A 56,362-nucleotide genomic window follows, 5' to 3' on the forward strand; every position below is an offset into this window, starting at 1 on the left:
GGGCAGTGCGATTCCGGGGGTGTGACCGTCGTTGTTGGTGCCACTGGCGGCGATCACGCAGTGGATCCGGTCGCCGTCCTCGACGGCGTCGGCAAGACGTTTCAGCAGTACGAGGCCACCGCCTTCGGACCGGACGAAGCCGTCGGCGTGTGCGGAGAAGGCGCGGCAGCGCCCGGTCCGTGACAGCATCGACGCGCTGGAGAAGCCCGCGTATCCCTGCGGGTTGATCAGAATGTTGACGCCGCCCGCCAGCGCGGTGCGTGAGCGTCCCGACCGCAGATGCTCACACGCCTGGTGCAGGGCGGTCAGGGCGGAGGAGCACGCCGTGTCCACGGCGACGCTCTGCCCGTGCCAGTCGAAGAAGTGGGAGAGACGGTTCGCGGCGATGGAACTCGCCATCCCGGTCAGGGTGTAGGCGTTCCCGGTCTGCGGCTCGCAGGACTGCAGCTCACCGTAGTCGCGGCTGGAGCAGCCGACAAAGACCGCGGTGTCGGATCCCCGTGAGCGTGCGTGGTCGATCCCGGCGTCGTCCAGGGTTTCGGCGGCGAGTTCGAGCAGCAGGCGGTGTTGCGGGTCCATCCGGGACGCCTCGCGCGGGGAGATCCCGCTGAAGAAGGAGGTGTCGAATCCGGCGATGTCGTCCAGGAAGCCACCGGCCGTCGTGTAGCCCATGCCCGGGCGGGGCCGACGGGTGTCGATGAAGTCGGCTGCCGCGAACCGGTCGGCGGGGACCTCTGTCACCACGTCACGGCCGACGAGGAGCACCCCCCACAGGTCCTCAAGGGTGTGAATGCCGCCGGGGAGGCGGCACGCGGCGCCGACGACGGCGAGAGTGTCCGCGGGCAGGGGCGGTTGGGGCTGGGACAAGGGATGTCTCCCGAAGAGAAAGCCGGTGTGCGGCCGCTGAGGGGTACGTGTGCTTCCCGCCGATATCAGGCGGAAGCGGCATAGGGGCCCGTGCCCGTGGTGAGTCCGAGGGGTGCGCGGTCGGAGGCGGAGAAGCCCAGCGCGCGGGTCAGGTAGTCCTGGTCGATGGGGGACGGGTCGTCCAGATCCCCGGCCAGCGTGGTCGCACCGGCCCTGTCGTAGCGACGGGTGTGGTGGCAGTAACTCAGAAAGCCGGGAAGGTGCGAGGCGATGAAACGCTCCGCCGCTGTCGGATCCGGAATCCGGTCCGCGCACTCCAGCCGGAGCCCCGGATACCGTGCCTGGACGGCACTGGTGATCAGGCCCATCGGGGTGTCCGCCGGATTCACGATGTGGAAGGTGCGCACACCGGAACCGCTGTGCCCGGCGTCGTGTCCGACACGGAGCATCGCCTCGGTGGCGTATCCGTCCTGGACGATGTTGAACGTCGCGTCGGCGGGCACCCGCAGCCGGAGTCGCAGTGTCTCCCCGCCCCGGCCGAGGGCGGGAACGCCTGGGGCGCCACCACGTGCGACGGCGTCGATCATCTCGCCCAGCACTCTGAGCGGGTGACCCGGCGCCGCCCCGGGAAGGCGGGCGTCGGAGGCGACGACGCTCGGGCGCAGAACGACAGCGGGCCGGTCCAGTCTCCGCGCCCACTCTCTGACCAGGCTCTCCCCCTGGTACTTGGACTCGTCGTAGTGGGTTTCGAAGCCGTGGCGGTCGATGAGGTCGTCCTCGGCGATCCGGCCCGCCCTACGCGCGCCGGCCACGGCGACGGTACTCATGTGCACCAGTCGGCAACTCGGGCGAGTGGCCTCGGCCAATTGCAACAGGTGCTGGGTGCCTCGCACATTGACTCGGAAGAGCCGTTCACGTTCGCCGGTGAGAGCGATGTCGCCGGCACAGTGCCAGATGGCATCGGCCTCTTCGGCCAGACGCCCGTACACGGCCGGGGCCAGACCGAGCCAGGGCCGGCTGATGTCGCCACTGACACAGCGCAGACGGGCGCGAGCGCGGGCATTGATGCCCTCGGGGGGCGCGACGCAGTCCAGTGCGGCCAGCACGCGAGAGCGCAGAGCGGAGGGGGCTCCTCTGCCCAGCACAGTGACGTCCCGGTTCCGGGTCGTCAGCAAACTGATGAGGAGACGCGATCCCAGAAACCCGGTCGCACCGGTGAGGAGGACGGTCACCGGAGCAGGATGGCTCAACGGTCACCCGAAAACCAAATGCGCTCCGCACTTGTGCCGTAACGTTGCGTGCGTGGTCGTGATGTGTGTAGCGTCTGTCGTTTGTGAAGCAGGTCACCATCGCGCCCACGGTGCGCTCCTGTGCTCGCCGGGCCGTGGCGATCGGCGTCCTTCCGGCGTGCCTCGCGTGCCCGCCGCTCACCCTGATGGCGGGTTCCGGGGCCACCGGTGCGCGCTACGAAGCTGAAGCACTCTCCCGGGAGCGATCGTGCCCACTGCCCTGGTGACCGGCGCGACCTCAGGTATCGGCCGTGCCTTCGCCGAGCGACTGGCCCGGACAGGACACGACCTCGTCCTCGTCGCGCGTACCCGGGACGTTCTGCACCGGCAGGCCGAGACACTCAGCTCCGGGAACGGCATTCACGCGGAGACACTGCCGGCCGACCTGTCCACCACGGAGGGATGCCGGGTCGTAGAGCATCGCCTCACCACCGGGAAACCAATCGATCTCCTGGTCAACAACGCGGGCATCGCGCTGGACAAACCCTTTCCGCACAACAGCATCGCGGCTGAGGAGCGGTTGCTCGACGTCAATGTCAGGGCCGTACTCCGGCTCACCCACGCAGCGCTGCCCGGCATGATCGAGAGGAGGTCGGGCCACGTGGTCAACGTCGCCTCCTTCACCGCACTCGGCCCCGGCGGCCTCGCCACCACGTACCCGGCCGGCAAATCCTGGGTGCTGACCTTCACCGAATCCATCGGCAGATCGGCACACGTACGCGAATCAGGCGTCCGGATCATGGCTCTCCTGCCCGGATTCACCAGGACCGAACTCTTCGACCGATCAGGTATCGACCTGGCGAACCTGCCGGAGTGGACATGGCTGAGAGCCGACCGTGTCGTCGCGACCGCGATGCGCGATCTCGCCCGGGGGCGCTTCGTCAGCGTGCCCAGTCTCCGCTACAAGGTGGCGGCTTGGGGCCTGCGTCACCTCCCGCGGCCGCTGCTCCTTCCCCTCGCCTGGGACTTCTCGTCACCCGGCAGGTACTGGACCGGAGCCAGGAGGCGAGACATGCCGGAGGACCCCCGGCCGGACGCCGCGCCCGCCGGCGGGGCGAGCCGGCCCTCGCCCAATGAGCCGGACTCAGAGGGGACTTGAGACATGGCCAGCCGGCGGGGACACAGAAGCGGGTCGGTGGACCGATTCTTTCTCAAGCATCGGCCGACCACGGGGTTCATTCTCGATTTCGAGGGTGCCGTCCCCGATCCCCAGCGGTTCACCGCGAGAATCCTTCGCCGGGCGGCCGCCTTGCCCGCACTCAACCTGCTGTTGCCCGGAGGCCACGGGCAACGGTGGCATCTTCGTGAACTCCCCCTCGACGGGGCGATTCACCTGCGCCGTCACACGGTTCCGTCGGGGGCCCAGGGCCTCGACGCCGCGACGGCCGGCCTCCTGTGGCAGCCGCTACCAGGCGGTCCGCACCCGCCGTGGGACATCTGGCTGCTCAGCGGATACGAGGAGGGCCGCTTCCGGGTGTGCTACCGCGTCCATCACGCCGTCCAGGACGGTGTCGGCGCAGCGCACACCGTCCTCATGCTTCTCAGCGACAACGAAGCCGACGGCCCTCCACTCCACCGCGCCTCCTTTCCCACCCCCCGGGGCATTCTGCGGGTGCTCCGGGATGTTTTCTGGACCCCCGGTCAGAGACGGTGCTGGCCCGAACTCCGGGCGCTTCCCTCGCGCCGCTTCCACTGGACCTGTCAAGACGTCTCGGCCTCCCGCCTACGCGCCATGGCCGATACGCGCGGGGCGAGCGTCAATGACGTGTGTCTGGCCGCCCTGGCTCAGGCATTCCGGCGCTGGCGCCTGGAGAACACGGGCGGCTCGCGCTCCTGCCCGGATCTGTCGGCTCTGGTTCCCATGTCCACACGGCTGATCGACGAGCGACTGGCGCCCGGAAACCGCTTGGTCTCCCACCATCTTCTGCTGCCCTGCTCGGCGGACCGGTTCGCCGATGCCCTGGACGGTGTGCACCGCCAGACCAACGCGGTCAGGGCGGGCCGAACGCGCGATTCGGCCCGGGTCGCCCTGGCGGCTCTCACTCCCCGTCTCGGCGAGTCGGTGGCTGACCGGACGACAGCCCCTGAGGGTGCGCAGATCGTCGCGAGCAGCGTGACCTTTCCGGGCGAAGTGGCGTGCGCGGGCGCACGGCTGACGGCGGCCTCCTTGATGTGTGATCCGTACAACGGGCGTCTCTCCTACATCTCATTCGCCCGTACCACAGACGTCGTACGGTGTACCGCGGTGTACGACGAGGTCCTGGCTCACGCCGCCGCGATCCCCAGCCACTGGAAGGCGGCGCTGATCGCAGAAGACACGCCCCGGAGCTGACGTGGTGCTGCCTCGGCGACCGGCCGCAGAGAGCGGGCCGTCGCGGGTCGTTCTCAGGGGGCGACGGTTGCTCCCGGTGCCGCCCCGGACCGGGATGCCCTGGAGCGGGGTGGGCTGCTCAGCTCGTGTCGCCGAGTTCCTTGCCGTTTGTCTCGCGGACGAACATGCCGATGAAGCCGAACGACAGGACGGCGAAGGCGGCGTAAACGACGTAGGTGGCCGACAGGTTCCATTCCGACAAGCGCGGGAAGGTCTCCGTCACCGCCCAGTTGGCGATCCAGTTGAACGCGGTCGCCACGGACATGGCGGCGGCGCGGATCCTCGGCGGGAACATCTCGCCGATCATGACCCACAGGACGACACCCCAGGAGACGGCGAAGAAGAAGACGAAGGTGTGCGCGGCGATCAGCGCCACGGTTCCCTGCGTGTCCGGGATGAAGAGACTGTCACCACTGCCGGTCTTGTAGGAGAACGCCCAAGCGGCCAGGGCGAGCGAGACCGCCATTCCGGCAGAGCCCATGAGTGCCAGGGGCTTACGGCCGATCCGGTCGATGAACAGCATCGCCACGACCGTACCGACGATGTTGATCACCGAGGTGGACAGGCTGATCAGCAGCGAGCTGGACTGCTCGATTCCCACCGACTGCCACAGGATCGAGGAGTAGTAGAAGATCACGTTGATGCCGACGAGCTGCTGGAAGACGGCCAGGCCGATACCGGTCCAGACGATCGGCAGCAGCCCGAAGCGGCCGCCGAACAGATCGCCGATCCGGGGTTTGTCAGTTCTGTGGAGGGCGAGTTGGATCTCCGCGACCCGCGCCTCCGTGTCCACGCCGGGCCCCTCGATGTCACGCAGCGCGGCCTGGGCCCGGGGCAGTTGTCGGGTGGTGATCAGGAAGTAGGGCGACTCGGGGATACGGCTGGCCAGGAGGGAGTAGAGAACGGCCGGGACCACGGCGGCCATCAGCATCCACTGCCATGCCTCCAGCGGTCCGAGGGAGTTCTGGCTCTCGCCCCCGGCGCGTTGGGCGATGACCCAGTTGACGAGTTGGGAGGCGGTGATGCCCAGCACGATCGCAGCCTGCTGGAAGGAGGCCAGACGGCCGCGGTAGTGCGCGGGGGCCACCTCGGCGATGTAGGTCGGGCCGATCAGGGACGCGAGGCCGATCGCGACACCACCGAGGGCACGCCAGGCCGCGAGGTCCCAGGCGGAGAAGGGCATCGAAGAACCGAGCGCGCTGATCGCGAAGAGAGCGGCCGCGATGTGCATGACCCGCAGCCGGCCGATGCGGTCCGCGAGGCCGCCGGCGGCAGCCGCCCCGACGGCGGATCCCAGCAGCGCGGAGGACACGATGGTGCCGGTCTCCGAGGACGAGATGGCGAAGTGCTGCTGGATTCCGGTGACGGCGCCGTTGATGACGGCGCTGTCGTAACCGAAGAGAAAGCCGCCGATCGCCGCCGCGGCGGCGATGAAGGTGACGCGGCGGAGGCTTGGTTTTGCCGGTTCCCGGGTGGATCGGGTGTCCGGGAATGTACTGGAGGTCATGGGAACGTGCTCCCTGCTGAGGCGCTGCTTCGGTATGCCGAACGTCGCCGGGTGGGGCTGACGGGACGTGAGCCGTGGAGATCAGAAAGCTGTGGTGATGGCGGAGGCCCCGGCGAGGGAGCGATCCGCGCCGCGGTTCCACTCGACGACGACGGGGCGGCCGTGCTCGGTACCGAGGCGGCTGACCGATGCGGTGTCGAGGCGGAACAGTGATCCCGCGGCGGGTGGCAGGCCCAGGCGCCGGGCGGTGAGAACCCGGAGGAAGTGGCCGTGGGCGACGAGGACCACATCGCCGCCTGCGGGGTCGTCGAGCAGCGGGCCGATCCGGGAGAGCACGCGGTCGGCGCGGGCGCCGATGTCTTCCGGCTGTTCTCCGGGATGCCCGGGCGGGCCGGGCACGACACCGTCGGTCCACAGGTCCCAGCCGGGGCGGGTGCGGTGGATCTCGGCGGTTGTGATGCCTCCGTAGCCGCCGTAGTCCCACTCGTGCAGGTCGGGTTCGACCTCGGCACGTCGCATGCCGGCGAGTTCGGTGGTGCGTCGCGCGCGTTGGAGCGGGCTGGTCAGCACCAGGGCGGTCGGCCGCCCGGCCAGGAGCCGGGCGGCCGACCGTGCCTGGTCCTCGCCGTGCGAGGTGAGCGGCAGGTCCGTGTAGCTGGTGTGCTGTCGTGAGACAGTCCACTCGGTTTCGCCGTGGCGGGCCAGGACGAGTTCACCCATGGTGGGTCATCTTCTTTCGGGCCGTGTGGGCCGAGTGGGGTCAGGCGGTGAATCCGCTCTTGAAGGCACGTGTGAGCAGGACCACGCGCTCCGCCCGGTGGCGGGCGGAGTTGAGGGTCTGCTCACCGATGGGGTTGTTGCCCTGGGCGTCGACGTGCGAGGTGCCGTACGGGTTGCCGTCGACGAACGTGACGGGGTCGGTGTAGCCGGGGGAGACGATGAGGCCACCGAAGTGGTGCTACCGTCCGCCGTCCGTGCTCTCGACCGCGTGGCCGCCGAACTGGTTGCGCAGTTGGGCGATCATCTTCATCTGCGGGGAGTCGTCCTGGCGCGAGGCGAACCGGGCGAAGAGGGAGGCCGTGATCGCGGGCAGCGGCACGGCGTGGTCGATGGCCGCCTCGACGGTCCAGCGGCCCTCGCCGGAGTCCTGGGCGACGCCCTTGACCGCGTCCAGGTGCTCGTCCTCGTCCAGGGCGTCGACCGCGAGGTCGAGCAGCCAGGAACGGATGACAGTACCCTCCTGCCAGGAGCGGAAGACCTCGCGGACGTCGGTGACGGAATCGGCCTTCTCCAGCAGCTCCCAGCCCTCGGCGTAAGCCTGCATCAGCGCGTACTCGATGCCGTTGTGGACCATCTTGGAGAAGTGCCCGGCGCCGACCCCGCCCGCGTGGACATAGCCGTACGGCCCCTCCGGCTTGAGGGCGTCGAAGACCGGCTGGACCCTGGCGATGTGCTCGGCGGCGCCGCCGACCATCAGCGCGTAGCCGTTCTCAAGCCCCCACACGCCGCCGGAGACCCCCGCGTCGACGAAGCCGATGTCCTTGCCGCCCAGTTCGGCGGCGTGCCTCTCGTCGTCGGTCCAGCGGGAGTTGCCGCCGTCGACAACGGTGTCGCCGGGCTGGAGGAGCTTCGCGAGGTCGTCGATGACGGACTGGGTGGGGGCGCCGGCCGGAACCATCACCCAGACCGTGCGTGGCGCTTCGAGCTTCTCGACCAGTTCCGACAGGCTGCCCGCGTCGGAGAGTTCGGGGTTGTGGTCGTAGCCGACGACGGTGTGGCCGGCGCGGCGGATCCGCTCGCGCATGTTGCCGCCCATCTTGCCGAGACCAATGAGTCCGAGCTGCATATCAGTTACTCCTGTGCTGTTCGTGGGTGTGGCCACGAGGGCGGTGGTGGAGGCGTCGGGGATGTCGCCGTTGCCGGTGTCAGACATCGTTCTTCAGCTCCCCGGCGGTGGTGCTCAGGGCGCCGGCGTAAGCCTCGTCCGGGTCGAGACGGCGCAGTTCCTCGGCGATCAGCTCGGCCGTGCTGCGGACGCGCAGGGGGAGAGCGCGGACGGGCTGGTGGGGAATGGACAAGGTGGCGAGGGCTCCGTCCGGGCGGTCGATGACAATCTCGCCGTCGGTGGTGCGCAACCGCACACCGGTGACGACAGGGCCCTTGGTCACCACTCGTCGCACCGGCACCTGGAGCCGGTCGGTGAGCCAGCGAGCCAGCAGTTCGGCGCTGGGATTGTCCGCCTCGCTCTCCACAACCGCCGACGTCACTGTGGCACGGGCCTGGTCCAGCCCCGCCGCCAGCATCGAGCGCCACGGCGTGAGCCGGGTCCAGGCGAGGTCGGTGTCACCGGGGGCGTACGCGGTGGTGCGTACGGCCAGCTCCCTGAGGGGCTCCTCGACGGCGTACGAGTCGGTGATGCGGCGCTGCGCCAGAGCGCCGAGCGGATCCTTCGCCGGGGCGGGCGGAGCGTCCACCGGCCACCAGACCACCACCGGCGTGTCGGGCAGCAGCAGTGGTACGACCGTCGAGTCGGCGTGATCGGTCAGTTCGCCGTACAGCCGCAGGAGGACGGTCTCGGCGTTGCCGGCGTCGTCCCCGACCTGTACTTCGGCGTCCAGGCGGGTCTCGCCGCGGCGCCGCGCCCCGCGGGTGGGGCGCTTGATGACGGCCAGGATGCGGGAGGGGTGTTCGCGGGAGGCGTCGGACGCGGCCTTGACCGCGTCGTGAGCGTTCTCCTCGTCCGTGACGACGACCAGGTTGAGCACCATGCCGACGGCAGGGCTGCCATTGGCCCGGCGTGCCTGGACCAGAGCCTTGTTGATCTTGCTGGCCGTGGTGTTCGGGAGATCGATGTTCATGGCCGGCGCCAGCTTCTTCCGTCGTGTGCGAGCATGTGATCCGCCTCGGCAGGCCCCCAGCTTCCTGCGGGGTACTGGGCCGGCTTGCCGTGTTGTTTCCAGTACTCCTCGACCGGGTCGAGGATCTTCCAGGATTCCTCGACCTCCTCGGTGCGGGGTAAGAGATTGGCGTCGCCGAGCAGGACGTCGAGGATCAGCCGCTCGTACGCCTCGGGGCTCTCCTCGGTGAAGGACTCGCCGTAGGCGAAGTCCATGGTGACGTCGCGGATCTCCATCGAGGTGCCCGGCACCTTGGAGCCGAAGCGGACGGTGACGCCCTCGTCGGGCTGGACGCGGATGACGATCGCGTTCTGGCCCAGTTCCTCGGTGGCCGTCGAGTCGAACGGGGAGTGTGGAGCGCGCTGGAGGACGACCGCGATCTCCGTCACCCGCCGCCCGAGCCGCTTGCCCGTACGCAGGTAGAAGGGGACGCCCGCCCAGCGCCGGTTGTCGATCTCCAGCTTGACCGCGGCGTACGTGTCGGTCCTGGACGCGGGCGCGATGCCCTCCTCCTCGAGGTATCCGACGACCTTCTCGCCGCCCTGCCAGCCGGTGGCGTACTGCCCGCGCACCGTGTGCCTGCCCAGGTCGTCCGGGAGCTTGGCAGCCTTGAGGACCTTCAGTTTCTCGGTGACCAGGGACTCGGCGTCGAAGGACGAGGGTTCCTCCATCGCGGTCAGCGCGAGGAGTTGGAGGAGGTGGTTCTGGATGACGTCCCTGGCCGAGCCGATGCCGTCGTAGTAGCCGGCGCGGCCGCCGATACCGATGTCCTCGGCCATGGTGATCTGCACGTGGTCGATGAAGGACCGGTTCCAGATCGGCTCGAACATCTGGTTGGCGAAGCGCAGCGCCAGGATGTTCTGGACCGTTTCCTTGCCCAGGTAGTGGTCGATGCGGAACACCTGGTCGGGAGGGAAGACCTCATGGACGACCTGGTTCAGTTCCCTGGCGCTGGCGAGGTCGTGGCCGAAGGGTTTCTCGATGACCGCACGCCGCCACGAACCCTCGGGGGCGTCGGACAGGCCGTGGTTCTTCAACTGCCGTACCACTTGGGGGAAGAACCTCGGCGGCACGGAGAGGTAGAAGGCGTAGTTGCCGCTGGTGCCCCGGGCCGCGTCGAGCTCGTCAACCGTCTCGCGCAGCTTCTTGAACGCCTCGTCGTCGCCGAAGTCACCGGGGATGAACCGCATCCCCTCCGACAACTGATTCCAGACCTCCTCGCGGAAGGGGGTCCGAGCGTGTTCGCGTACGGAGTCGTGGACGATTTGGGCGAAGTCCTGGTGCTCCCACTCGCGACGGGCGAAACCGACCAGTGAGAAGCCCGGCGGCAGAAGACCGCGGTTGGCGAGGTCGTAGACGGCCGGCATCAGCTTCTTGCGGGACAGGTCGCCGGTGACGCCGAAGATGACGAGACCGGACGGACCCGCGATGCGGGGAAGGCGGCGGTCCGCAGGCGAGCGCAGTGGGTTGGCCCAGCCTTCGGTGATGATCTCTGACATGACGTCAGACCTCCTGGGAATCAAGGCGCTTGCGCTCGGCCCGCGTCGTTTCTGGCAAAGTGGTCATCTTCTTTCTGGAGATCGGATCAACCGCGTGCGGCGGCCAGCGACTCCCGGGCGGCGGCGGCGACGTTCTCGGGAGTGAAACCGAACTCGGCGAACAGGGTCGTGGCGTCGGCGGAGGCGCCGAAGTGTTCGAGCGAGACCACGCGTCCCGCGTCACCCACGAACTTGTGCCAGGTCAGGCCGATACCCGCCTCGACCGCGACGCGGGCCTTCACGGACGGCGGAAGGACGCTGTCGCGGTACTCGCGCGGCTGCTCCTCGAACCACTCGACGGACGGCATCGACACGACTCGGGTGCCGATCCCCTCGGCCTCCAGTTGTTCGCGGGCGGCGACGGCCAGCTGGACCTCCGAGCCGGTGGCGATGAGAACAACGGCCGGGGCGCCGTCGGAGGAGTCCTTGAGGACGTAACCACCGCGCGCGGCGTCCTTGTTGGGAGCGTAGGTCGGCACACCCTGGCGGGTGAGGGCCAGGCCGTGGGGGGCGGGGTCGGTGGCATGGCGTTTGAGGATCTCGCCCCAGACTGTGGCGGTCTCGTTGGCGTCGGCGGGACGGACGATGTTCAGGCCGGGGATGGCGCGGAGCGAGGCGAGGTGCTCGACCGGCTGGTGGGTCGGACCGTCCTCGCCGAGACCGATGGAGTCGTGTGTCCACACGTAGGTCACGGGCAGCCGCATCAGCGCGGACATGCGGACGGCGTTGCGCATGTAGTCGGAGAACACGAGGAAGGTGCCGCCGTAGACACGGGTGTTGCCGTGCAGTGCGATGCCGTTCATCGCCGCGGCCATCGAGAACTCGCGGATGCCGAAGTGGACCGTACGGCCGTACGGGTCGGCCTCGGGCAGCGGGTTGCCCCTGGGCAGGAAGGACGACGTCCTGTCGATGGTGGTGTTGTTCGAGCCGGCCAGGTCGGCTGAGCCTCCCCACAGCTCGGGCAGGACCGCACCGAGCGACTGGAGCACCGTGCCGGAGGCGGCCCGGGTGGCGACCGCCTTGCCGGGTTCGAAGACCGGCAGGGCGGATTCCCAGTCCTCGGGCAGCCGACCGGCCACGAGCCGGTCGAACAGCTCCGCGCGCTCCGGGTGGGCACCGCGCCACGCATCGATCCGGCTGTCCCAGACCGCGTGCGCCTCGGCGCCCCGGTCCAAGGCCGTGCGCGTGTGAGCGAGGACCGCTTCGGCGACGTCGAAGGTCTTGTCCGGGTCGAATCCGAGTACTCGTTTGGTGGCCGCGATCTCGTCCCGGCCGAGTGCGGAGCCGTGCGCGGCCTCGGTGTTCTGGGCGCCCGGGGCGGGCCAGGCGATGATGGTGCGCATGGCGATGATCGAGGGCCGATCGGTCTCGTCCTGCGCCGCCCTGAGCGCCGCGTAGAGCGCGTGGACATCGATGTCGCCGCTCTCGGCGGGCTCGATGCGCTGCGTGTGCCAGCCGTATGCCTCGTACCGCTTCAGCACGTCCTCGGAGAACGCGGTGGCGGTGTCGCCCTCGATGGAGATGTGGTTGTCGTCGTAGACGAAGACGAGGTTGCCGAGCTTCTGGTGGCCGGCGAGGGACGACGCCTCCGCGGAGACGCCCTCCTCAAGGTCACCGTCGGAGACGATCGCCCAGATGGTGTGGTCGAAGGGGGACTCACCAGAGGGGGCGTCCGGGTCGAACAGGCCGCGCTCGTAACGGGCGGCCATCGCCATGCCGACGGCGTTCGCGAGACCCTGGCCCAGGGGACCCGTCGTGGTTTCCACGCCGCTGGTGTGGCCGTGCTCGGGATGGCCTGGTGTGAGCGAACGGTGTGTGCGGAAAGACTGGAGATCGCTCAGCTCAAGACCGTATCCGGCGAGGAAGAGCTGGGTGTACAGCGTCAGCGAGGTATGGCCCGGGGACAGAACGAACCGGTCACGGCCCATCCAGCCCGCGTCGGCCGGGTCGTGACGCATCACCTTCTGGAAGATCGTGTACGCGGCAGGGGCCAGACTCATCGCGGTGCCGGGATGGCCGTTCCCGACCTTCTGTACGGCGTCAGCCGCCAGGACGCGGGCGGTGTCGACGGCCCGCTGGTCCAGGTCTGTCCATTCGAGACTGCTGTGTGAAGGCTTGCTCATCGTGATCAATCCGTCGTCTTCCGGGCCCGGGTGCGCCCTTGGTGGGTAGTTGAAAGTTATACAACGTGGATCGCGCGGGTATTCCCCCGCCGAAGTGGGCGTGATGTGCGGCCTCGATGGGGCATGGCCGCCGGGTGCCGGACCCCGGCGGCGGGACCACCCCCGGGCGGGAGCGCGCCGTCCCCCGGTGAACGACCGCACAGGACGCCCTGAGCGGGTCAGCGGGGAACGGCGGCGGCTTCGCGTGGTATCGACGTTCTTGGTGTCCGGGCCCCCGGGGAACCGGTGCGACCCGGGGGCCGGGCCTTTCCGCGATCCGGAGGGGCTATGCGCGATCCGGAGGGACTACGCGCGCGGTTCCGGCGGCTCCTTCTCGATGCCGAGGTCCGCGTCGACGTCGTAGCCGACTGCCATGTGCCGCACGGTCGGGTGCCCGATGTCGGCGCCCATGTCGAAGGCGGCCTCACCGACCGCCTCGGCCAGTTCCTCATCCTCGCGCCGCCGGACGGCACGGTGGTGGTGCTCGCTGATCCGTTCGACCACTTCCCGGACGTATCCGTGGTGCCGTTCGGAGGGCTGCTCGACATCGCTCATGTACCGGATCCTCCGTGTGTGCGACCGGCCGCCTCAACTGTGCCCAGGTGACGGGCCGGTGACGTTGTGGGTGCCGGGAGCCACATGCTGTGGAGCGGGCACGCGGCCCGGCGTCACGCCTGACGTGGTGAGGCGGGGACGGTCGCCGGACGACCCGGTCTCCGTCAGATGATGTGCCGCATCAGCGCGGCGACCGCCGGGGGTGCTTCGCCGGGCGGCCGGACCACCATGATCTTCCAGTTCGGTGCGTGCCGGTCGAACCGGCGTTGGGGCAGATCGGGGAAACGGTCCGCGATCGACTTCGGCATGATGCAGACTCCGAGATCATTGCGGACCAGTTCGGATGCCGCGACGATGTCGTTGACCTCGAACGTCGGGCTGCGGTCGACCCCCGCGGCCCGGAAGGCCCGGTCGACCGCGTAGCGGATGGCCCAGCCGGGTGTGAAGTCGACCAGGGGCAGCTCGGCGATGTCGCCGAGCCGTACCTCGCCGTCCGGCGTCGTCCCGGCGAGCACCCGCCGGGGTGATGTCAGCAGCACCATGTCCTCGTGGGACAGCAGCCTGGTCACCAGCCCGCGCTGCTGCTGGCGGTCGAGTGCCACCACGGCCAGGTCCACCGTGCCCTCGCGCAGTGCCTGCCGGATGTCGGCGACCGCTGCCTGCCGCAGATGGACGACCACACCCGGATGCTCCGCCCGCAGCGCGGCGAGGGCGTGGTGGAGTCCTGCCCAGACGCCTTGCATCGTGCCGACCGTCACCCGCCCGCGAAGATGTCCCTGTACGGCGTCGACAGCCTCCCGCGCCAGTTCGGCGGCCCGGAGCGCCGCGCGCGCAGCGGGTACGAACGCCGCTCCGGCCGGGGTCAGCGAGAGGCGGTGCGTGGTGCGGTCGAACAGGGAAGTACCCAACTCCCGTTCGAGGGTCCGGACCGTGCTCGACACGGCGGACTGGACTACGTGCAGCCGCCTTGCCGCCGCCGTGAAACCGCCCGCGTCCGCAACCGAGACCACGACCTCCATCTGCCGCAGATCCATTATCCGCTCCCGGTCCGGTGGCGCTCCGTCTGGTGCGCCGGCGACGGCCTTCGATCTTTCCGCATCGTAGGGGGAAGGCGGGGCGTCGACGTGCTCTGCCGGCTGATGCCTCTCCAGGCACCCGTTCGCGTATGCCGGGGCGGCGGACCGGGGCCGTTCTTCAGGCGCGGACCAGTGGCGTGTCGACCAGATGCTCGGCCAGGAACCACGCCTGCCGTTCGCCGCTCCGGATCACCTGTGACACCAGCATGTCGATGGTGCCGTCGTCACCCCACTCGGCGATCCGGAGGGCGGCGTCGTGGGCGTCGATGAGGATGGTCTCATGGGCCTCCAGCAACCGGGACAGCATCGCCGGAACCTCCTCGACGCCGTCCGGGGGCCGGGGGATCGACGTGATCTCCGCGACATGCCGGGGGTCTCCCACCGCGACGCCGCCCAGGGACTGGACGCGCTCGGCGATGGTGTCGACGATGTCGAGTTGTTCACCCGCGTGCTTGTCGAGGACCAGGTGCAGTTGGTAGAAGGTTGCCCCGCGCATCAGCCAGTGGTGCTTCTTGTAGAGGCCGTAGAGGATCTGCGTGTCCGCCAGGACCCTGTTCATGCGCTGGCAGGAGTACATCCGGGCGTCGTAGGACAGCCCGACCGGGAACTGCTTGACGGTCCCGAACTCCTGGATCACCTCGCCCTTCTGGTGGAGCCATGGCTGGCTGCCGTTGATCGGCTTGGAATCGGTGGTCATGGCCGCCTCCTGCGGTGCTGTGCTGTGCGTACTGGGGCGACGCTAGGCGCCGGATCGCAGGCCGGGTTGCCCGCCAGCGCATGAGCTTGTGCCCGCCGGCGCACTGTGCCCGGTGCTCGTGCCCGGAGCGTTCGCTCTCGGGCAAACCTCCGTGCGCCGGCGGACTCCGGCGGTCGTCCGGCCGCTCTAGCGTCGGTGGGGACAGGTCCGTGCCCGGGAGCCGGTGGAACGAGGAAAGTCATGAGCACGAACGAACAGGCGGATGTGGTGGTCGTGGGGCTGGGGCCGGGCGGCGAGTACGTCGCCGGCACGCTGGCCGAAGCGGGACTGGACGTGGTGGGGGTCGAGGCGGAACTCGTCGGAGGCGAATGTCCGTACTGGGGATGCGTGCCCAGCAAGATCATGATCCGGGCCGGGAACCTGCTCGCGGAGGCGCGCCGAGTCCACGCCCTCGCCGGTGAGGCGGTCCTGACTCCGGACTGGACCAGGGTCGCCGGACGTATCCGCGATGAGGCGACCGACGACTGGAACGACCGGGTGGCCGCCGACCGGCTCGCGGCGAAGGGTGGTCGGCTCGTCCGGGGGACAGGGCGCCTCGCCGGGCCGCGCCGTGTGACCGTCGGCCACCGCACGTTCGAGGCACGGCGCGGTGTCGTGCTGGCCACCGGTACCCGGCCCCGGATCCCCCCGGTGCCGGGCTTGGAAGACACACCGTACTGGACCAATCGGGACGCCATGGCGGCCAAGGAGCTGCCGACGTCGATGCTCGTCCTCGGCGGGGGCGCCATCGGCGTCGAACTCGCCCAGGTCTTCGCCCGCTTCACCTGCGCGGTCACAGTTGTCGAGGGGCAGGACCGGCTGCTCTCGCAGGAGGAGCCCGAAGCAGGGGAGCTGGCCGCCCGGGCGCTGCGCGCGGACGGTGTCACCGTTCTCACGGGTGTCCGGGCGCGGCAGGTCGGTCATGACGGCACGGAGTTCACCGTCCGCCTTGAGGGAGACGGAGCGCCGCTGCGTGCCGAGCGGTTGCTGGTCGCCACGGGACGCCACGCCGACCTGACCCCGCTCGCGGTCGACACGGTGGGGCTCGATCCGACGGCGGGAGCCGTGCCCACGGACGGGCAGATGCGGGCCGGCGAAGGGCTGTGGGCGATGGGCGACATCACCGGCCGGGGCGCCTTCACACACGTGTCGATGTACCAGGGCGAGATCGCCGTCCGGGACATCCTCGGGCGGCCCGGACCCGACGCCGACTACCGGGCGCTGCCCCGCGTCACCTTCACCGACCCGGAGATCGGAGCCGTCGGGATGACGGAGCGCCAGGCCCGGGAGCGGGGTCTGCGGGTGCGTACGGGTGTGGTGTCCCTGGCCTCTTCCACGCGTGGCTGGATCCACGGGCCGGGCGGCGACGGGTTCGTCAAGCTGGTCGAGGACGCCGAACGGGGAGTGCTGATCGGCGCGACCTCCGCCGGGCCGGCGGGTGGCGAGGTGCTCTACGGGCTGAACGTGGCCGTCCACGCCGAGATACCCGTGGACCGGCTGCGGCACATGATCTACACCTACCCCACCTTCCACCGGGCGGTCGAAGCGGCTTTGGGAGCCCTCCGCTGAACCGCAACCCGACCCCGCTGACCGCCCCCGCCGTCCGGCTACGGCGCGCCATGGCGGGCCGCAACCCCGGCGAACCGCACAGGTCCGCCACCCCGCTGGAACTCTTCTTCGACCTCTGCTTCGTCATCGCGGTGGCGCAGGCGTCCGAGGGCCTGCACGAGGCGCTGACAGAAGGGCACTGTGCCACTGGCTGCCTCCGCTTCGCGCTGGTGTTCTTCACCATCTGGTGGGCGTGGATGAACTTCACCTGGTTCGCCTCCGCCTACGACCCGGACGACGTCCCGTACCGGCTCACGGTCCTGGCCCAGATCACCGGCTCGCTCGTCCTCGCCGCCGGCGTCCACCGTGCGTTCGAGGACGGGGATCTGCGGGTCATCACGCTCGGATACGTTGTGTCGCGTTCGGCGCTGGCCGCGCTGTGGCTGCGTGCCGCACTGTCCGACCGTACCCGGCGCAGGACGGCGCTGCGCTTCGCCGTCGGTGTGACGGTGTGTCAACTCGGCTGGGTGGGGCTGCTCTTCGTCCCCGCGTCGGTGCGGCTACCCGGTATCGTGGTCATGATCATGGCCGAGGTGTCCGTCCCCGTGTGGGCACAGTCCGCCGGGATGACGCCCTGGCATCCGCGCCACATCGCCGAGCGCTACGAACTGTTCACCCTCATCGTCCTCGGCGAGTCCGTCGCGGCCGCCACCGTCGCCGTCCGCGGCGCCTTCGACCGGCACGAGGGCACCGGTTCGCTGTACGCGCTGGCGGGCGGCGGCCTGCTCATGGCCTACGCCATGGGGTGGCTGTACTTCGCCCGGCCCGCCCACACTCTCCTCGCCGCGACGCACCGGGCCCACCGGAAAAGATTCCCCTGGGCCTACGGCCACTATCTGATCTTCGCGTCGGCGACCGCCGAGGGCGCCGGTCTGGCCGCTTACGCCGATCACCTCACGCGTCACAGCGGGGCCTCCCCGACCGCTGCCGGCGTGGCCGTCACTCTTCCGGCGGCCGTCTTCCTGATCACGGTCTGGGCGGTGCACCTCCGGCCCCACCAGAGGAGCGCGGCCGAGATGATTCCCTTTCCCGTCGCCGCGGCCGGTGTCCTGTGGTCCGCCTGGTCCCCGGTACCCGCGCTTCTCGCCGGTGTGATCCTGTCGGCCCTGGTCGTCGTGGTCACGGTGCCGCGCAGGTAACCCCGCGGCCCCGCCGGCATGTCAGCGGGAGACCTCGGGAGGGAGGAGACACTGACCCGAGAGCGCCCCGAAGGAGGGCAGTGCGCTGTCGGAACGCGGCCGGTGCGCTGCCGGGACACAGCGCGGCTCCGGCTCCAAATAGCTTTGTAACGACGGAAATTGGGTCGGGCCCGGCCCGCGCGACGCGCGGAAGGCCCGGCCGGAATCCGGAGCGGTCAGCGCGGGCGCGGTACCGCGTGTCCGTCCCCCTCTCCGGCCCACCGCTGTCGTCGCGCATGGACGTCGATCCGAATGAGATCGACGCCTCTCATCCCGCAGGAGGTTGTCGAAGATGTCCCCGATGCCGGTCGGTGGGCTGGTGCCCCACGCCACCGACAACGCCGCGGACCTCGTGGTCCGCAACGCGAAGATCCACACAGGAGACCCGGGCCGCCCGCAGGCCGAGGCGATCGCCATCCGCGACGGTGTGATCACGGTCGTCGGTGACGACAACGACGTGGCCTCCCAGGTCGGCCCTGCCACGAAGGTGGTCGACGCCCTCGGCCGTCGGATGCTCCCCGGTCTCAACGACGCCCACGCGCATGTCATCCGGGGCGGACTCAACTACGTCCTGGAGCTGCGGTGGGACGGAGTCGCCACGCTGCGCCAGGGCCTGGCGATGCTGCGTGAGCAGGCGGCGCGCACCCCCAAGGGGCAGTGGGTGCGGGTGGTGGGCGGATGGTCCACCGAGCAGTTCGCCGAACGGCGGCTGCCGACCGCCGCCGAACTGAACGCCGCCGCCCCGGACACCCCGGTGTTCGTCCTGCACCTGTACCAGTCCGCGGTGCTCAACCGGGCGGCCCTCAGGGCCGCCGGATTCACCCGGGACACCCCTGAACCCAGGGGCGGCCAGATCGTACGGGGCCGGGACGGTGAGCCCACGGGCATGCTGCTGGCCGCTCCCAGCGCCCTGGTCCTCTACTCGACCCTGGCCAACGCCCCGGTGCTGGAGGGTGAGGACAAGAAAACGTCGACCCGTCACTTCCTGCGGGAACTCAACAGGTTCGGCCTCACGTCGGCGATTGACGCGGCCGGAGGATTCCAGAACTTCCCCGACAACTACAGCACCGTCGTTGAGCTGGCCAAGGCCGGCCAACTGTCGCTGCGCATCGCCTACCATCTGTTCCCGCAGACCGCCGGCCAGGAAATCGACGATCTCACCCGCTGGATGGAAATGGCCCGCCCCGAGGACGGGGACGAGTGGCTGCGCCTCAACGGCGCCGGAGAGAATCTCACCTGGGCGGCGGCGGACTTCGAGAACTTCGCCGAGCCACGACCGGAACTCGCGGACTACGAGGCGCAATTCGAGAAGGCCGTACGTCTCCTCATGGAGAACGGCTGGGGATTCAGGCTGCACGCCACCTACGACGAGACCATCCGCCGGGACCTCGCGGTATTCGAGAAGCTTGCCGCGGAAGGTCTCTTCCCGGGCGGCAACCGGTGGCTGTTCGACCACGCGGAGACCGCCTCCGCGGACAGCCTCGATCGCGTCGCCGCCCTCGGCGGCGCCATGTCCGTGCAGAACCGGCTGTCCTTCCAGGGCGAGGCGTTCGTACGCCGCTACGGCCCCGGGGCCGCCGCCGACGCGCCCCCGGTGCGCGCCATGCTGGAACGCGGCCTGACCGTCGGCGGCGGGACCGACGCCACCCGGATCTCCACCTACAACCCGTGGATCGCCCTGCACTGGCTGATCACCGGCCGCACCGTCGGCGACCTTGTCGTCCGTCCGCCGCACAACCGGGTCGACCGGCAGACGGCGCTGTCGATGTTCACCGAGGCCGGTGCGGCGCTGACCGGCGAGTCGAGTGTCAAGGGGGTCCTGCGCCCGGGCTGCCTCGGCGACCTCACGGTGCTGTCCGAGGACTACTTCACCGTGCCCGAGCCGGACATCGCGCACATCGAGTCCCTGCTGACGGTCGTCGGCGGCCGGATCGTCTACGCCACCGCCGAGTACGAGGGTCTGGACGAGGAACTGCCGCCGGTCAGCCCTGACTGGAGCCCGGTGGCGTACTTCGGTGGCTACCAGGCCACGCCCAGGACCGGCCCGACGGGCGCCCGCCAGGCCGAGTTGCTCGGCCAGGCCGTCGCCGAGTCCGAGCAGCACCGCCAGTGGCGTGCCCGCCGGGGCCTCACCCGTGAGCCTGCCGGCACGCTGTTCGACCCCTGCTTCTTCCTCTGATCTTCCGGGACGGGCACGGTCAAGCCCTCCCGTGCACCACCGCGGGGGCCTCTCGCCCGGCGTGTGCCCTTCCCGCTTCGCCTTGCGGTCCACGGCACCGGCTCCCGCTCCCGGTCCGGCCCGCTCCCAACGAAAGACCGAACGCGCACCGTCCACCGGACGGTCGCCCTCACCGGCGGACGCCCGTCCGCGATCACCACACACCTGGAAAGGCTTCCTCATGGTCAAGATCTCCGAGGTCACCGCTGCCCCCAGCCCGGACCTGCTGACACCGGACAACTGCGCGGTGCTGTTCGTGGACCACCAGCCGCAGATGTTCTTCGGTTCCGGCAGCGGCGACCGTACCGCGATCATCAACTCGACGGTGGGCCTGGCGAAGGCCGCCAAGGTGTTCGACGTGCCCGTCGTGCTGAGCACCGTGGCCGCCGAGTCCTTCTCCGGTCCGATCATGCCGCAGCTGGCCGAGGTCTTCCCCGACCAGAAGATCATTGACCGCACCACGATGAACGCGTGGGAGGACGCCGCCTTCGTCGAGGCGGTCAAGGCGACCGGCCGCGAGAAGCTCGTCATCGCCGGCCTGTGGACCGAGGTCTGTGTCGTCCTCCCCGCGCTCTCCGCCCTCGCGCAGGGCTACGAGGTCTATGTGGTCACCGACGCGTCCGGCGGTGTCACCCCGCAGGCCCACGAACACGCCGTCCAGCGCACGGCTCAGGCCGGTGCGATCCCGGTGACCTGGGTGCAGGTGCTGCTGGAGCTCCAGCGCGACTGGGCCCGTACCGAGACATACGGGGCCGTGACGCAGGTGGTGAAGGAGAACGGCGGCGCCTACGGGCTCGGCCTGGTGTACGCGCAGGCCTTCATCGGTGCCCACGCGGCCGGCTGACCTTTCGAACGGTCATCGACGGACGCCAGAAACAGGCAGGAACGCATATGGACACTGGACTGTTGGTCCTCCGGCTGGTAGCGGGCCTTCTCATCGCCGGACACGGAACGCAGAAGCTCACGTTCCGGCTGGGAGGCAACGGCTTGGCGGGCGGAACCGAGGAGTTCCGGCACGACGGCTTCCGCGGTGGCCGGCTCACCGCTCTCGCCGCGGGCGGCAGCCAGGTCGGTGCCGGCCTGTTCCTGGCGACCGGACTGCTCACCCCCGCGGCGGCGGTGGCCGCCGTGGGGGTGATGACGGTCGCGAGCACCGTCAAGTGGCACAACGGGCTGTGGGTGCAGAACGACGGCTACGAGTACCCGATGGTCCTCGCCGTCATCTCCGCGGTGCTGGCCCTGACCGGCCCCGGCCGCTGGTCGGCCGACCACATCCTCGGGCTGACCCCCTGGCCCCTGTGGCTCTCCCTCGCGCCCATCGTGATCGGCCCCGCCAGCGGACTGCTCACCCGAGCCGTACTGCACCGCACCCCCGCTTCCGGCAGGAGGACTTCCCATGTACAAGCTGCTGACTGACGCGGCCCGCACGCTCGCCCCGCCCCCGGGAGACCGGCACGGCCCGCTGCCACCCCTCCTGTTGACGCTGACCGCGGTGACCGGTCTCGTCGACGCCGTGAGCTACCTGGCGCTCGGGCACGTCTTCGTCGCCAATATGACCGGCAATGTCGTCTTCCTCGGGTTCGCCCTGGCAGGGGCCGAGGGCCTGTCCGCGCTCGCCTCCGTCGTCGCGATCGCCGCGTTCCTCGTCGGCGCGCTGACGGGAGGACGGGTCGGCACACGCTTCGCGGCACACCGCGGGCGGCTGCTGACGGGTGCCACGGCCCTCCAGGTCGTGCTCGTCGCCGTGGCCGTGGTCGCAGCCGCGGTGACTCATGGCAGGGTCAACACCACGGTCCAGTACACCCTGATCGTGCTCCTCGGCGTCGCCATGGGACTGCAGAACGCGGTCGCCCGCCGCCTTGGCGTCCCCGACCTGACCACGACCGTCCTGACCCTCACCCTGACGGGGCTGGCGGCGGATTCCACCACCGCGGGCGGGACGGCGCCCCGCCCCGGCCGGCGGATCCTGTCCGTCCTGGTCATGTTCCTCGGAGCCTTCGCCGGTGCCGAGATCCTGCGGAACGCCGGCCTCACCCTCATCCTGGGCCTGGCGCTGCTGCTGCTCGTGGTCACGTCCGTGGCCACGTATCGCCTCTCGGCCTCCGGCGCCGCCTGGGCCAGGCCGCAGTCATGAAAGCGCGTCGGCCCCTCACCCGAATCGCCGGGGCACGCGAGCCCAGCTAGGTCCAGACGGGACAACCCTTAGCTGTGGGCGTCGCGCCATTCGCGAGGGGACATCCCGTACGCGTCCCGGAACACGCGGCTGAAATGCGCGGCGCTGGTGAAGCCCCATCGGTGCGCCACCGCAGCGATGGGGCGGCCGCTCGCGCGGCGCCCCAGTTCACGCTCGCACTCCTCCAGGCGACGCCGCTGGACCCACCGGCCGACAGTGGCGTCTTCGCTCTCGAACAGCCTGTGCAGTTGGCGCAGCGATATGTGATGGGCGCGGGCGATGGTGTGCGGGGTCAGATCGGGGTCCGCGAGGTGACGGTCGATGTATGCCTGGATCCGCAGCAGCAGTGCTCTGTTTCCGCGGGGCGCGTCCGGGCTCGTCCGGTTGAGCCGCTCGTCGGCCAGCACGCCGAGCAGGTCCACGATGTTGCGGACCATCAGTTCACCGATGCGTGACGGGTAGGTGCCCGCACCGTCCACGAGCCCGGCCAGAAATGGTGACAGCACCCTGCCCAGGGGCGTGTCGGGCCCGAGTGGGGAGGCCGTGAGATGAGCCATGTCGTTCTCGCTCAGGCCCAGAGTCTCCCTCGGCAGGAGGAGGGACTTCGTCCGGAAGGACTGGGGAAGGCTCAGCCGGAAGGGGCGTGTCCTGTCGTAGACGAAAACGTCTCCCGGTCCGAGGAGCGCGTCACGGCCGTCCTGTTCCAGCCGGGCGACTCCTCTGTCCAGCAGTTTGACGACCACGTACTCGTCCTTGCCGCTCGGCGGGACGAGCCGGCGGGTTCGCCGGGTGGTCAGGCGTTCGCCGTCCACGGTGACGGCCCGCAGCCGGCCGAGCGGTACGGCGCGGATTGTGCCGCCCTGCACCTCGTCGGGGACGGAGAAGTCGACGGCGCCGAACGTACGGGACAGCGACTCGCGCCAGTACGCGTGTCTGCGGTGGGCGGGCAGGGAGTCGGTCGTGCAGAGGGTACCGCCCGGGGGCTGTTCGGGCTCCGGGCAGGATGAATCCGGCGACATGATGTCCGCCCTTCGGGGGCTGTGCGTCGTCAACATCCTGCCAGTCGCTCAAGGCTTGCACATCGCGCGTATCCGCCCAGGGGCGTCCCGTCATCCGTGGTGACGCGCAGCAGCAGTCGGCCTCTCCGCCAGGGAGAGGCCGACGACTGCGTCACTGTGACTGAGTGTCCTCTGTGCTCGGTTCCGCGGCGGCCCGCTGTCGGCGCTCGGTGGTCCAGTAGACCAGGGCGAGGAGGGGGAGGGCGGCACCGAGGGCGGTGATGGCTGTCCAGCCCCCGGCGTTGTAGACGACGGAACCGAGCTGGGAGCCGATCGCGCCGCCGATGAAGAATATTGCGATGAAGGCGCTGTTCAGACGGGCGCGGGCAGCAGGGTCGAGCTGGTAGACGGTGTGCTGGCCCAGGACGAGGGTGGTCTGTACGGCCACGTCGATCAGGATCGCGCCGAGGGCGATCAGGACCACACTGTGACCGCCGAAACCGGCGACCGCGAAGGCCAGGGCCGCGACCACGAAGGCGTACCCGGTCATGGGGCGTACGAGTCCCCGGTCCGCCCAGCGCCCGGCGAAGGGTGCGATGGCCGCTCCAGCCGCGCCGACGAGGGCGAAGACGCCGACCCCTACCTGTGAGTAGTGGAAACGGGGGCCGGTCAGCACAAAGGAGACAGTGGTCCAGAAGGCGCTGAAGGCGGCGAACATCGCGGCCTGGTAGAGGCCGCGGCGCAGCAGCGCCGGGTGTGTGCGAACCAGCCGGACCGTCGAGCGCAACACGTGGTGATAGGGGATGGCGGTGGTCGGCGCGTGCTGCGGCAGGGCCAGGCGCAGGGCGACGGCGAGCAGGGCCATGAGCACGGCGGAGCCGAGGAACACAGCGCGCCAGTCGGCGAGGTCGGAGACCAGGCTGCTCAGGGTGCGGGAGAGCAGGATGCCGGTGAGCAGGCCGCTCATCACCCGGCCGACGATGCGGCCCCGGGCGTGGTCGGGGGCGAGACTGGCGGCGAAGGGGACCAATATCTGCGCGACGACCGAGGTCGCACCGCTGACCAGCGAGGCGATCAGCAGCATGGGGAAACTGGTGGCGAGTCCCGCCGCCACGAGGGCGAGGGTCGTGATCGTCAGCAGGACGGTGATCAGATTGCGTTTCTCCAGCCGGTCGCCGAGTGGGACCAGGAAGACCATGCCGATCACATAGCCGACCTGGGTCACTGTGATCAGCGCACCGACGGTGGCCGTGCTGGTGTGGAAGACACCGCTCAGTGAGGACAGCAGGGGCTGGGCGTAGTACAGGTTGGCGACCGTCATTCCGGAGGCGACGGCCAGGAGCGCGACCAGCCAGCCCGGCACACCGTGCGGAGCCTCGGCGGTCGCGGCCCGTTGCGGAGCCCGGACGTCGGGTGATGCGGACATGTGCACCTTCTTGACGGGTGAGCCGGTGAACTGGCTCGGACGGAAGCGCTGTGCGGTGGCCGGCATCCTCTTCGATGCCGTCACGTACCCGTAAGCGTCGGCCGGGCCCCGGATGCTTCCTCGCCAGGTGCGATGGTTCGGGATATCAGTCATCTCCATCGGAGATGGCCACAGGCGCGGAGCACGCCGGGCGCGGCTTCGGCGGCGTCGCGAAGTCGGCGACGCGGGCGGTCACTGGGGCAGCACGGTCCTCAGCCACTCCAGGACTTCGGGAGTCACGGGGTCGGTGATGTCGGCGAACTCGCCGTGCTTCTCAAGGAACTTCGCCACGTAGGGGCAGACCGGCACGATGCGCTTCCCGGAGGTACGTACGTCGGTCAAGGCATGCTGGACGAGAAGCGGGGCCAGCCCCCGACCGGCGAAGGCGTCACTGATCTCGGTGTGGTAAAAAACCCGCTGTTCATCGCGGTCGCGGTACGCGGTGAAGCCGGCGGTTTCACCGTCAACCAGGACCTCGTACTGATGCCTGGCGTCGGCTCGCTCGACGGTGGGGGCAGCGGCGTCCTGTGTCATGGTGTGCCTCTCAGTGGGTTCCGGGTTGTTGCGCGGCGCGATGGCGGCATTCGGCAGGGCGGGCGCGGGAAGACGGGCGCCGTCGTAACCACCGACACTGCCGAAGCGGTCGGACGCGTTCTCCCAGGCTTCTCTGGCCTCGACGATGTCCTGGTGGGTGCGGCCGATGAAGTTCCACCACATGACGATCTGTTCCTCGAACGGTGTCCCGCCGAGCAGTACCGCCCGAGCCGGTTCGTGCCCCTCGTTCGCCAGCGTCAGGGTGGTGTGTCCCACGCCGAGGTAGCCCAGTTCCGCCGGCCGCAGGAGGGTGCCGGCCATGCGGACATGCCCATGATCGACGAGAAGACCGTACTCGAAGGAGGGATCTGCCGGGATCGTTGTCGTCGAGCGCGGATCGAGGACGAGTTCGGCGCCGAGCAGTGGTGTGAAGGTCCGTACCGGAGAAGTCTCACCGGCGAGGGATCCCAGGAACACTCTGATGTCCGCCCCGCCCAGCCGGACCGGACTCGGGACATGGTGCCGGAAGTCACGGGCGGTGTGCCGGTGTTCCTCGGGCAGAGCCACCCACAACTGGACGCCGTGCAGGATCGTGGTACGGGTGGTGGAGACTTCCGAATGGCTGATGCCGTACCCGCCGGTCATCAGGTTCAGCTCACCGGGCCGCACCAGCGCGTGGCTGCCCATGCTGTCGCGGTGCTCGATCTCCCCGCTGAACAGCCAGCTCACGGTCTGCAGGCCGGTGTGCGGATGGGGAGCGACGTCCATGCCGCCGGTGTCGGCGACATTGTCGGGCCCGTAGTGGTCGGCGAAACACCAGGCTCCGATCAGCGTGCGAGCGCGCTGCGGCAGTGTGCGCCGTACCGTCATCGCTCTGGGCCCGCCCAGGGGGACGTGCCGCGCGGTCAGCACGTCGACCTGCGGCGCGCTCTGACTCCGGCCCGCGGCACCACGCCGCGGTGCGGCGGGATCCACTTCGGTGCTGCTCATCGCAAGCCCTTTCACATCCGAGGATGATTTCACGTTCAATAATTCCGCTCGACGGCGAGGTGCCGGTGAACGGCACCGATCCTGTCCGCTGTGCGGCCAGGATCGGTGCGCTGATGAGCAATTCTGCTTCGTCAGGGCGAGGTTGGCTGGGGCAGCGTCCAAGGGCTGTCCTGTGTCATGCTCCACACCCTCCGCGAAGCCCACGCCGCCCAGGCGGCGATCACCCTGGCCGTCACCACCTCGCGCACCGCGCCGCACGCCCCCAGCCACCAGCACCGGCGCCGGGCCGCCCGTACGGGCAGCCCGGCGCCGGGGCCTCGGGGACGCCTCCGTGACGACGAGGCGTCAGCGGACGGCCGAGGCCGCGTCGACGATGACATCGGTCACCGCGTTCGGCTTGGTGACCAGGGACAGGTGACCGGCGTCGACCTTGGTGATGTGTGATTTCGCGCGCTTGGCCATGGAGAGCTGCTCGGCGGGCGGGATGACGTGGTCCGCCGTTCCGACGACGGCCCAGGACGGGATCGACTTCCAGGCGGGAGCCCCGGAGGGCTCCGAGCCGGCACTGACCGCGAAGGGCCGCTGGCCGGCGGCGAGGAGCCGCGCCTGGCCGGCCGGGACCCCGTTGGCGAAGCAGCCGTCGAAGCCCTGGTAATCGGCGTTGGGCGCGACCTTGAGGTAGGCGTCGTAGTCGCCCGAGGGCGAGTCCGGGTACGCCACCAGGTTCAGGAACGTCGACGGGTCGCCGCCGACGCATGAGCCCGGCTGGGCAGCGTTGATCTGGAAGACCGTCTCTCCCCGCTCAGGTATGTAGGCGTTGTCGTAGACCAGCGCCTTGACGTTGCTGTTGTGGGTCGCGGCGTTGGTGATGACCATGCCGCCGTAGGAGTGTCCGACCAGGACGACCGGGCCGGGAATGGTCGCCACGAAATTGGACAGGGTCTGCGCGTCGTAGGAGACGCCGCGCAGAGGGTTCGGCGGGGCGTAGACGGTGTAACCGTCGTGCTGAAGGCGCTCGGTGACCGCGTTCCAGCTCGACGCGTCGGCCCAGGCCCCGTGTACCAGCACGATCGTCGGTCTGGGGCTGTGGTGCTGGGCGGGAGCGGCCGCCTGCGCGGTGACCTGGGCGCTTGTAGCCAGTGCGGCGGTGGCGGCCAGAATGCCTGAGGCAGCGAGCAGACGTGTCTTTCGAGCCCGCATGGTCTGGGCTGTTTTCATGGTGAATCCTTTGTCGCCCTGAAAGGGCTTCTGGTGGTGTCCATCCACAACGCATGGACAGCTTGTGGGGTCGAACCGGGACATGAATGGCAGTCGCCCACTGATCGAGTGAAGGGCCGGCGGGACCGGCTGATCGGGGTGACGGCATGCGTCGCGGTGCTGGTGAGCTTGGGGAAGGCGGGGACGGCCGGACCGCGGGGCCTCTGCCGTCCGGTGCGCCATGAAGTGCCGTACGGCGATATCGACGATAGACGGGCCTTTGGGTGCCTTCTGGAAGGAGAGCGCACACACGCAGTCCTGTGAGTGCACTGTCTGTCGGTATGGGCTGGAAGTCACCTCATGCGACGCGCGGTTCGCGGAACGCGGTCGCGGTTGGCGGGATCGGCGAGAGCGTCCATGACCCCCTGGTAGGTCTGGATGGCTGCGGCCGCGCGTCCGTCCCCGTCCAGTGTGAGCACGGCCGCGTTGGACGCCTGGAGGTATCCGATGACGTCGTCGGCCCGGGCGAACAGCTCCATGGAACGGAGAACGTGGTCAGCGGCGGGCGACACCTCACCAACCGCGTTGTGCAGCCAGCCGAGACAGCTGTGGGCCCACGCCTGCTGGACGACGTCCCCACGGACCCTGGCCAGGTCGAGTGCGCGGGTGGCGGCGGTGACCGCCTCGCCATGGCGGCGTTCGCAGGCCCAGTATGCCCAGGCCAGATAACCTCGGTGGGTGGCTTCGAGCGAGGCATCGCCGAGTGAGGCGCCGGCCTGGGCGGCGCGTTCGTACATCTCGACCCAGTGGCCTGCCGGCACCCAGCTCTGGGAGGTCCAGTGCACGGCTTCCGCGACTTCGGTCACTCTGGCGTGCTCGCCGATCTCGGCGGCCTGGCGGAATGCCGACAGCCAGTTGTCGCTCTCCGCCTTGAGCCAGTGCAGTGCCTGCTCACGGCTGTCCAGCGCGACCGGCGGGCTCGGGTCCGGCGGCGGCGCACCGTGGTCGGGCTCGTACCAGCGGCCGGCGACAACGGCGGTCTCCAGCAGCCAGGCACGCAGTCGGGAAGCGAACTCGGCCGACTCCTGCTCGCTCTCCTCCATCCGGTGCCGGGACCTGGCGTACAGCCGCAGCAGGTCGTGGAACCGGTAGCGGCCCCGGGGGGCGGTCATCAGCAGTCCCGCCTCCAGCAGCTCCTCCAGCAGACCTTCGGCGTCGGGCAGCGACGCGTCCGCGAGGACAGCCGCCAGCGGCAGGCTGAAATCGCCCCCCGGCACCAGCGACAACAGCCGGAACATCCGGGCGGCGCCCGGGGCGAGACGCGTGTAGGACAGGGAGAACGCCGAGTTGACACGCAGGTCGCCGGCGCTGAGCACGTCCAGCCTGTGGTCCTCGTCGGCGAGGCGGTCGGCGAGCCGCCGCAGACTCCAATTCGTCCGGGTGGCCGCCCAGTTGGCGGCCACCCGCAGAGCCAGGGGGAGGTGACCGCACAACTCGGTGACCGAGCGTGCGGCTGCGGGTTCCGCGTCCACGCGTCCGTCGCTGACGATGGCACGCAGCATGGAGGTGGACTCCTGCTCGGTCATGGGACCGACCTCCACGCGGTGCACTCCCTCCAGGCCGGCGAGGGTGCGTCGACTGGTCACCACCACCAGCACCCGCCCCTCGCGCGGCAACAGGGGCCGGACCTGCGCCTCACTGGCGGCGTTGTCCAGGATCAGGATCGCGCCCACCCCGGCCGCGGTCGCCTGGTAGAGCTCCAGACGCTCCTCGGCGTTCTGCTCTGCCACCTCGACGTCCCATGCGCCCAGCAGGCGCAGCACCGCGTCGTCCGCCGACAGCGGTTGTTCTTCCAGACCCCGCAGGTCCAGCAGGAACCGGCCGCCCGGAAAGGAGGTCGCGAATTCCTCGGCGAGCCGGACCGCCAGGGTCGTCTTCCCGCTGCCCGGTGCGCCGAACACCACCACCGGCGGTGCGGCGCCACGCGTCCCCCGCTTCCCGGGCGCTGTCTCCTCGGCCGTGCGCTGTGCCAGGGCGCGCAGCGCGGTCAGTTCCGAGTGCCGCCCAACAAAGTCCCTGATGCCTCTGGGCACCATGGAGGGGGAGGTTTTGACGGGCAAGGGAGCTTGTTCGGCAGGCTGAGCCGCCCGGGCCGCGGCAAGCAGGCCATTGTGCGCCGCTTCGTCCAACCGCAGCCCCTGCGCCAGCGCGGTGACCGTTCCCCGGTGAGGACGCAGGCTCCGCCCGCGCTCCATGTCGCCTATCGCGCGCCCCGAAACACCCGATGCCTCTGCCAGCGATTCCATCGTCAACCCACGGCTCTGCCGCAATTCCCGCAGCAGCCGACCGAATGACGACCCGCCCGGGGCGCCCGCCGCCTCATTCACCGTCGGTCTCCGGCGGCCGCGTTTCCGCTGCCGCGGTTCTCACCGGTGATCGGCTCGATCCCCATCGTTCCTCCGTCTCCCCGGCCGCATCCGGGCGCCACAGGCCCAGATGGAACGGGACGTACTCGCGACGGCCGAAATACCGGCTCATCGCTTGTGCAGCATACGGCCTTCCGTTTGGGAGACCGAAAGCGCCGACGGCATTGCACTGCGGGAACAGATTCGGTGCACTCGGAGACAAGTAACGCCGATTGTCGGGCCCGTGGTGATCTCGGATACAGGCCATATGGACCGAGATCGGATCACGACCTGGGACGGTGATCCCGCTCACCACGCCAAAGGCGCCGGGCCCGGTCGTCTTGTCTGTGCCTGCCAGCCGTTTGTCCCCTCAGCGCACAGCGTCCCGCACGTCCCGAACGGCCGCCGGAGCACCAGGCCCTTGCCCCAGCACGCCGGACGGCCCGTGCCGCACCGCGCAGGCTGAATGTGCCGCCCTTGGACTGTCCGGTACACGCATGGCGCGCAGGGCGCCCGCAGCCAATTCTTCCTGCGATTCTTCCTGGTCCGTGCGGCCCCCATGCAGTTTTCTGGTGACGTACGGCCCCGGCTCCTGGTGCCGTCGATCACCTGCCCAGGAAGGTATCCGGTGACCATAGTCGTTTCCACCGCTCCCCTACCCGTACCGGAACGAAGAGAACTCTGGCACGAGGCGGTCTCACGCGCCTTCGTGCCGCTCGACGTCAATCTTCTGGAGAAGGAGCCGTCGCCCGGAACAATTTCCAGCCAGCGCCTTGGCCCCCTGCAGATCTCCACTGTCGAGGCGGGGCCGCAAGTGGTGACACGCAGCAAACGCAAGATCTCCCAGGACGGCAAGGAGTGTCTTATCGTCAGCCTCCAGGAGCGGGGCGCCTCGATAAAGGAGCAGGACGGGCGAGAGGCCCTGATAAATCCCGGAGAATTCTCGATCTCGGATTCCTCGCGCCTGTTCAGAAAAAAATGTCTGGACGAATTTCGTTTCGTCTCGTTTCATTTTCCTCGTGAAGCTCTTCGCGTGCGGGAAGATGATCTTCGGGCGCTGACCGCGACGGCCTTCAGCGGCACAGAGGGAGTCGCCGCACTGGTGGCGACCTACTTCGCGCGTATGGCGCGGGAGGCGGCCAATTTCGACGACATCGTCGGCCGTCAGGTCGCCACCACCGCGCTTGAGATGCTGGCCATGCTGGTCGACGAGCGGCGCGGTCGCTTCACCTTTGAGACACCGGAGACGGCCTCGGCGGCGCTCCTGCGGGTGAAGGACTACATCTTGCGCAATCTTTCCGATCCCGACCTGTCACCGCCGGGGATCGCCGCCGCGCATTTCATCTCGGTTCGCTATGTGCACAAGCTCTTCCAGCTGGAAGGAGTCACGCTGGGCGGGTGGATTCGGACTCAGCGCCTGGAGCGATGCCGCCAGGATCTCCTGCGGCCCCGGGCGAGGGAGCTCGGGGTGGCGGCCATCGCGCGACGTTGGGGTTTTGTGAGCGCCAGCCACTTCAGCCGGGTCTTTCGCGCGGCTTACGGTATGACACCCCGGGACTGGCAGGTGCACGGCCTGTTCGGGGAAGACCGCACCGCTCCGGGCGCCTGAGGCCGCCCGGCCGGAAGGTGCTCCGGCGATCCGGAGGGGTTCACGGCCCCGCGGCGACCTGGTGTCGGCCAGGAGGCAGTCGCGCGGGCGGGACACTCCGGAGAACACACCGCGGCCGGCAGAAGGCCGCACCACCACCCCCGAGCGCGGTGAGGCGTCGCACACGACGACCGCTGCCTCACCGCTCGCGCGGAACGACCGTCGTACTGCCGGCCGGCCACAGGTCCGCCGAGTCCCCCAGCGGATTCCGGCCGCCGCCAGGAAGCCCGTATCCCTTGGCGCACACGGCGCGGATACGTCACCGCCACCGCACAGCGGGCCACCAGGCCGGCGTGTCCGGTGCCGGTTTCGGTGTGCCTGCCGTCCGGTGGCGGCAGCCAAGCAGTGTCAACGCCTCCTGAGCCGGGTCACTTCGCCAGGAAGGCGAGCAGCGCCGCGTTGACTTCCTCCGCGTGAGTCCACAGCAGGCCGTGCGGCGCGCCCTCGACCTCCACGTAGTCGGCGGAGGGGAGCGCCTTGTGGAACAGGCGCGCGGTTCCCTCGGCGGGCAGGATCCGGTCGGCCGTGCCGTGCAGAATCAGAGCCGGCACATCGATGGACGGGATGTCGGCCCGGAAGTCCGTGTACCAGGTCGACGGCGCGGCAGCGGCTGCGAAGAATCCGCCGGCCGCCGCGGCGTTCCAACTGCTGCGGACCGCTTCCTCGCTGATCCTTGTACCGAGGTTCTCGTCAAGGTTGTAGAAGTTCTTGAAGAAGTCGGTGTAGAACGCATAGCGGTCTGCCTTGACGGCCGCGACAACACCGTCGAAGAACTCCTTCGGCGCGACCCCCTCCGGATTGTCATCGGTCTTGAGCAGGTACGGCTCCAGTGATCCCAGGAACGCGACCTTGGAGACCCGCGCCGAGCCGTGGGCGGACACGTATCGGGCGACCTCACCGGTGCCCATCGAGAACCCGACCAGGACGGCGTCCCGCAGGTCGAGTGTCTCCATGACGGTGTTCAGATCGGCCGCGAAGGTGTCGTAGTCATAGCCGGTGGTCGGCCGGCTGGACTGCCCGAAACCGCGGCGATCGTAAGTGATCACGCGATAGCCGGCGTCGAGCAGTGCGGCGCTCTGCCGCTCCCAGGAATGTCCGTCGAGCGGGAAGCCGTGGATCAGGACAATCGGCTGCCCTGTTCCATGGTCCTCGTAGTAGAGGCTGATGGTGGTGGAGTTCTCCGAACCCACTGCGATGTACGGCATGACCTTCTCCTTCGTCCGGGGAATGTGGTGCGTGCTGCGCTCCCTTGCCCTGCCGGTGCGGGAATGCGCTCCATGAAGCCCGTCGGCATGTCCCGGCTCGGTGTGGTCGGCTCGGGGGGCGCGGCAACGGAAGAGCGGACGGTGGTCCGTCCGCGGAATTGCTCTCTGATGGCTGTCGAGGCGCGGGAAACAGGTCGGACCACCGTTCGCGGCCTCGCGGTCGCGTTCCTTCTCAGGAACGGACCAGGGGGGTGTCGACCACGTGCTCCGCCAGGGACCACGCCTGGGGCTCGCCGGTCCTGATCACCTGTGAGACCAGCAGGTCGTTGGTGCCGTCGTCACCCGACTCGCCGGCATCAGGCTGAGTGAAGCGCGTTGCGCAGGGTGGTGACCGCCATCGTGATGGCGGCCTCCGCGGCGTGGGTCCCACGCAGGGCGTTCAGCATCACGAAGTCGTGGATGATGCCCTGGAAGCGCACGGCGGTGACCGGGACACAGGCCTCGCGGAGCTTGTTCGCGTATGCCTCGCCCTCGTCGCGCAGCACGTCGGCCTCGCCGGTGATGACCAGCGCCGGCGGCAGACCCGTCAGTTGCTCGGTGGTGGCGCGCAGCGGGGACGCGGTGATCTCCGCGCGCTGGCCTTCGTCGGTGGTGTACTGGTCCCAGAACCACCGCATGCCGTCGCGGCGCAGGAAGTAACCCTCGGCGAACTGGCGGTACGAACCGGTGTCGAAGCTCGCGTCGGTGACGGGGTAGAACAGCACCTGCTGGACCAGCGGAATGCCGCCGCGCTCCTTGGCCATCAGCGTCAGCGCGGCGGTCATGTTGCCGCCCACGGAGTCGCCGGCCACGGCCAGCCGAGAGCCGTCCAGGCCCTTGCTGCCGCCCTGCTTCACGACCCACTCGGCGACCGTGAAGTTCTGTTCGATCGCGACCGGGTACCGGACTTCGGGCGAGAGATCGTACTCGGGAAACACCACGGCGGCGTCGGCGCCGACGGCAAGTTCACGGACCAGACGGTCATGGGTGTGTGCGTTGCCGAAGACCCAGCCCGCGCCGTGGATGTAGAGGATCACCGGCAGCGGGTCCTCGGCGCCGACGGGCCTGACGATGCGAACCCGTATGCTCCCCGTGGGACCGCCCGAGACGGTGATCCACTCCTCGTCGACCGCAGGCTTGCGGATCTCGCCGGACTGCACCTCGTCGACAGCCTTCCGCCCCTCCGCCGGGGCGAGGTCGAACAGATACGGCGGGTTGGCCGTCGCCTTCGCGAAGGCACGTGCCGCTGGTTCCAGCACAGGCTGGACCGGCTCCACAGCATCAGACATGTGAATCTCCTCAGGGCGTTGTCGCAATACACCGGTGTTTCCGGCCGGATGACCCGGATCACGCGCAAGCGCCCCGGTGCCGCTGCTCGCCACGCTAAATGCTGTGAGCGGAGGGAACTGCTCGCGGGCGCACCACAGCTGTTCCCCCAGCGCACCGAGCGGCGGCCGGGCCCCGGCCGGCGATGGCGCGGTGGGCCAGCGAGCCGATCTTCGTGGACCGGCCCCGGACCTCTGGCGCGGTGCGTCGCAGGCGAAGGATCGTTCTCCTGCTGGACGTACGGAGATTGCGCGGGGTCTCGAACCGGAGCCGCCGGCTGTCCTGGAACATCAGTTGCCGTATCGCGTCTCCCTCTGGAGAAGGGCGCGGAAGGTGTGTGCGGGCCGGCCGGTGAGGCGCTGAACGGTGTCGGTGACGCGGTTCTCAGCCCCCTCGGCGATGGCGCGGTCCATGTCGGCCAGCATCGCGGCGAACTCCACCGGTAGCAGCGCCGCGAGGCGATCGCGCAGGTGCTCGTGGGACAGACGGTGGTGGACCACGGGCCGGCCGGTGACCTCGGTGATGATCGTGGCGATGTCGTCGTGGCTGAGTGCCTCCGGTCCGGTGAGGACGAGATCGGTGTTGGGGGCGTGGTCGTCGGTCAGGGCGTGGACGGCGACGGCCGCGATGTCCTCGGCGTCGACAAAGCCGACCCGGCCGCTCCCGGTCGCGGTCCGGATGACGCCGTCGTCACGGATGCTCACGGCATGCGCGTGGGTGCCGGTGAAATTCTGCATGAACCACGAGGGCCTCAACACCGCCCACTCTTCAAACAATGCGGGCAGGGCCTGGTGCTCCGCTCCCACCGCCGGGCCGCCCTCGGGGATGGCCGAGGAGCTGAGGAGCACCGCGCGGCGCAGGCCCGCTGCGCGGGCCCGGCGGAGGAACGGCAGCATGACCGCCGCCGGGTCGGAGTCGCCCGGGGGCGGTATGAGGTAGACACGGTCGGCTCCGTCGAGGGCGGCAGCGTGGGTGGCGGGGGCGTACCAGTCGAAGGAGACCGGCTGGGTGCCGGGGACCGGGGTGGCGTGACGGCCGGCGGCCCTGACGCGGTGGCCGGCGGCTGTGAGCTGTGCGGCGGTGCGGCTGCCGGTGGTGCCGGTCGCGCCGATGACCAGAGTGGTGCCGGTGGTTGTCATCGGCCGCTCCCGGCGAAGTCGGTGCCGGGTTCGAGAGCGAGGGGGTTCCAGTAGTCGCGGTAGGAGGTGATGCGCCCGTCCCGAACGGTTACGACAGCGATGTAGGTCATGTCAAAGGGGCTGTCGGTCCGCGTCAGGCGGCCGACGCCACGCATCTCGACCACGATGGTCTCCGGATCGGTGGTCTGGTGGATCAGCAGGGCGGGGAAGCCCTGCAGATCGATGTGGTCGGGGTAGTGGCGCATATAGGCGGCGACGGCCTCCTTGCCCTCCAGACGCCGGGGCCATCCGTCGGGGGCGAAGGGGAACTCCATCACGCCGTCCTCGGCCCACAGGCCGACCCAGCCAGGAATGTTCTTGTCCAGCAGCAGCCGCAGGCTGTGGCGGTAGAGATCCGCCGGAGAAGTCGGTGCGGACATGGGTATCCTCCATCCATAGAATCCGGACTCCAGGTCCGTTTTCACGATACGGACCCAGGGTCCGTTTTTCAATGGGAGGAGAGCAGCGTGTCCGAGCGCAAGCCCCGCAAGGACGCCGCCCGTAATCGGGAGGCCGTCCTCGCGGCCGCCGACGCCCTCTTCGCCCGTCGTGAGAGCGCCGAAGACATCACCATGGCCGACATCGCGGCAGAGGCCGGCGTCGGCAAGGGCACGCTCTTCCGGGCTTTCGGCGACCGCCCGGGGCTGCTCCGCGCGCTGTACGAGGCGCGGCTCGAACCGGTCAGGGAGGCCGTCGAGGCCGGCCCGCCGCCCTTGGGGCCCGCCACCGCACCCCAGCAGCGCGTACCCGCCCTGCTCGACGCCGTCCTGTGTTTCAAACTCGACAACCGCCGCCTCACGCTTGCCTTTGAGGAAAGCGGTGGCAGCAGTCCGTACCGGGCGGAGCACTACGAACGATGGCACGGCCTGCTCCGAGACGTGCTGGAGCAGATCCCCGGTCTGGCCGACAGTGACTTCGCCGCCCACGCGCTGCTCGCCGCCACCCGGGCCGACCTCGTCGAGTACCTGGCCGGACAAAAGGGCGTGCCGCGCGAAAGAATGCGTGCGCAATTGGCGGACTTCACCGCCGGATTCCTGGCCTCCGGTCCCTCCCGGGGATCCGCCGGACCGGCATCCGTGCCCGGATCGCGGGGAGTGCGGCCCTGAGGGACGCCGACTTCGGGCTGTAGGTCACGGGCCCCGGAACGGGCCCGCCGACGGCCGGTGGCGACGCGAGTCCATGACCGGCCAACTGCGGTGTCAGCCCTGCGTGGTGGGGCGGATCGTGATGTCACCGATCTCTACATCGTCCGGTTGTTCGATGGCGAAAGCGATGGTGCGTGCGACCGCGGCGGGATCGATGGCGAACTCACGCATGCCGCGCTCAACCGAGGCGCGGGTGTCCGGGTCGTCGATCGAGGTTGCGAGTTCGGTACGCACATAGCCGGGCGAGACGGACGTGGTGCGAATGATGCCGTCGGTCGATTCCTGGCGCAGCCCCTCCATCAGGGTGCGCACGGCGTTTTTTGTGGCGGCGTAGACGCCCTGTGTGGGGACGATCTTCAGTCCGGACGTCGAAACGGTCGTCACGAAGTGGCCGCGACCCTGGTCGCGGAAAACGGGCAGCGCGGCGGCTATGCCGTACAGGACACCGCGGAGGTTGACGTCGATCATGGCTGACCAGCCGTCGACATCGATGCCGGTCATGGGGCCGATCTTGCTGATGCCGGCATTGCTGACCAGCACGTCGAGTCGGCCGTACTCGGTGACGGCGTGGTTCACGAGGCGGTCGAGGTCTTCGCGGCGGGTGACGTCGGTGACGCAGGCCGACGCGTGGCCCCCGCGCTCGCGGATACGGGAGACCAGTGCTGCGAGCCGGTCCTCGCGGCGGGCCGCGAGGAGAACAGTGGCGCCCTGTGCGGCCAGCAGCTCCGCGGTGGCCGCGCCGATGCCGCTCGCCGCTCCCGTGATCGCCACGATTTTGCCGTCGATGCCTGTCATACGAAAATCTCCTCGGTAAGCGGACACGTGTCCGCCTATCAGTGTACGGACACGTGTCCGGTTGCTGGAGAATGGGGGCATGAACGAGTCGCAGCGTCGTGCGGACGCGGCAGTGAACCGGGAGCGGATCATCGCGGCCGCGCGGGAGGTCGTGTCGGGAGCCGGGGAATTCAAGCTCAACGCGATAGCCAAGCGGGCGGGAGTGGGGCAAGGCACGCTGTACCGCCATTTCCCCACCCGCGTGGACCTGCTGGCCGAGGTGTACCGGCAGGACGTGCTCGCTCTGACCGCGCTCGCCGGCGAGCTGCTGGAACGGCACCGGCCGGCCGAGGCGCTGGCCCGCTGGCTGGACCGCGTGGTCGACTACGCGCGGATCAAGCGTGGGGTGCTCGCGGCGGTCGAGGCCGATGTACGGACGGAACTGACGGACCGCAGCCATGGACCGATCGGCGGGGCGTTGACGACACTGCTGGATGCGGGCAAGGCCGACGGCACCATCCGCTCCGACGTGGACGCGCAGGGGGTGATCATCCTGATTGGCTTCCTGTCCCGGCTCGAGGAGCCGGAGTGGGAGGCAAGGGCGCGGCCCCTGCTGAACGTCGTGCTCAGCGGAGTCCTCAGACGTGATGAATAGGTACGGGCAGGACCGGTCGCGTCACGCTTCCCGGCGGCCCGGGACCGCAGAGTTCATTCACCGGGGTTGATCTTGTCGGACAGGAAGAGCAGACCGAAAGCGATCAACAAGGCCAGTCCCGCCAGTTCTTCGCTGTCCCGTACGTACAGAACGACGGCCACGACGAAGGCGACGAGCGCGAGCAAGCCGGTGAGGCAGCCGGCGATCCGCCGGGGACGGGCGGGGGGCCCGGAAAGGGCCATGAGTTCCGGGTCCTTGGCGTTCCCCCAATGGGGGAAGGGCCCCGGCCGGTATCGCCAGCCGTCCGCTCGAAGCCGCTGGACCTCGGGGTGACGCCGGGCGTGGCGCAGCCGGCGGGGGGCCAGGCGTTGCCAGGGCAACCACGCCTGGCGGACCGCGATCCAGACCAATGCGGGAAGACAGGCCAGTCCTGCCCAGATCACCGACTGGGCCTTGCCGGCCGGTGTGCTCGGCAGGATGCCGAGGAGCTTGTCCAACTGGCCGCCGGCGGCGTAGGCAATCAGGCTGACGACGGAGAGCGCCATCATGGCCTGCTCGATCCGGTGGCCGTCACGGCACCGCACACAGCGGGGTACTCGCACGTTGGTGCTTCTCCACGTGCTACGGATACCCAGATACCAGGTCGGGGAGTGTTCGACGTCCTTGTGCAACCCAACCACGCGGCTGTGGGGCGGACTTGTGGCGTCGCGCTCGCAGAACCAGCATTCGCGCGTCATGAGCATCTCCTGAAGCGTGCCACCCGCCCCGCAGGGACGACTCGAACGCCACATTCATCAGGTGGCGGCGACAGCACTTTTGTATCGCCTGACGGCAGACGGCACAACGCCCAACTCAACGGCGGCGGGCGGTGTGACGCGCCTCCGCAGTCCCCGACCCGGGTCCGGTCCGGGTCAAGCCCCCGTGGGAAAACAGGGGCTCAGGACAGGAAGTCGAGGAGTTCCTGGGTGATGCGGGCGGGGATCTCTTCCGGCAGGAAGTGCCCGCCGGGCAGTTGTGTCCCGCGGAGGTCGGCGGCGTATTCGTCCCACACCGACATCGGTTCGTAGCCCTTGGCCACGAAGGAGGACGCCTCCCCCCAGAGCACGAGTGTCGGCGGGGCCAGCTTCTGGCCGGCCTCGGCCGAGGCGTTGTCGTGGTCAAGGTCGGTGGCCGCTCCCGCGCGGTAGTCGGCGCAGGTCGCCGCGATCGTGGCCGGGTCGGAGAAGCAGCGGATGTACTCGGTCATGACGTCGGGCTCGATGGTGGCTCCGGGCGCCAGCAGGCGTTCGGTCATGGCGCGGATCCAGAACTCCGGTTCGGCCGCGAGCAGACCTTCGGGGATGCCGCCGCCGGCGGCGAGGAACCACCAGTGGAAGTGGGCGCTGGCCATGGCGTGGTCGACGTGGGTGAGCAAGTGCCGGGTGGGGATGATGTCCAGCAGGGCGAGCCTGGTGACCGCGTCGGGATGGTCGAGGGTCAGCCGGTGGGCGACGCGGGCCCCGCGGTCGTGTCCGACGAGACCGAATCGCTCGAAGCCGTAGTGGCGCATGACGGCGAGCTGGTCCTCGGCGAGGGCGCGCTTGGAATAGAGCGTGTGCTCGGCGTCGGGAGCGGGCTTGCCGCTGTCGCCGTATCCGCGCAGATCCGTGACGACAACCGTGTACCGCTGCGCGAGCGCGGGGGCGACGTGCCGCCAGACGAGGTGGGTCTGCGGGTAGCCGTGCAGCAGCAGCAACGGTTCCCCTTCGCCGGCGACCGCGGTGGTGATGTCGGTCCCGTTGACCTGGAGCTGCTCGTAGGCGAAGGGGTCCGGCATGCGGGCCACGCGCTGACCGGTCGGGCTCATGGATCTCCTCCTGCGAAGGTCGGGACGGATGCCGGTCGCGGCGGTCAGCGGCGGTGGTCCGTGGCGCCGCGGCGGCGGGCGAGCCGGCTGATGCCGTCGCAGCCCCAGGATTCGGGATCCGTGATCACGAACGCGACATACGCGGTGGTGCGCAGCGGGGCGAGTGTGTCGGCCGGCAGCTCCGATGGTGACCTCGCGGACTCCTTGAGCAGGTTGCTCTCCGGCAACTGGGTAATCCGGGTTGCCGGCAGCTCTGGGCGTCGGCGGGAAGGTCCGCGTCGGCGACGATGAGACGAGCGAAGGGCATGACTGCTTTTTTATGAAATTTAATGTTCCTCACTCATTACTAGCATGGGGTGCTGTCACCTGCTGGGCGAGTTACCTCGATGTCCGGAGGCCACGGCCCCGGGCAGGGCTCCCGCCGCGCCGGAGCGCACGTGCCCCGGGTGGTGCCGCCTGCCGCAGCCGCAGGCGGTGCTCACTTCCGGACACCTCGCCGGCGCGACACCGGGGATCTCGCGACCCCGGGCCACCCGAACAACACCTACGCCATGCGCCGGCCGCGCATTGTCCTTCAGGCCGCCGCCCGCAGGCTCGGGGAACGGTGGCGGGGTCACTCACCAGTGGTGAGGGGTCCGCCGGCGGTGCGCCAGTCGACAAGGCCGCGGCTCATGTTGACCGCGTCAAAGCCGTTCTCCACCAGCAGGTTCGCCGCCCCCGCAGAGCGGATACCACCGGTGCAGAAGGTGATCAGCAGGCGGTCGTCCGGCAGTTCCAGGCAGCGTTCGGGCAGCACTTCGAGTGGCATGTGCACGGCGCCGGGGATGTGCGCGCGGTTCCACTCGAACTCGCGGCGGACGTCCACGACGAGCGCGCCGTCCGTGACCAGACGGACCGCCTCGGCGGCGGTGACGGCCGGTGGTCGTCGGAAGTAGTGCCGGAAACTCATAGGGTTCGCGCCTTCCGTCGTGGGCCGGCCACCGTGAGTGGCCCGCTCGGTTCGGGCTTGCGGGGGGAGGCCGACATGATGTCGACGGGCCGCAACAGGGATTCCATAACCTTCAGCTCTCGGTGCGGGGCGAGTTGGGCTGTGGGGATCGGCTGACGAAGCCTTGGCCGGTGAAGCGTTCAGGAGTTCGTCCTGGCGAGGCAGGACGAATGCGACCAGGACTCCGGCGGCGGCCGTGCGGCGGACGGGAACACGCCGGCGGCGACGGTGACGGGACCGATCGCGACAAAGACCGCCAACACGTTGAGGGTGAGAGGGATTTCGTCATGACTTCTTTGACTGTGAGGGACAGGGGCGCGGGCGCCTCGGCGCGTTCCACGGTAGGAAGATCGTCCGCGGTTGGACAATGGGCAGAAACGCCATGCCTCAACGGGTTTTCGTCAGCGTCCTGACCTGCTGCCTTCTCGGCTCACGGCAGCAGAGTCCGGACCTGTGTCGTCGGGGTGCAGCCCTTCACCCTGCGGACGCTCGCCGACACCCTGGCTCGGGCACGGCGACGCTCTGCCGTCATTTCGCGGGCTTCCCCGCCGGGCTGGCGGCCCGGACGTTCACCGCCGTCAGCCACTACGTCATCGGCGTCGCGGCCCAGCAGCACGGCCCCGGCTCGGCGGACCCCGACAGTGCTTCCGCCCTCGCCGCCTTCTACCGGGGTCTCGATCCCGCCACTTACCCCGCCATCACCGCAGCCGCCCAGGCTCTGACCCGCACACCGCTCGACGAGGAGTTCCACTTCGGTCTTGCCCTCCTCGTCAACGGCCTGGAACCCGTCATGGGACGGCCCTCCGGGACGCCATGACGTACCGCTGAGCACACTGGTTGCGGCACGGCCGCTCTCCCGTCGAGCGGTACCGGGCACGGCCCGGCCCACGGGCAACGCCTCGGCCGTTCGCCGCGGACAGCCGGGTGCGGACGTCGGATCCGGCGAACGCCGACGGCGGCGTACGCCGACATGGTGTCGGGGTACGCCGCCGTGGAGTGGGACGAGCGCCGGGCCGGGACCCTCAGCCCGCTGCCAAGGTCCTGCTCGCGCTACTTCGGGTCGCGGTTGAACAGCGACGTGGACCAGAAGTAGCCGAGGGCGGCCAGTCCCAGGCACCAGCCGACGGCCAGCCACCCGTTGTGGCCGATCTCGCTGCCCAGCAGCAGCCCGCGCAGCGTCTCGATCGCCGGGGTGAACGGCTGGTATTCGGCGATCGGCTGGAACCAGCCCGGCATCGCCTCGACGGGGACGAAGGCGCTGGAGATCAGCGGCAGGAAGATCAGCGGCATCGCGTTGTTGCTGGCCGCCTCGGCGTTCGGGCTGGACAGACCCATCCCGACCGCGATCCAGGTGAGCGCCAGGGCGAACAGTGCGAGCAGCCCCAACGCCGCGATCCACTCCAGGGCCGTGGCATCCGTGGCCCGGAACCCGATGGCCACCGCGACGGCCCCCACGAGCACGACGCTCATCACACACTGCAGCACGCTGCCGACGACATGCCCGATGAGCACCGACCCGCGGTGGATCGCCATCGTACGGAAGCGGGCGATGATGCCCTCGGTCATGTCCGTGGCGACGGACACGGCGCTGCCGATCGTGGTGCCGCCAATGGTCAGCAGCAGGATCCCCGGGACGAGATACGCGATGTACTCGGAGCGGCCCCCACCGCCGTCCCCGATGCCGGCGCTCATCACATCGCCGAAGACATAGACGAAAAGCAGCAGCAGCATGACCGGTGTGAGCAGCAGATTCAGTGTCAGGGACGGGTAGCGCCGCGCGTGCAGCAGATTCCGCCGCAGCATGGTGGACGAGTCGCGTACGGCGAGAGAGAGGGCGCTCATCGGACGGTCTCCTTGGTCTGGTCGGGTACGTTGGTGCCGCCGGTCAGGGCGAAGAACACGTCGTCGAGGTCGGGGGTGTGCACGGTCAGCTCGTCCGCCTCGACGCGGGCCGAGTCCAGCCGGTCGAGGATGGAGCGCAGCTCGCGCTGGCTGCCGTCGCTGGGGATCTGCAGCGCGAGTGCCTCGTCGTCCCGGGTGACGTCGCGCAGCGCGACGGCGGCGCTCTGGTAGGCGGACGGGTCGGAGAAGCGGAGGCGCACATGTCCGCCGGGGATCAGCCGCTTCAGCTCGTCGGCGCTTCCCTCGGCGGCGATCCTGCCGTCGTTCAGCACCGCGATACGGTCGGCGAGTTCGTCGGCCTCCTCCAGATACTGGGTGGTGAGGAAGACGGTGACGCCGTCGGCGACCAGCCCGCGGATGATCTGCCACATGTTGTGGCGGCTGCGCGGGTCGAGGCCGGTGGTCGGCTCGTCGAGGAAGATGATCCGCGGGGAGCCGACGAGGGTCATGGCGATGTCGAGGCGGCGCTTCATGCCGCCGGAGTAGCTCTGGGCCGGCTTCTTGGCGGCGTCGACGAGGTCGAACCGTTCCAGCAGCTCGGCGGTGACCCGCCGCCCCTCGTGCTTGGACAGGTGGTGCAAGTCCGCCATGAGGAGCATGTTCTCCTCGCCGGTGATCAGCCCGTCGACGGCGGAGAACTGCCCGGTGACGCCGATCGCGGCACGCACCCCGTCCGGTGACATGGCGATGTCGTGGCCCGCGACCCGGGCCTGCCCGCCGTCGGCGGAGATGAGGGTGGACAGGATCTTCACGGCGGTGGTCTTGCCGGCGCCGTTCGGTCCGAGCAGCGCGAACACGGACCCGGCCGGGATGCTCAGATCGATGCCGGCCAGGACGGTCTTGTCGCCGTACGACTTGCGCAGAGCGACGGAGGAGACGGCGGCCGGCGACTCGTGACCGCCGGCCCTTATGGATGTGGGCATGACAGAGGAAGGCATGAGGCCCTCCCATTCGAAGGCTGGAGTGGCTGGAGTGGCTGGAGTGGCTGGAATGTCGGGGGAGTGGGGGAGTTGAGGCCGGTTCTCCGGTGATCAGGCCTTGGCGCGGCGGACGTCGATGTTGCCGTGCCGGGTGCGGGCGCGGACCGCGACGGTGTCCTCGGTCTTCTCCGGGGTCTCGGACGCGGTGAGCGTGTTGCGCACCTGCCCGGAGCCCGAGCTGACGTCGAGCCAGGCGGCCGTGCCCTCGCGGACGCCGACCTCGATGGCGCCGTAGGAGGTCTCCAACTGGACCGTCCCGCGGACCACTTCGTCCACCCGCAGGGTGCCGTGGGCGGTGGTGGCGGTGACCGAGTCCTCGGCACGCCGGATGTCGATGTCGCCGTTGGCGCCGCGCACCCGCAGCTCGCCGGTGGCGGCGCCGACGGTCGTGGTGCCGTGCGAGTTCTTCAGGACGGCGGGGCCGTCGACGAAGCCGAGACGCAGGCTGCCGGAGCTGGTGGTGATCTCGGCCATGCCCTCGACCCGGTCCACGGAGATCGAGCCGTGCGACGCGGTCAGGTGCAGCGGACCCGTCGTGTCGAGGCGGACATCGCCCGACGAGGTCTTCACGCGGACCTCCCCGAGCCGGCCCTCACCGAACACCTGGGCCCAGGCGCCGGTCATGTCGACGCGTGAGCCCGTGGGCAGTTCGACCGTCACATCGACGGTGCCGGTGCGGCCGAACAGATTGGACTTGGGCGTCCTGACGGTCAGTACGCCGCTTGTGTACGTGACCGCGGTCTGGTCTGCCGCCCGTACATCCTGGTCCTTCTTCGGGTCGCGGGGCCGCACTTCGACGACGGTGTCGAGGCGGTCGCCCGCGGTGAATCCGATGGAACCGGCCTCCACGTGAGCCGTGGCCGAGATCGGTTCGGGAGTGTCGAAAGAAGGCATGGCTGTCCCGTCCTGTTGGGTCTTCGGAACGTCCCCGCTGGTGGGACGTGGTGTGGGTGAAGTGGTTCGGGTGGTCGCGGCCGGGTCCGGAGCGTGCGCGGCGACGCTATGTGTGGAACACGCGCTAACGCACCCAGCCCGTGAAGCTCTGGCCGATGGTCTGGGTCTTCTCCGTCGTACGCGGCCGGGTGCTGCCGTCGACCGCGGCCGACACGGTGCGCACCAGCCACGCGTTGACCGACAGACCCTCGCGGGTCGCGGCCTCCTCGGCGAGGGTCTTGAGGTGGGCGGGCAGCCGCAGGTTGACGCGGGCGGTGCCACCCTCGTCGCCGTCGGCCGGGACCGGGGTCCTGAGCGGTTCGGCGGGCGCGGCCGGCGCCGCGGGGGCGGCGCCGTCGCTGGGCGGCAGTGTCACCACGAAGTCGGGGTCGAGCCCGCGCAGCCGTACGTCGACCGAGCCGGGGGCGAGTTCGCGGGTGACCTCGTCCATGGCGGCGGAGAGCACATTGAGCATGGTCAGCCGGGTCGCCGACTCCAGGGGAGCGGTGAGTCTCTCTGCCAGCTCGCGGGCTTCGTCGCCGCCGGCTTCGGCGGCCACCGCGAGTTCGCGGCGGAGGGTGTCGACATACGGGGTGAGGTCCATAGCGCCATCATGGCACCACTATGGCTCAACATGCAAGGCGTATGGCGTTATCTTGGCGTCGCTGCCCTCAGGAATTGCTCTGACCTGCGAAAATCAACCTGGCGCCTATCTGGCCGCGTGTGGCGCCATGTGGCTCACGCGCCTGAGAGGGGCATGGAGTGGCGCCGGGTGGCGCCGGGTGGCGCCAAGCTGTGCCAATCGGAGGCATGGTGACGCCATGCGCACTGGCGCAGAAGTTGGGGACCTGACCGCCGTACGGGCCGCTGACCAACGCGCAGGCTTGTCGCACCAGGCGGGTGTCACGGACGACCAACCCAGAACTGCCTCGGCCCGGAGGGGCCCGGCGCGGGAGGAAGCGCCGGGCCGTCCTTCGCGCACCGTCCGCTAGACCGCCAACGGCGTGGGCGTCGAAGCCGCCCGGCGTGGCGCTGGGGGGCGTTCGAGCTGGGTGACGACGCGGGAGTAGAAGTGGTCGACGGCATCGTCGACGCTGCGGATGAATCCGGATTCCGTGTTGCCGCGGGTACTGCCCATGCCCTTGAAGAGGGACAGGCGGAAGCCGGTGATGGGGGTGTCGTCCTTGAAAAGGAGATCGGCGGGTTCGGGACGCAGACGCTCCAGGGTGCCGCGAGGGCCGCTGTTCTGGCCCTCGCCGAGGGTCTCGATGTGAAGGTCCGCAGGTGCTGCGGCGAGTTGCCGGATGAGTCGCTTGACCCAGGTGAGCGGGTAGCCCTGCTCGGGGGCCGGGATCTCGACGGAGGTGCGGAGCCTGCCGGTACGCAGATCGGCCGCGATGGCCAGGATGCCGGGCGTGCCGTCGACGCGGAGTTCGGCGTGGAGGCGGCCGTCGTCGCAGAGCCTGTCGGCGAGGACGGCCCTGCGGGCGTGGGCGTCCGTGCCGCGGCGGGTGCGCTGGACGGGGAGGACCTTTACGCCGAGTTCACCGCCCAGGCGGAGACAGACCTGGCGGATGAGGCGCTCCCAGCTCTCGACGACCTCGACGGCACGACGATCCCCCTGGCAGAGGGTTTCGTCGTCGATGCCGTTACGGACGGGCACCCAGGAAGGGCCCATGTTCTGGAAACCGTGGCAGCCGGAGTTCTCGTGCTGGAGATAGTGCAGAAGTTCATGCAGCAGCCATGCGTGGGCGGCGTTGCCGACCCCTTCGTGGCGGATCAGCATCTGTGCCTGATGCGCCACCTCGGCCCAGGACAGATGCCACAGAGCCACCTTGTGCTTACGCCGTCCATCGGTCTTGACCTCGACGAGTGAACGGCCCTCCAGGGCAACGTCATTGGACAGTGTGATCACAGCCTCGTAACCTCGCCGCGCGGCGATGTCCATGTAGGCCTGGACCTGACTGTCCTTGAGCTGGTTGCCGTTGGTCTTCGTCTCCACGAGAGCCGTCCACAACTTGCCGGCCCGCTCGACGCGAATTACTGCGTCCGGCCGCTTGGGCGCGTCCCCGTGGGGCAGCGAGACCTCGGTGAATGTCTCCATACGGCCGGCCGGAGCGCCGAAGGCGGCGGTGAGCCTGCGCCCGAACTCCGGCACCTGAGCCATCACCGACAACAGAACGGATGTGGCCCTCATCTCGCGCTCACGGTCGCTCTTGAGTGACGGGGCGGGAAAGAGCCGCGCTTGCCGCCATGCATCGTTCTCGGCGAGGGACTTTCTGGCCGTCCTCGGGAGGACCACCTTCTTCTTCGCCGTACGCGGGCGCCGCGCGGGAGTCGCGGCGACAGCGGCTTCCGGCGGCGCCGCCTCCGCGGGCACCGCTACCGGCGACTCGGTGGGCGGAACTTCCACTGTCGAAGCCGCGATGGGCTCCGCCGCCGCCTCGGCCTCCAACTCCTCGGAGCTGTCGTCATCGACATCAATACCGAAGTCCGTGGCCAGGCCCGCCAGCCCGGACTCGTAACCCTGTCCGATCGCGCGGAACTTCCACTCGCCCGCCCGGCGGTAGAGCTCACCGAAGAGGAACGCGGTCTCCGGCCCGGCGTCGCTGATGGGGAATCCGAGCAGTCGCTCACCGCCCCGGTCGGCGATCGCCACTCGCAGATCGTCCAGATCGCCGAACCGGGCTCCGCCGTACCTGCTGGCCGCGATGACTATCCGCTCCACGGCCGGTGGGATCGCGGCCAGATCGAGGCTGATCCGGTCCTCGCTGCCGTTGTCCGTCGGCGTCTTGCCCAGGAGCTGCACGCTTCCGTCGGCGGCGGCCGGATTGTTGTAGTAGAAGAAGTCCGCATCGCTGCGCACCTTCCCCTCCGCGTCCAGCAGAAGTACGGAGACATCCGCGTCCCCGTCCCCCGCCGCGCTGCTCCACGAGAGACTCACGACCACAGAAGCCGAGTCCTCGCTCAGTGCCGCCAGTCCGATATTGGCGCCCTTGACCATCTCGTACATGTGACCCCCCAGTCGCTTGCGTGACGCTGACCACAGGCGTCAACACAAACCGCACCTTAGCGCCCGCAGGGCATGTTTCGGGTGCTGGTCCGACGAACAGGCCCGCTCAACTCCTGCCGGGCGACGAGGTCCACATACTCCCTCCCGGGCAACGCCCCCGAGCGGGCGCCGGGAGGCGGCGGGTCTGGTGAGCAGTGGCCCGCCTGCGCTCACTGGAAGTTGAGACGGTGAGGGTGTGACGGGTCCACCGGGCAGGTGAAGACGCGCATCAGACCGCGCCCGACGTACACGCCGGTCGGGTCGCTCGCCCCGGCGGTTCTCATGGTCTCCCGGTCCTCCAGCGGCACCCAGCTCAAGGAGCCGCCGTCCCACTCCCGGTCGCTGACGGTCAGCAGAGGACGCATGGGGGAGCCGCAGGAGCAATCGATCCGGGCCGGGCCGGTGAGGCCCCAGGTGGCGAAGCCACCGACTTTCCAGCCGGGCGGGATGGACAGGTCACCCTGGTAGGAGAGTTCGTACTCCTCGCCGGCTTCGCGTTCCGTCCCCCTCTCCTCCGCCGCGTCGAGCAGCTCCTCCTCCCAGGCCTCGATCCTCTGCCGCGACTCCTCGCTCAGCAACTCGATGGACTCATGCTCGACGACCTGTTCCGGATCGAGAACACACGGTTCCGGCACGCATTCCGCCCGGCCCACCACCGTCGGCTCCGGAATGGCCGTGAGGATTTCCGTCACCTCCTCCGAACGCCGCCATGTCAGCATCACGTCCATGGTCCGGTCCGGACCGTGCGCCTCGAACGGACACCACAGGACCTGAAGCAGGTCGTGTCCGCTCGGGCCGATGAGATCCGGAACATCTCGGGTGAACAACTGGACGGCGGCGAGCAGCGGGATCGGGTCGGCGGTCCGTAATTCCGGTACGTGGAGACCGGATTCCCGCAGTCCGTCGAGGACCTCGGCCTCCTTGCCCGAAGGGCCTCGCCGCGGATCCCGCCGCCATGCCTCGTCACGTATCCGCCGCCGTAGCCGTACGTCGGTCAGCAGATGCCCGCGGCCCTTCTCGTGGACGGCGCGGCACACCGGCCACGGCTCGTCGGCGGGCCACAGGAACGGCCCGGCCACCGAACTCTGGTGGGGCTCCGCGAAACCCTTTCGGGGGTGCAGCCGGGTGCCCGTCCTGCGATGTCCGGACAGCTCCGGAAACAGGGCTTCGACATCGGCCGGCCGCTCGGGCGTGGTGCGCGTCATGCTCTCCTCCGATTACCGATGCGGCGCGGGTGCCGCACCCCTCAGCAGCAGTGCGGCGACCGCCTCCGGGGCCTCGTGCATGGCGTCGTGGCCGGTGGGGAGGTCGTGGACCAGCCACTCGGGATCGGCCTGGAGCCGGGTGCGGAGTGCGGCGAACGGCGTCCTGTCTTCCCATCCCGAGCAGTAGATGAACTCCCGGCGGGGGATCCGGTCGACCGCCCCTGTGAGCCGGATCGTCTGCACGAACGAGGCGAGGGGATGGGGACGACGGCGGGGATCGCCGCCGTCCGGCGGTCGGACGGCGTAGCCGGTGGCCGCGGCGCCGGCGGCGAACACGTCTCGGAAGTGCTCGTTCGTTGAGGACCAGCACGACTCGCCGTCGCGCGGTACGTAGGCGTCGAGATGCACCAGTCGTGAGATCCGGCCGTCAGCACGGTCGGCGGCGGCGGCGATCACCATCCCGGCGTAGCTGTGACCGACCAGCGTCGCGCTGGTGACGTGGTGGCGATCGAGGTGTCGCAATACGTCGTCGGCGTGTGTGTCGAGGTTGGCGGCCGCGACCGCCGCGTTGTCGTCGTCCGGCCGCAGACCGGTCAGGGTCAGTGCGTGCACGGTGTGACCGGCCCGCTCCAGCAGCGGAATTACCGCCTCGAACGACCAGGAGCCCTTCCAGGCACCGGGCACAAGGACGAACGTCGCCATGCCTTTCTCCTTCTGTCTCAAGCCGCGGCATCGAGGCACGCCGCCTCGATGCCATGGGTGCGGTCGGGCGCTCCGCGCGCCTGAGGACCACTCCGCATGAAGGAAGTGTCACCGGGTCACGGTGTGGCCCGCGACCGTTACGATGCCAACTGATGCCCGTTCGCCGCCAACCTTCCCCGACCCCCGGTGTGACCTCCCATGTGTGGCCGTCCGGCGGGCGCCACCTGTGGCCATCGGGCGCATCAAGCACCATGCAGTCGCACCCACGGGGACACCTGGTCTACGCGGCCGGCGGCGTCCTGTCGGTCCACACCGAGCGCGGCACGTCGATCGTCCCCGCCAACCGGGTCGCCTGGACCCCCGCCCGGTTCACCCACTACCACCGCGCCCACGGCGACACCGACATGCGGATCGTCTTCCTCGCGCCGTCCCTCGCCCGGCTCATACCGGACCATCCCACCGTGTTCCTGGTCTCCGACCTCGCCCGCGAGGTCCTGCTCGCCCTGACCGGCCTTCGCGACTACGACGAGGCCGCGCCCGATTACAGCCGCTCCGCGCGCTCTCGCCTCCTTCGCGTCCTCGTCGAAGAACTCCGCGAGGCCCCCGAACAGCCACTGCACCTGCCCGAGCCACAGGACGACCGACTGCGAGCCATTGCCCGGATCCTGTACGAGACGCCGGCGGACAACGCCACCCTGGCCGAACTCGGGAAGACGATCGGAGCCGGCACCCGCACGCTCAGCCGGCTGTTCCGCAACGAACTCGGCATGACCTTCTACGAGTGGCGCACGCAGCTACGCATCCACCACGCGCTGGTGCTCCTCGCCGACGGCCACGACACCATCCGGACCGCCCACGCCTGCGGATGGGCCAACCCCAGCAGTTTCATCACAGCGTTCGCCGACATCATCGGAACAACCCCGGGCCGCTACCGGACCAGCCGCCAGACCACCGCCCCCGCGTCTCAACCCCCGAGGGCGGCCACGTCCTCGCGGTGATGCGTACGCGCACCTACCCGGGCCGATGTGGTCTGCGATCGCATCGCGCGATCGCGGACGGCCGGGTCGCAGCCGTCCGCGTGTGGAGCGTCCCGCCCCTTCCGGCAACGGGCGGGAATCACTTGGTGCCTGTCCGTGCGCGGGTGGCCCGTGGACACCGGTGGACCGGCCGTCGGCAAACAATCTTCGCGAGAGCAACACATCTACTACGCACGGCCTCCCGCAGGTGCCGTTACGTTGGGGCCCGCTCGATCCTGAGTGCGAACGTGAACAGGGCGCCGGAGTTCCCGGTCGCGCAATCAGCACAGAAAGATCGCGGATGGACTACTGCTCCTCGTGCCGTCGGACCCTCAACGGGGCACTGGTGTGCCCCGGGTGCGGCGCGTACGCCCCGGACATCGCGCCCCCCGGCCACCGCAACACGGCACCGATGAACGCGATGACGGGGGAGGCGTGGCCCGCCCGGGAGTTCCCGGCCTCGGACGACCGATACGAGAGTTACGGCAGTCTGCGTCTCGGCGACGAGCCGGCCGGACCGGACGGACCCGAGGACGCGGCGGAGGACGTGCCGGCCGCGACTGCCCCGGCGAGTGTGTCCACCGTGCCGGCAGCCGCGCCGGACGCCCTGTCGCCCGGGCCGGACGCCTCGTCAAAGACCGGTGAGTCGGACGCCGGGTCGGAACCCGGCCCGTCGGACGGCTCGGAGCACACCGGTTCCCCGGACGGCTGGGAGCAGACCGCCTCCGCGATGGAGGGCCGCGCTGCCCGGCGCCGCCAACTGGCGCGCTGGAAGAAGCAGCGCCGCCGTGCGGCGGTCGCGTCGACCTTCGCCCTCGTCGGGGGCGGTCTGACCCTCGCCGTACTGCCGTCGCGTCCCTCCACCGGTCATGACGCGCAGGCGTCCTCGACACCGGAGCCGAAAGCGACGGCCACGACCGGGACGGACGCTGTCGACACCGGTTTGTCCGCACGGCCGCGCACCGGCGAACCCCGGGATTCCGGCATCGGCGCCCCCTCTTCCGCGATCACCAGCCCGCCACGCAAGTCCACCGCCGTGGTGGCCATCACCGGCGCGAAGGACCAGCGGGGGACCGGCACCGCGGCCCGTCCCGGCGCGACGACGGGTGCCCGGCCGGACACCCCGCCCGTGGCGGCCGGCGGCATATCCACCACCGATCCCGGGGCGCCGCAGACAACCACGCCGCCGCCTCCCGCCTCCACGCCCCCGCCCGACGACTCCGCGTCGGAGACACCGCCGCCGAATCCGGGTCCCTCGACGACGCCCCCGGACGACGACCGTCTGTGCCTGCTCGTCCTGTGTGTCGGCTGATCACTCCGGCTGCCCGGGCCCCGGGTCGACGTGCTTCTCGCCGGCGGGGAGCCCGGGTACTCGTACGGGCTCTCACAGGATTCCTTGAACGTTAACGATTGCCTCATACGGCGGTCGGCTTGATCACCGATCTCCCGCACAAGGTGGACGCTCCTGCTCGGTACCGATCCCACGGCTCCAGGAGTTGTCCGCCATGCGCACCGGATTGAAGTCCCTGACCAGCGCGGCAGCCGCCGCCGTACTGACCGTCACCGCCGTCTGGGGCGCTCCCCGTCTCGTCGAGCTCCGGGCGGGCGGCTCCCCGGCGGCCACCGCGAAGCCGCGGGCGGCCATCGACCGGATACATGACGACTATCTGGACCACAGACCCGGCGCCGCCGTCATGGTGGTGGCACACCGCGGCTACTGGCGGGGCGCACCGGAGAACTCGCTGCGGGCCATCGACCTGGCGGTGAGGAAGGGCGCCGAGGTGGTGGAGATCGATGTGCAGCGCACCAAGGACGGGCACTTGGTCCTCATGCACGACACATCGGTCGACCGGACCACCGACGGCACCGGAAATGTCGCCGACCTGACGCTCGCTCAGATCAAGGCGCTGCGGCTGCGGGCCGGACTCGGCGGCAGCCAGGCGGTTTTGACCGACGACCGGGTGCCCACGCTCGACGAGGTGCTGGCGGCCGTCAAGAACCGGGCAATGATCAATCTCGACAAGGGCTGGGACTTCCGGGAGCAGGAATACGATCTGCTGGTCAGCACCGGCACCCTGGACTACGCCATTTTCAAGAGTTCCGCTCCGGTCGCGGAGGTGGAGGCGTTCCTGAGCAAGGACCCCCGCATTCTCTACAGCCATGTGGTCGACGATGCGAACGCCACCAGCATCGGTGCCTTCACCGGTCGCCGTCCGCAGTCGTACGAGCTCGTCTTCGACCGGCTCACCGACCCCCAGATCCAGCCTGCCGCGGTTCGCCGGGCGCAGGCGAACGCGCGTGTGTGGATCAACACCATGTGGTACGGGCTGGCCGCCGGTTACACCGACGAGGCGTCCCTGATCGACCCCGCCCGCGGCTGGGAGACAGTGATCGACCGGCACGGCGCGTCCATGATCCAGACGGACAATCAGGAGCAGCTTCGGAGCTGGCTGAAGGCGCGGCGTTCGCATGGCGACGACGCGAAGTGGCCCACCCTTCCCGCGGGAGCGGTCCGGGTGCAGGCCGAGGACTACTCCACCGGGGGGAAGGACACGGGGTACCACGACGTGGAGGACGACAACCGGGGCGGAGCCGCACGGAAGTATGAGGGCGTCGACCTCTGCGACCAGGCCGGAGCCCTGGTGATGTGCTGGGTCCGGGGCGGAGAGTGGGTCAAGTACGCGGTGTACGTGCCCAGTTCGGGCACATACAAGGCGTCGGCCCGGGTCTCGTCTCCCTATGGACCGGCCGGAACGTTCACCCTGGCCTTCGACAATGACCCGGCCAGTGAACCGGTGGACGTCATGACCACCACCTCGCACGATGCCTTCGAGCTGCAGCCGGTTCCCGGGGCCCGGCATCTTTCCAAGGGCACACACGAGTTCACGGTGCGCATGGACCCGGCCGCCTATCAGAACTTCAATATCGATTACTTCCAGTTCGACCGGGTCCGCTGAGCGGCGTGCCCCGGCGCATCACGGATGTGCCGGGGCCCGGGCCGGTCGGCCAGTCAGCCACGACGCGCCCGGCCGAGCGCGATTTGCACCTGCGGCCGCTTCCCCACCGCTCGCTGCAACTCGGGCTCGCCGGCGAAGCCGCACACCGATACGCGGACGACTGGACGCTCTCCATCACCGACATGACCGGGCTCGCGCACGAGATCCATGCCCGGGTACGGGACGGCGACGTGGATGCCGCCCGGCGGCTTCTGCCCGAGGAACGTCCCTATCCTGTCCCCGACGGTCTCCTGGATCACCTGCGCTCATGAGTACTGGTCGCCCAGGGAGACGCCGGCCGAGCGGAGGCGGGAGGTGGCCCGCGCGGTCGCGCGTGGCCGCTCCCACGCGGAGATCACGCGGGAAGACATCTGAAGACCCCCCTTTTTTTTAACACGCAAGCCTTTCCCGGGAGCAAGATCAAGAGCTTTTTGGCAGCGGATGGGAAAGGGCCGGGACTTTTCCTGTTGGTACGGGCGAGCCCCCTGAGGTGTGAGTTCTCCGGAGGGGGGCATTCGGTGCGTCGGAGAAGTCGAGCAGCGAAAGTGGGCCTGCGCCATGGCGGCAGTTTCGGTACGTGCTATTGAGCCTCGGGACAGATCGGCGACCTTCGGGAAAGTACTCAGACTTCCCGGGGTCTACGCGGTTCAGTCCGACAGTCTGCTTCTCGCGGAAACCCTGCGGCGGGAAGGGGTGGGCCCGGGCATGCGGGTGCTGGACATGTGCACCGGTACCGGTGCCCTGGGGGTGTACGCGGCGCGGCTTGGAGCGCGAGTGACAGCCGTCGACATTTCCCGGCGCGCGGTGCTGACCACCCGGTTGAACGCCTTTCTGTCAGGGCAGCGGGTCACGGTGCGCCGAGGCGATTTGATGGCGTCGCTGCCCTCCCGGTCCTTCGACCTCGTGGTCAGCAACCCGCCGTACGTGCCCGCGCCCGCGACGCTGCCACCGCGCCGGGGAGCCGCGCGGGCGTGGGACGCCGGTCATGACGGCCGGGTCCTGGTCGACCGTATCTGTGACAGTGTCTCGGACGTGCTGCGCCCCGGGGGTGTTCTCCTGATGATCCACTCCGGGTTGTGCGGTACCGAGGAAACCGTGCGGCGGCTCGGTAGGGCCGGGATGAGCGCCTCGATCGTTGAGCGCGCGCACGTGCCCTTCGGGCCGGTTCTCCGGGGGCGTCTGGACTGGCTACGCGGGCGCGGGCTTCTTGGCGCTCATGACAACAGGGAAGAGCTGGTGATCATCCGTGCCGAAAAGATCTGACGGCCCCGTACGGGTGACCGTGGGGCGCGAGGGCCCACTGCTGGTGGAGGGACCGGTGGAGGTGGTCATGGACGACGGCAGCACGGCCTCCTCGTCGCGCTTCACGGCCGCGATCTGCACCTGCCGCCGGAGTCGCGTCTATCCGTGGTGTGACACCAGCCACCGTCGCCGTGTCCGGGCCGGTGCCGACGGTCCCGGACAGCGAACGGCCGGGGACGGACCGGACGCCGATGGCACGGACGGAAAGGAAGACGCACGATGACCATGACCGCCATCACCGGCGTGCGGCAGGCCGGCCCGGTGCTGCCCCTCCCTCGCGGGCCTCTCTCGGCGGGCGTGATCAGCGCGCTGCGGGGCGAGCGCGGCGTGCTGCCGGACGACGCGGACGCAGCGCGCGCCGAGCCGTACGGCGGGGATCTGCACCTCGCGCTGTATGTGCTGTACGAACTGCACTATCGCGGCTTCGAGGGAGTGGGCGACCACCACGAGTGGAACCCGGACCTGCTGCGGGTGCGGGGAGCCCTGGAAGACCGCTTCCTCACCGCCCTGCGGGCGGACGTCCCGGCGGCCTGCGGGGTGGACGAGGCGCTCGGTGAGCTGCTGATCGAGCCGGTGGGCGACACCGGCGACAGCGTGAGCCATCACCTCAGCGGCCGGGGCGAGTTGTGGCAGCTCCGGGAGTACGCTGCCCTACGCTCCCTCTACCACTTGAAGGAGGCCGATCCGCACGCCTGGGTGATTCCCCGGCTGTGGGGACGGGCCAAGGCGGCCATGGTGGCGATCGAGTTCGACGAGTTCGGCGCCGGGCGGTCCGAGGACATGCATGCCCAGCTCTTCGCGGACTTGATGACGGACCTGGGGCTGGAAACGTCCTACGGACGCTATCTCGACGCCGCGCCCGACGAGGTTCTGCCGACCGTCAATCTGATGTCCCTGCTCGGGCTGCACCGGAGCCTCCGGGGCGCGCTGGTGGGACACTTCGCGGCGGTCGAGGTGACTTCCTCGCCCGGCTCCCGGCGGATGGCGCAGGCATTGCGCCGTACAGAGGCGGGTCCGGCGGCGGTGCGTTTTTACGAGGAGCACGTGGAGGCCGACGCGGTCCATGAACAGGTGGTGCGCCGCGAGGTCATCGGCGGTCTGCTCCAGGACGAGCCGGAGCTGGAGGGTGACGTCGTTTTCGGAGTCCGGGCGACCGACCTCCTGGAGACCCGTCTGGGTACGTTCCTCCTCTCCGCGTGGCGCGAGGGGCGCAGCGTGCTGCGCGAGCCGCTCGGCCACATCGCGGACCCGCACCGGTGACCCCCGGGTCCCGAAGCAAGTGGTACGGAGGTGCTCCACCGGTCACCGGCGGGCCCTGACCGCTCACCGCGCGGCGAGGTGGCCGGGGGCATCCGGGACGTCGTCGCTCGTCCCGGCGCCAGGAACTACTGTCGCGAGCATGGTCGAACACGATGCCCTCAGTGCCACCCGCGATGCCTACGACACCGCTGCCCCCACCTACGCGGAACTGTTCCGCGACACACTGCGTGACAGGCCCTTGGACCGCGCGATCCTGGGTGCGTTCGCCGAGGTCGTACATGCGAGTGGGGACGGCCGGGTCGCGGACCTGGGGTGTGGACCCGGCCATGTCACCGCTCATCTGGGCGAGTTGGGGCTGGAGGCGTTCGGCGTTGATGCCTCTCCCGCGATGATCGAGTTGGCTCGAAAGGAGCATCCGGGCCTGCGGTTCGAGGTGGGCTCGATGG

At 69.6% G+C, this 56,362-nt stretch carries 51 protein-coding genes and 6 pseudogenes (2 of these 57 cut by a window edge); 21 read left to right on the forward strand and 36 right to left on the reverse strand.

Going from position 1 to position 56,362, the window contains the following annotated elements; all coding sequences use genetic code 11:
* Positions 1-867: the 5' end (the start) of an SDR family NAD(P)-dependent oxidoreductase gene (locus ABZ707_RS06665; protein ID WP_360168864.1), read on the reverse strand. It extends 6,582 nt beyond the left edge of the window; the window shows 867 of its 7,449 coding nt (coding positions 1-867); its start codon is at positions 865-867; its stop codon lies beyond the left edge, outside the window.
* Between the two features lie 65 nt (positions 868-932).
* Positions 933-2,099, reverse strand: coding sequence for an SDR family oxidoreductase (locus tag ABZ707_RS06670; protein ID WP_360168867.1), 1,167 nt, complete (start codon positions 2,097-2,099; stop codon positions 933-935).
* A gap of 265 nt (positions 2,100-2,364) precedes the next feature.
* Between ABZ707_RS06670 and ABZ707_RS06675 the strand changes: the two genes are divergently transcribed.
* From ABZ707_RS06675 to ABZ707_RS06685, 3 genes and pseudogenes are all read left to right on the forward strand, one after another.
* Positions 2,365-3,255, forward strand: a complete 891-nt coding sequence (locus tag ABZ707_RS06675) for an SDR family oxidoreductase (RefSeq protein WP_360168870.1) — start codon at positions 2,365-2,367, stop codon at positions 3,253-3,255.
* Positions 3,256-3,258: 3 nt separating this feature from the next.
* Positions 3,259-3,681: pseudogene (locus tag ABZ707_RS06680) on the forward strand (wax ester/triacylglycerol synthase domain-containing protein); the annotation flags it as partial.
* A gap of 207 nt (positions 3,682-3,888) precedes the next feature.
* A complete protein-coding gene (locus tag ABZ707_RS06685; protein WP_360169936.1) occupies positions 3,889-4,488 on the forward strand; it encodes a hypothetical protein in 600 nt (199 codons plus the stop codon).
* Positions 4,489-4,606: 118 nt separating this feature from the next.
* Here the strand turns inward: ABZ707_RS06685 and ABZ707_RS06690 are convergent, their stop codons facing one another.
* The 10 genes and pseudogenes from ABZ707_RS06690 to ABZ707_RS06735 form a co-directional block, all read right to left on the reverse strand.
* Complete coding sequence (locus ABZ707_RS06690) at positions 4,607-6,034, reverse strand: sugar porter family MFS transporter (protein WP_360168873.1); 1,428 nt, start codon at positions 6,032-6,034, stop codon at positions 4,607-4,609.
* A gap of 81 nt (positions 6,035-6,115) precedes the next feature.
* On the reverse strand, positions 6,116-6,754 hold the full coding sequence (locus ABZ707_RS06695; protein ID WP_360168876.1) for a histidine phosphatase family protein: 639 nt from the start codon (positions 6,752-6,754) through the stop codon (positions 6,116-6,118).
* Positions 6,755-6,794: 40 nt separating this feature from the next.
* Positions 6,795-6,992: pseudogene (locus ABZ707_RS06700) on the reverse strand (NAD(P)H dehydrogenase); the annotation flags it as partial.
* The gene (gnd, locus tag ABZ707_RS06705) at positions 6,993-7,880 is read right to left on the reverse strand and encodes a phosphogluconate dehydrogenase (NAD(+)-dependent, decarboxylating) (protein ID WP_360169865.1); all 888 of its coding nucleotides are present in this window, start codon (positions 7,878-7,880) and stop codon (positions 6,993-6,995) included.
* A 79-nt stretch (positions 7,881-7,959) separates the two neighbouring features.
* On the reverse strand, positions 7,960-8,892 hold the full coding sequence (gene opcA / locus ABZ707_RS06710; RefSeq protein WP_360168879.1) for a glucose-6-phosphate dehydrogenase assembly protein OpcA: 933 nt from the start codon (positions 8,890-8,892) through the stop codon (positions 7,960-7,962).
* Entirely contained in the window at positions 8,889-10,430 is a 1,542-nt protein-coding gene (gene zwf / locus ABZ707_RS06715; RefSeq protein ID WP_360168882.1) for a glucose-6-phosphate dehydrogenase, read from the reverse strand. Before zwf ends, opcA begins: the two co-directional genes overlap by 4 nt.
* An 86-nt stretch (positions 10,431-10,516) precedes the next feature.
* Positions 10,517-12,592 (reverse strand): transketolase, encoded by a 2,076-nt coding sequence (gene tkt, locus ABZ707_RS06720; RefSeq protein ID WP_360168885.1) that lies wholly within the window; start codon positions 12,590-12,592, stop codon positions 10,517-10,519.
* A 345-nt stretch (positions 12,593-12,937) separates the two neighbouring features.
* Positions 12,938-13,186: a hypothetical protein gene (locus tag ABZ707_RS06725; RefSeq protein WP_360168888.1), complete on the reverse strand. Its 249-nt coding sequence runs from the start codon at positions 13,184-13,186 to the stop codon at positions 12,938-12,940.
* Between the two features lie 164 nt (positions 13,187-13,350).
* Positions 13,351-14,220 carry a LysR family transcriptional regulator gene (locus ABZ707_RS06730; RefSeq protein ID WP_360168891.1) on the reverse strand — a complete coding sequence of 290 codons (870 nt, stop codon included), beginning with the start codon at positions 14,218-14,220 and terminating at the stop codon, positions 13,351-13,353.
* Positions 14,221-14,380: 160 nt separating this feature from the next.
* On the reverse strand, positions 14,381-14,959 hold the full coding sequence (locus ABZ707_RS06735) for a DNA starvation/stationary phase protection protein (protein WP_360168894.1): 579 nt from the start codon (positions 14,957-14,959) through the stop codon (positions 14,381-14,383).
* Positions 14,960-15,199: 240 nt separating this feature from the next.
* On the opposite strand from ABZ707_RS06735, the gene ABZ707_RS06740 reads away from it, so the two are divergent.
* From ABZ707_RS06740 to ABZ707_RS06765, 6 genes are all read left to right on the forward strand, one after another.
* Positions 15,200-16,567 carry an NAD(P)/FAD-dependent oxidoreductase gene (locus tag ABZ707_RS06740; protein ID WP_360168897.1) on the forward strand — a complete coding sequence of 456 codons (1,368 nt, stop codon included), beginning with the start codon at positions 15,200-15,202 and terminating at the stop codon, positions 16,565-16,567.
* Between the two features lie 50 nt (positions 16,568-16,617).
* Positions 16,618-17,745 (forward strand): low temperature requirement protein A, encoded by a 1,128-nt coding sequence (locus ABZ707_RS06745; RefSeq protein WP_360168900.1) that lies wholly within the window; start codon positions 16,618-16,620, stop codon positions 17,743-17,745.
* A gap of 331 nt (positions 17,746-18,076) precedes the next feature.
* Positions 18,077-19,963 (forward strand): amidohydrolase, encoded by a 1,887-nt coding sequence (locus ABZ707_RS06750; RefSeq protein ID WP_360168903.1) that lies wholly within the window; start codon positions 18,077-18,079, stop codon positions 19,961-19,963.
* Positions 19,964-20,183: 220 nt separating this feature from the next.
* Entirely contained in the window at positions 20,184-20,846 is a 663-nt protein-coding gene (locus ABZ707_RS06755; RefSeq protein ID WP_360168906.1) for a hydrolase, read from the forward strand.
* A 47-nt stretch (positions 20,847-20,893) separates the two neighbouring features.
* Positions 20,894-21,418 (forward strand): DoxX family protein, encoded by a 525-nt coding sequence (locus ABZ707_RS06760; protein WP_360168909.1) that lies wholly within the window; start codon positions 20,894-20,896, stop codon positions 21,416-21,418.
* The gene (locus ABZ707_RS06765; RefSeq protein WP_360168912.1) at positions 21,399-22,136 is read left to right on the forward strand and encodes a YoaK family protein; all 738 of its coding nucleotides are present in this window, start codon (positions 21,399-21,401) and stop codon (positions 22,134-22,136) included. The genes ABZ707_RS06760 and ABZ707_RS06765 overlap by 20 nt, the downstream gene beginning before the upstream one ends.
* A gap of 68 nt (positions 22,137-22,204) precedes the next feature.
* On the opposite strand, the gene ABZ707_RS06770 is transcribed toward ABZ707_RS06765, so the two are convergent.
* The 7 genes and pseudogenes from ABZ707_RS06770 to ABZ707_RS06800 all read right to left on the reverse strand — a co-directional run.
* Entirely contained in the window at positions 22,205-23,194 is a 990-nt protein-coding gene (locus tag ABZ707_RS06770) for a helix-turn-helix domain-containing protein (RefSeq protein WP_360168915.1), read from the reverse strand.
* A gap of 151 nt (positions 23,195-23,345) precedes the next feature.
* A complete protein-coding gene (locus ABZ707_RS06775; RefSeq protein ID WP_360168918.1) occupies positions 23,346-24,599 on the reverse strand; it encodes an MFS transporter in 1,254 nt (417 codons plus the stop codon).
* 231 nt (positions 24,600-24,830) lie between these two features.
* Entirely contained in the window at positions 24,831-25,172 is a 342-nt protein-coding gene (locus ABZ707_RS06780) for a GNAT family N-acetyltransferase (RefSeq protein WP_360169868.1), read from the reverse strand.
* Between the two features lie 21 nt (positions 25,173-25,193).
* Positions 25,194-26,162: pseudogene (locus tag ABZ707_RS06785) on the reverse strand (pirin family protein); the annotation flags it as partial.
* Between the two features lie 345 nt (positions 26,163-26,507).
* Complete coding sequence (locus ABZ707_RS06790) at positions 26,508-27,380, reverse strand: alpha/beta hydrolase (protein ID WP_360168921.1); 873 nt, start codon at positions 27,378-27,380, stop codon at positions 26,508-26,510.
* Between the two features lie 332 nt (positions 27,381-27,712).
* Positions 27,713-29,455 carry an ATP-binding protein gene (locus ABZ707_RS06795; protein ID WP_360169871.1) on the reverse strand — a complete coding sequence of 581 codons (1,743 nt, stop codon included), beginning with the start codon at positions 29,453-29,455 and terminating at the stop codon, positions 27,713-27,715.
* Positions 29,456-29,545: 90 nt separating this feature from the next.
* Positions 29,546-29,746: pseudogene (locus ABZ707_RS06800) on the reverse strand (helix-turn-helix transcriptional regulator); the annotation flags it as partial.
* 646 nt (positions 29,747-30,392) lie between these two features.
* On the opposite strand from ABZ707_RS06800, the gene ABZ707_RS06805 reads away from it, so the two are divergent.
* Positions 30,393-31,373, forward strand: a complete 981-nt coding sequence (locus ABZ707_RS06805; RefSeq protein WP_360168924.1) for a helix-turn-helix domain-containing protein — start codon at positions 30,393-30,395, stop codon at positions 31,371-31,373.
* 407 nt (positions 31,374-31,780) lie between these two features.
* Here the strand turns inward: ABZ707_RS06805 and ABZ707_RS06810 are convergent, their stop codons facing one another.
* From ABZ707_RS06810 to ABZ707_RS06830, 5 genes and pseudogenes are all read right to left on the reverse strand, one after another.
* Complete coding sequence (locus ABZ707_RS06810) at positions 31,781-32,617, reverse strand: alpha/beta hydrolase (protein WP_360168927.1); 837 nt, start codon at positions 32,615-32,617, stop codon at positions 31,781-31,783.
* A gap of 232 nt (positions 32,618-32,849) precedes the next feature.
* Positions 32,850-32,966, reverse strand: a pseudogene (locus ABZ707_RS06815) (DNA starvation/stationary phase protection protein); the annotation flags it as partial.
* A 7-nt stretch (positions 32,967-32,973) separates the two neighbouring features.
* Positions 32,974-33,945 (reverse strand): alpha/beta hydrolase, encoded by a 972-nt coding sequence (locus ABZ707_RS06820; RefSeq protein ID WP_360168930.1) that lies wholly within the window; start codon positions 33,943-33,945, stop codon positions 32,974-32,976.
* Positions 33,946-34,272: 327 nt separating this feature from the next.
* Entirely contained in the window at positions 34,273-35,121 is an 849-nt protein-coding gene (locus ABZ707_RS06825) for an NAD(P)H-binding protein (RefSeq protein ID WP_360168932.1), read from the reverse strand.
* On the reverse strand, positions 35,118-35,540 hold the full coding sequence (locus ABZ707_RS06830) for a nuclear transport factor 2 family protein (protein WP_360168935.1): 423 nt from the start codon (positions 35,538-35,540) through the stop codon (positions 35,118-35,120). The genes ABZ707_RS06825 and ABZ707_RS06830 overlap by 4 nt, the downstream gene beginning before the upstream one ends.
* An 87-nt stretch (positions 35,541-35,627) precedes the next feature.
* Here ABZ707_RS06830 and ABZ707_RS06835 point away from each other — a divergent pair, with 87 nt between their 5' ends.
* Entirely contained in the window at positions 35,628-36,266 is a 639-nt protein-coding gene (locus ABZ707_RS06835; RefSeq protein WP_360168938.1) for a TetR/AcrR family transcriptional regulator, read from the forward strand.
* A 93-nt stretch (positions 36,267-36,359) separates the two neighbouring features.
* Here ABZ707_RS06835 and ABZ707_RS06840 read toward each other — a convergent pair whose 3' ends face one another.
* Positions 36,360-37,100, reverse strand: coding sequence for an SDR family oxidoreductase (locus ABZ707_RS06840; protein WP_360168941.1), 741 nt, complete (start codon positions 37,098-37,100; stop codon positions 36,360-36,362).
* 79 nt (positions 37,101-37,179) lie between these two features.
* Here ABZ707_RS06840 and ABZ707_RS06845 point away from each other — a divergent pair, with 79 nt between their 5' ends.
* A complete protein-coding gene (locus ABZ707_RS06845) occupies positions 37,180-37,734 on the forward strand; it encodes a helix-turn-helix domain-containing protein (RefSeq protein ID WP_360168944.1) in 555 nt (184 codons plus the stop codon).
* A 53-nt stretch (positions 37,735-37,787) separates the two neighbouring features.
* Here ABZ707_RS06845 and ABZ707_RS06850 read toward each other — a convergent pair whose 3' ends face one another.
* The 4 genes from ABZ707_RS06850 to ABZ707_RS06865 all read right to left on the reverse strand — a co-directional run bounded on the left by ABZ707_RS06850 (position 37,788) and on the right by ABZ707_RS06865 (position 40,529).
* Positions 37,788-38,471, reverse strand: coding sequence for a hypothetical protein (locus ABZ707_RS06850; RefSeq protein WP_360168947.1), 684 nt, complete (start codon positions 38,469-38,471; stop codon positions 37,788-37,790).
* Between the two features lie 200 nt (positions 38,472-38,671).
* Positions 38,672-39,580, reverse strand: coding sequence for an alpha/beta hydrolase (locus tag ABZ707_RS06855; protein WP_360168950.1), 909 nt, complete (start codon positions 39,578-39,580; stop codon positions 38,672-38,674).
* A 44-nt stretch (positions 39,581-39,624) separates the two neighbouring features.
* Complete coding sequence (locus ABZ707_RS06860) at positions 39,625-39,807, reverse strand: hypothetical protein (protein ID WP_360168952.1); 183 nt, start codon at positions 39,805-39,807, stop codon at positions 39,625-39,627.
* Positions 39,808-40,193: 386 nt separating this feature from the next.
* Entirely contained in the window at positions 40,194-40,529 is a 336-nt protein-coding gene (locus ABZ707_RS06865) for a rhodanese-like domain-containing protein (protein ID WP_360168955.1), read from the reverse strand.
* A 421-nt stretch (positions 40,530-40,950) separates the two neighbouring features.
* On the opposite strand from ABZ707_RS06865, the gene ABZ707_RS06870 reads away from it, so the two are divergent.
* Positions 40,951-41,385 carry a TetR/AcrR family transcriptional regulator C-terminal domain-containing protein gene (locus ABZ707_RS06870; RefSeq protein WP_360168958.1) on the forward strand — a complete coding sequence of 145 codons (435 nt, stop codon included), beginning with the start codon at positions 40,951-40,953 and terminating at the stop codon, positions 41,383-41,385.
* 233 nt (positions 41,386-41,618) lie between these two features.
* On the opposite strand, the gene ABZ707_RS06875 is transcribed toward ABZ707_RS06870, so the two are convergent.
* From ABZ707_RS06875 to ABZ707_RS06905, 7 genes are all read right to left on the reverse strand, one after another.
* Positions 41,619-42,410 (reverse strand): ABC transporter permease, encoded by a 792-nt coding sequence (locus tag ABZ707_RS06875; protein WP_360168961.1) that lies wholly within the window; start codon positions 42,408-42,410, stop codon positions 41,619-41,621.
* Positions 42,407-43,408 (reverse strand): ATP-binding cassette domain-containing protein, encoded by a 1,002-nt coding sequence (locus ABZ707_RS06880; protein WP_360168964.1) that lies wholly within the window; start codon positions 43,406-43,408, stop codon positions 42,407-42,409. Before ABZ707_RS06880 ends, ABZ707_RS06875 begins: the two co-directional genes overlap by 4 nt.
* A 93-nt stretch (positions 43,409-43,501) precedes the next feature.
* Entirely contained in the window at positions 43,502-44,344 is an 843-nt protein-coding gene (locus ABZ707_RS06885) for a DUF4097 family beta strand repeat-containing protein (RefSeq protein ID WP_360168966.1), read from the reverse strand.
* A 124-nt stretch (positions 44,345-44,468) separates the two neighbouring features.
* A complete protein-coding gene (locus tag ABZ707_RS06890) occupies positions 44,469-44,987 on the reverse strand; it encodes a hypothetical protein (protein WP_360168969.1) in 519 nt (172 codons plus the stop codon).
* A 384-nt stretch (positions 44,988-45,371) separates the two neighbouring features.
* Positions 45,372-47,387, reverse strand: coding sequence for a TerD family protein (locus tag ABZ707_RS06895; protein ID WP_360169874.1), 2,016 nt, complete (start codon positions 47,385-47,387; stop codon positions 45,372-45,374).
* A 218-nt stretch (positions 47,388-47,605) separates the two neighbouring features.
* On the reverse strand, positions 47,606-48,640 hold the full coding sequence (locus ABZ707_RS06900) for a hypothetical protein (protein ID WP_360168972.1): 1,035 nt from the start codon (positions 48,638-48,640) through the stop codon (positions 47,606-47,608).
* A 12-nt stretch (positions 48,641-48,652) separates the two neighbouring features.
* Positions 48,653-49,342, reverse strand: a complete 690-nt coding sequence (locus ABZ707_RS06905; protein WP_360168975.1) for an alpha/beta hydrolase family protein — start codon at positions 49,340-49,342, stop codon at positions 48,653-48,655.
* Positions 49,343-49,593: 251 nt separating this feature from the next.
* Here ABZ707_RS06905 and ABZ707_RS06910 point away from each other — a divergent pair, with 251 nt between their 5' ends.
* The 8 genes and pseudogenes from ABZ707_RS06910 to ABZ707_RS06945 all read left to right on the forward strand — a co-directional run.
* Complete coding sequence (locus tag ABZ707_RS06910) at positions 49,594-50,340, forward strand: helix-turn-helix transcriptional regulator (RefSeq protein ID WP_360168978.1); 747 nt, start codon at positions 49,594-49,596, stop codon at positions 50,338-50,340.
* A 430-nt stretch (positions 50,341-50,770) separates the two neighbouring features.
* Complete coding sequence (locus tag ABZ707_RS06915; RefSeq protein ID WP_360168981.1) at positions 50,771-51,670, forward strand: hypothetical protein; 900 nt, start codon at positions 50,771-50,773, stop codon at positions 51,668-51,670.
* Between the two features lie 193 nt (positions 51,671-51,863).
* Complete coding sequence (locus ABZ707_RS06920) at positions 51,864-53,315, forward strand: glycerophosphodiester phosphodiesterase family protein (protein WP_360168984.1); 1,452 nt, start codon at positions 51,864-51,866, stop codon at positions 53,313-53,315.
* A 74-nt stretch (positions 53,316-53,389) separates the two neighbouring features.
* Positions 53,390-53,626 (forward strand): annotated as a pseudogene (locus tag ABZ707_RS06925) (DUF4291 family protein); the annotation flags it as partial.
* Positions 53,627-53,912: 286 nt separating this feature from the next.
* Positions 53,913-54,617, forward strand: coding sequence for a HemK2/MTQ2 family protein methyltransferase (locus tag ABZ707_RS06930; protein ID WP_360168987.1), 705 nt, complete (start codon positions 53,913-53,915; stop codon positions 54,615-54,617).
* Complete coding sequence (locus ABZ707_RS06935) at positions 54,601-54,879, forward strand: CDGSH iron-sulfur domain-containing protein (protein ID WP_360168990.1); 279 nt, start codon at positions 54,601-54,603, stop codon at positions 54,877-54,879. Before ABZ707_RS06930 ends, ABZ707_RS06935 begins: the two co-directional genes overlap by 17 nt.
* Positions 54,880-54,881: 2 nt before the next feature.
* Positions 54,882-55,916, forward strand: a complete 1,035-nt coding sequence (locus ABZ707_RS06940) for an iron-containing redox enzyme family protein (protein WP_360169877.1) — start codon at positions 54,882-54,884, stop codon at positions 55,914-55,916.
* A gap of 139 nt (positions 55,917-56,055) precedes the next feature.
* On the forward strand, positions 56,056-56,362 hold the start of the coding sequence (locus ABZ707_RS06945; RefSeq protein ID WP_360168993.1) for a methyltransferase domain-containing protein. The gene runs 341 nt beyond the window's last position; the window shows 307 of its 648 coding nt (coding positions 1-307); it begins with the start codon at positions 56,056-56,058; its stop codon lies off the right edge, out of view.

Source organism: Streptomyces sp. NPDC006923, from assembly GCF_040635655.1.
Lineage (GTDB): Bacteria > Actinomycetota > Actinomycetes > Streptomycetales > Streptomycetaceae > Streptomyces.

Bases quoted from the DNA above. Each gene is read 5' to 3' on its own strand.
- ABZ707_RS06690 (WP_360168873.1), bottom strand. From the start codon at position 6,034: ATGACCTCCAGTACATTCCCGGACACCCGATCCACCCGGGAACCGGCA.
- ABZ707_RS06885 (WP_360168966.1), bottom strand. From the start codon at position 44,344: ATGCCTTCTTTCGACACTCCCGAACCGATCTCGGCCACGGCTCACGTG.
- zwf (WP_360168882.1), bottom strand. From the start codon at position 10,430: ATGTCAGAGATCATCACCGAAGGCTGGGCCAACCCACTGCGCTCGCCT.
- gnd (WP_360169865.1), bottom strand. From the start codon at position 7,880: ATGCAGCTCGGACTCATTGGTCTCGGCAAGATGGGCGGCAACATGCGC.
- ABZ707_RS06755 (WP_360168906.1), top strand. From the start codon at position 20,184: ATGGTCAAGATCTCCGAGGTCACCGCTGCCCCCAGCCCGGACCTGCTG.
- ABZ707_RS06775 (WP_360168918.1), bottom strand. From the start codon at position 24,599: ATGTCCGCATCACCCGACGTCCGGGCTCCGCAACGGGCCGCGACCGCC.
- ABZ707_RS06900 (WP_360168972.1), bottom strand. From the start codon at position 48,640: ATGACGCGCACCACGCCCGAGCGGCCGGCCGATGTCGAAGCCCTGTTT.
- ABZ707_RS06895 (WP_360169874.1), bottom strand. From the start codon at position 47,387: ATGGTCAAGGGCGCCAATATCGGACTGGCGGCACTGAGCGAGGACTCG.
- ABZ707_RS06940 (WP_360169877.1), top strand. From the start codon at position 54,882: ATGACCGCCATCACCGGCGTGCGGCAGGCCGGCCCGGTGCTGCCCCTC.
- ABZ707_RS06735 (WP_360168894.1), bottom strand. From the start codon at position 14,959: ATGACCACCGATTCCAAGCCGATCAACGGCAGCCAGCCATGGCTCCAC.
- ABZ707_RS06740 (WP_360168897.1), top strand. From the start codon at position 15,200: ATGAGCACGAACGAACAGGCGGATGTGGTGGTCGTGGGGCTGGGGCCG.
- ABZ707_RS06840 (WP_360168941.1), bottom strand. From the start codon at position 37,100: ATGACAGGCATCGACGGCAAAATCGTGGCGATCACGGGAGCGGCGAGC.
- ABZ707_RS06770 (WP_360168915.1), bottom strand. From the start codon at position 23,194: ATGTCGCCGGATTCATCCTGCCCGGAGCCCGAACAGCCCCCGGGCGGT.
- ABZ707_RS06830 (WP_360168935.1), bottom strand. From the start codon at position 35,540: ATGTCCGCACCGACTTCTCCGGCGGATCTCTACCGCCACAGCCTGCGG.
- ABZ707_RS06780 (WP_360169868.1), bottom strand. From the start codon at position 25,172: ATGACACAGGACGCCGCTGCCCCCACCGTCGAGCGAGCCGACGCCAGG.
- ABZ707_RS06750 (WP_360168903.1), top strand. From the start codon at position 18,077: ATGTCCCCGATGCCGGTCGGTGGGCTGGTGCCCCACGCCACCGACAAC.
- ABZ707_RS06890 (WP_360168969.1), bottom strand. From the start codon at position 44,987: ATGGACCTCACCCCGTATGTCGACACCCTCCGCCGCGAACTCGCGGTG.
- ABZ707_RS06695 (WP_360168876.1), bottom strand. From the start codon at position 6,754: ATGGGTGAACTCGTCCTGGCCCGCCACGGCGAAACCGAGTGGACTGTC.
- ABZ707_RS06850 (WP_360168947.1), bottom strand. From the start codon at position 38,471: ATGACGCGCGAATGCTGGTTCTGCGAGCGCGACGCCACAAGTCCGCCC.
- ABZ707_RS06765 (WP_360168912.1), top strand. From the start codon at position 21,399: ATGTACAAGCTGCTGACTGACGCGGCCCGCACGCTCGCCCCGCCCCCG.
- ABZ707_RS06730 (WP_360168891.1), bottom strand. From the start codon at position 14,220: ATGGATCTGCGGCAGATGGAGGTCGTGGTCTCGGTTGCGGACGCGGGC.
- ABZ707_RS06725 (WP_360168888.1), bottom strand. From the start codon at position 13,186: ATGAGCGATGTCGAGCAGCCCTCCGAACGGCACCACGGATACGTCCGG.
- ABZ707_RS06820 (WP_360168930.1), bottom strand. From the start codon at position 33,945: ATGTCTGATGCTGTGGAGCCGGTCCAGCCTGTGCTGGAACCAGCGGCA.
- ABZ707_RS06845 (WP_360168944.1), top strand. From the start codon at position 37,180: ATGAACGAGTCGCAGCGTCGTGCGGACGCGGCAGTGAACCGGGAGCGG.
- ABZ707_RS06865 (WP_360168955.1), bottom strand. From the start codon at position 40,529: ATGAGTTTCCGGCACTACTTCCGACGACCACCGGCCGTCACCGCCGCC.
- ABZ707_RS06905 (WP_360168975.1), bottom strand. From the start codon at position 49,342: ATGGCGACGTTCGTCCTTGTGCCCGGTGCCTGGAAGGGCTCCTGGTCG.
- ABZ707_RS06825 (WP_360168932.1), bottom strand. From the start codon at position 35,121: ATGACAACCACCGGCACCACTCTGGTCATCGGCGCGACCGGCACCACC.
- ABZ707_RS06760 (WP_360168909.1), top strand. From the start codon at position 20,894: ATGGACACTGGACTGTTGGTCCTCCGGCTGGTAGCGGGCCTTCTCATC.
- ABZ707_RS06930 (WP_360168987.1), top strand. From the start codon at position 53,913: ATGGCGGCAGTTTCGGTACGTGCTATTGAGCCTCGGGACAGATCGGCG.
- ABZ707_RS06855 (WP_360168950.1), bottom strand. From the start codon at position 39,580: ATGAGCCCGACCGGTCAGCGCGTGGCCCGCATGCCGGACCCCTTCGCC.
- ABZ707_RS06745 (WP_360168900.1), top strand. From the start codon at position 16,618: ATGGCGGGCCGCAACCCCGGCGAACCGCACAGGTCCGCCACCCCGCTG.
- ABZ707_RS06915 (WP_360168981.1), top strand. From the start codon at position 50,771: ATGAACGCGATGACGGGGGAGGCGTGGCCCGCCCGGGAGTTCCCGGCC.
- opcA (WP_360168879.1), bottom strand. From the start codon at position 8,892: ATGAACATCGATCTCCCGAACACCACGGCCAGCAAGATCAACAAGGCT.
- ABZ707_RS06910 (WP_360168978.1), top strand. From the start codon at position 49,594: ATGCAGTCGCACCCACGGGGACACCTGGTCTACGCGGCCGGCGGCGTC.
- ABZ707_RS06870 (WP_360168958.1), top strand. From the start codon at position 40,951: ATGCCTCAACGGGTTTTCGTCAGCGTCCTGACCTGCTGCCTTCTCGGC.
- ABZ707_RS06880 (WP_360168964.1), bottom strand. From the start codon at position 43,408: ATGCCTTCCTCTGTCATGCCCACATCCATAAGGGCCGGCGGTCACGAG.
- ABZ707_RS06920 (WP_360168984.1), top strand. From the start codon at position 51,864: ATGCGCACCGGATTGAAGTCCCTGACCAGCGCGGCAGCCGCCGCCGTA.
- ABZ707_RS06875 (WP_360168961.1), bottom strand. From the start codon at position 42,410: ATGAGCGCCCTCTCTCTCGCCGTACGCGACTCGTCCACCATGCTGCGG.
- tkt (WP_360168885.1), bottom strand. From the start codon at position 12,592: ATGAGCAAGCCTTCACACAGCAGTCTCGAATGGACAGACCTGGACCAG.
- ABZ707_RS06810 (WP_360168927.1), bottom strand. From the start codon at position 32,617: ATGCCGTACATCGCAGTGGGTTCGGAGAACTCCACCACCATCAGCCTC.
- ABZ707_RS06795 (WP_360169871.1), bottom strand. From the start codon at position 29,455: ATGGTGCCCAGAGGCATCAGGGACTTTGTTGGGCGGCACTCGGAACTG.
- ABZ707_RS06685 (WP_360169936.1), top strand. From the start codon at position 3,889: ATGGCCGATACGCGCGGGGCGAGCGTCAATGACGTGTGTCTGGCCGCC.
- ABZ707_RS06790 (WP_360168921.1), bottom strand. From the start codon at position 27,380: ATGAAAACAGCCCAGACCATGCGGGCTCGAAAGACACGTCTGCTCGCT.